This window comes from Prosthecomicrobium pneumaticum, from assembly GCF_014199915.1.
In the GTDB taxonomy this organism is placed as follows: Bacteria; Pseudomonadota; Alphaproteobacteria; order Rhizobiales; family Kaistiaceae; genus Prosthecomicrobium; species Prosthecomicrobium pneumaticum.
In genome coordinates, this window is sequence record NZ_JACHOO010000004.1 from 111,316 (window position 1) to 167,740 (window position 56,425).

A 56,425-nucleotide genomic window follows, 5' to 3' on the forward strand; every position below is an offset into this window, starting at 1 on the left:
CGTCGTCGCGCGCCATCGCTCAGAGCGGCTGGCACTCGGCGAGCAGATGCCGCCATTTGTCGTCCGCCATGCCGGCCCGCGTCGCCAGCCGGACGATGCCGTCGGTGCCGAGGATCGCTTCGGCGGCGGGCGGAATGGCGAGGAACTCCATATGCTGCGTGGCGCAATAGGCGCCGACATCGAGCACCAGGACGTGGTCGCCCGGTCCGAGCGATTCCGGCGCGCGGTATTCGCGCGGCAGCACATATTCGTGGCGCAGGATGCCGCGGCCGCGCACCAGCGCCGGGACGCTCGGCCCCTCGATCGGCCGCATCGCCTCGTCGAGGAAGAGCACGTTATGGTTGCGCTCCTTGTACTGCGCGGAGGGCATCAGCATGCGGCTGCCGTCGGTCAAAACGCGGGCCGCGCCGGGATGGCGGATCAGCGGACGCTGCACCGACAAAAGGAGCACGCCGACATCGCCGAGCAGGTCGCGCGCCGGCTCGAACCAGAAGGCCACATCCTCCGGGATGCCGTGCCGCGCGGCGAGCTCGCGCAGCCGGCCGAAATAATGCGCCCAGTCGAAATGCTTGTCGCGCGTCGCCGGCTTGTCGTAGCCGAAGGAAAAGCCGCCGGCGAAATTCACCGCCTTCGCTTCCGGGAAATAGGTCTTGAAGATCATGAAGACCTGTTCGACCGTCGACAGCATGGTGTGGACGGAATTTCCACTGCCGCAATAGAGCTCGAAGCAGTTGATCGAGCGGCCGTGCGCCTTGAGCATCTGCGCGAGATCGTAGAGCTCATTGTATTTGAGGCCGGGCTTGCCGGAGCTCAGGCTGTCGAAGCGGATGTTGATGCTCGCCTGCGGCGCTGTGTCGAGGAGATGCTTCACCTCGCCCATGCTCGACAGGAACATCGGCAGGCCGGTCGCCGCCCAATAGTCGATCTCGCGATCGGCGATGTGGCCGGTCGAAACGATGAACTTCTCGAAGCCGTGACGCCGCAGCAACTCGTATTCGGACGGCATCTGCACAAGCACGCCGATGTCGAGGTCCTTGAAGACGCGGATGACGTGCGGATTGGCGTTGGGGAAGAAGGGCGTGAAGCACTGCACCCGGCCGGCGAGACCCGCTGCACGCGCCGCCTGGCGCATCCGTTCGACATTCTCGACGAGGCGTGGCTCGCTGTAGAGGAAGGCCGGTGTGCCGACCTTCTCCGCGACGAGGCGGAGCAGTTCGGGGGTGGCCCAGGTCTCGGGGGTGGCCCACGTCCCGGGGGCGGCGGGGGCGAGGGCGGTGGGCAGAATGACGAGCTCGTTCATCGCTTGGACCTCGATCGGTGTGCGGTTGCCGGAAAGGAGCACGGGCGCCCGGGAGGTCCGTGCCGCGTCGGGCGGCGGTCCGCCCCGCGCGGCGACACGATGCCGCCGCGTCCGCCGGCCGATGCCGGCGCGCTATGGTTGTGAATAGAACAACTTCTAATTTATCATGGCGGCAGAGGATCGCAATCCCCGATTGCAGCGTTCCGCGCTATGTGATCGCCGCCGCGACCGGCTGCACGGCGACGCGGGCGAGCGTCCCGACCGCTTCCGCGGCGGCCGCCTCGAGCGTCCGCGTCGCGCCGACCGGAACGCTGGTCCAGCGTTCGCAGAGTGCCCGATAGAGTTCGGCGACCGCCGCGGTGAGCACGGGCGGCAGGCGCGGCGGGCTCGGCCAGAGCGGACGCGGCACGCCGGCCGCGGCGAGCCGCTGCACCTCCGCCTCGAGCCCGAAGCCGTGATAGAAATCGCGCAGGATCTGCTTCGAGACGTCGATGCCGTCGAGTACGAAGCGGTTTTCGTCCGGCGTGCCGGCGACATCGACGAGCATCAGCGCGCCGTCCTCGTCGAGCGCGAACTCGACCTTGCCGTCGGCGAGCACGAGGCCGCGTGCCGCCGCGTGGCGGGAGAGCACGGCGTCGATCTCGAGCGTCATCGCCTTCAGCGTCTCGAACTGGCCGGGCGTGAGCCCGGCGATCGCGCGCGCCTCGTCCTCCCGCACGAAGCGGTCGATCGTCTCGAGCTTGGTCGTGAATTCGAGGATCGGCCGGGCGAGCGGCGCGTCGGGCGGCGGCAGCACGTCGAGACCGAGATCGGCCGGCGTCACCCGCCCGGCCGCGGCGCGGCGATAGACCGAGGCGCCGGGGCCGAGCCGGTTGCGATAGATCACCTGCAGCGGCACGAGCCGGGCGGTATCGCCCGGCCCGAGCGGACGCTCGGCGGGATCGAGCACGTTGACGAGCCGCACCTCCATGGCGCGCGGCGGCCGGAAGCCGATCATGTGCGTATGGATGCCGGCGCATTCGAGCGCCTTGAGGCTCGCATGGCCCATCCGCGCCACCACCTCGCCCTTGCCGGGGATCTGGTCCGGCATCTTCGAGAAGTGGAAGACGGAGAAATCGTCGGTGAAGCTGAAGATGGCGCGGCCCGTCCGGCCCGGGCCGGCGGCCACCTCGATCCGCGGTGTCTTGGTCGACCAGCGTTTCATGGGGCTCTCCCTCCCTCGCGCCGGACCGCTCAGGGCGACAACCGCTCGTGCGTCCACGGCGTCGCCGCGTCGGCCCGCCGGAAGACGACGCGGTCGTGCAGGCGGAACGGCTTGTTGATCCAGAATTCGATCGTCGTCGGGGCGACGCGATAGCCCGCCCAATGCGGCGGCCGCGGGATCGGCCCGTCGCCGAAGCGCGCCGCCGTTTCGGCGACGGCCTGCGCGAGCGCGGCGCGGTCGGGGATCGGCCGCGACTGTCGGCTCGCCCAGGCGCCGATCCGGCTTTCGCGCGAGCGGGAGGCGAAATAGGCGTCCGCCTCGGCCTCGTCAACGAAGGCGGCGGGGCCGCGGAAGCGGACCTGCCGGCGCAGCGACTTCCAGTGCAGCACCGCCGCGCAGCGCATGCCGGCGGCGAGTTCGCGCCCCTTCTGCGAGCCGGTATTGGTGAAGAACACGAAGCCCTCCGGGCCGGCGCTCTTCAGGAGCACCATGCGGACATTCGGCAGGCCCTCCGCGTCGACGGTGGCGAGCGCCATCGCATTGGCGTCCTCCGGCTCGCTCGCCTCGGCGAGCGCCATCCAGCGGGCGAACAGCGCGAAGGGGTCGTCCTGCTCGACGAGGGGCTCGCCCGGGCGGAAGGCGGCGTCGAGCGCGGGCGCGAAGGGCAGCGTTTCGGTCATCGGTCGGTCTCCGCTCGGTCGGCCCCGGTTTCGGAAGCGCCCGGCGCGGCGGCGGGCGGCCGGGCGCCGAACAGCGCGCTGCCGACCCGCACATGGGTGGCGCCGGCGGCGATCGCGGCGGGGAAATCGGCGCTCATGCCCATCGACAGGCCGGATAGGCCGTTCCGCGCCGCGATGCCGGAGAGCAGGGCGAAATCGGCCGCCGGGTCGCGGCCGGCCGGCGGGATGCACATCAGCCCCCCGACCGGCAGGTCGAACTCGGCCCGGCAGGCGCGGATCAGCGCGTCGGCATCGTCGGGGTCGACGCCGCCCTTTTGCGGCTCGCGGCCGGTGTTGACCTGGATGAAGATGGCCGGCCGCCGGCCGAGGCGATCGGCGGCGCGGGCGAGCGCGGCGGCGAGCTCCGGCCGGTCGACCGACTGGATGGCGTCGAAGAGGAGCACGGCATCCTTCGCCTTGTTGGTCTGCAGATGGCCGATCAGATGGAGCGCGACCCCGGCCACCCGCTCGCGCAGCGCCGGCCATTTCGCCTGCGCCTCCTGCACCCGGTTCTCGCCGAATACCCGCAGCCCCAGGGCCAGCGCGCCGGCGAGCCGCTCCGCCGGCACCGTCTTCGAGACGGCGACGAGCGTCACCCCGTCCGGATCCCGCCCGCTCGCCCGTGCCGCGGCATCGAGCGCGCCGCGCACGCCGCGCAGCGCCTCGGCCATCGGATCGAGCGGCAGACCGCCACCTTCCGCCATCGTCGCCCCCTCCCGGCGCCCGGGCCGGCGAACCGACCCGCGGCGATTGAACTCGGAAAAGCTGCAACCAAGATAGACGGATCGCGCCGAGATGCAACCTTAAATAGGTTTCGTTCCGGCATCCGCCGTCTGTTCGCCCGAGGCCGCCACCCGGGCGCCTTCCCGCTTCGCCGCCTCGTGGTAGCGCCGCACCTTGTCGAGATCCTTGGCGTGGCCGCCGTCGATATCGGTGCGCGTCTTCGAGTCGACCCCCGCCGGCCGCACGGCCCGGATCGCCGCGGCGACATTGTCCGGCCCGAGCCCGCCGGCGAGCAGGACCGGACAGCGCACCGCCTCGACGATGCGCCGGCTGAGCGCCCAGTCATGCGTCACGCCGAGCGCGCCGATCTTGCCGTCGCCGGGCCGCACGCTGTCGAGCATCAGAAAGTCGGCGAACGGGGCGAAGGCGACCGCCAGAGCCACGCTCGCCTCGTCGCCGACCGGAAGGCTGCGCATCAGGGCGAGGCCGGGGAAACGGGCCTTCAACGCCCGCATGTCGTCCGGCCCGATCGCCTCGGGCGCCGCGCCGAGATGGACGATCGGCGGAAGCAGCGCCGCGATGTGCGCCGCGATCGCATCGACATCGGCACTCATGAAGAGGGCACAGAAGCGCGCGCGCGGCCCCACCGCCGCCATCACGGCCCTCGCAGCGGCGACGGTGAGCTCGCGCGGGCGGCTGCCGTCGCCGACCTTGGCGCCGATATGGTCGACCCCGATTGCCGCGATGGCCCGCGCCGTCGCCGGGTCGGTCACCTCATAGACCTGGGTGAGCACGGACCGCCTCCGTAATCTTAAGTTGCATAATGAATAGGGTGTAACCTAGAGTGAGGCAAGCCCGCCGGACCGGCGGGGCGGTCGAGGGGAGGCGCGGCGTCGTCCGGTCGGCACCGGGCGCGCCCCGCGGGGGAGGCGTCGCATGGGTCGCTATCGCGCCGACAGGATCGGCCATGGGTTTCCGGTTCCCGGGCCGCAGAGCCCGTCCTCCGGCACGGTGATGGACGAGATCTTCTTCCTCGACGAGCCGGCCTGGCAGGCGGCGCGGACCGCGGGGGATTACGATCTCGTCGTGATCGGCTCCGGCTTCTGCGGCTATGCGGTGGCGCAGCGCGCCCTCGCCCGCGATCCGCGAACGCGCATCCTGATGCTCGAGCGCGGCGGATACTTCCTGCCCGAGCACTTCCAGAACCTGCCAGGCCCCTTCGCCGACACGCTCTCCTCACAGACCGAGACCTTTCCCTGGACGCTGTCGCGGGTGACGGCGGAGGGGCGCGCCGGCGGGTATCTGCGCTGGCAGCACGGCATGGTGCCGTTCTTCGGCGGCCGCTCGATCCTGTGGAGCGCCTGGTGCCCGCGCCCGAGCGCCGCGGAGATGACCGGCTGGCCGCAGGCGGTGATCGATGCCGCCACCCGCGGCTTCGGGGCCGCGGAGGCGCTGCTGCGGGTGCAGAGCGCCGACCGCATCGATCCCGAGCTGCCGGGTGAGGAGACGGGCCGGCTCGGCCGCCCCGTCTATGGCGCGCTGCAGCGCCGGCTGCAGACGCTTTTGCAGGCCGCGCCCGCGGAGGTGCCGGGTGTCTATCGCGCCGAGCCGGCGCCGCTCGCCTCCAACGCCAAGGTTTCGGACCGCATCGACTTCCAGAAATTCTCGACGCCGGGCGAAATCCTCACCCTCGTCGAGGCGCAGGCGCGGCTGAAGGCGGCGGGCCTCGGCGCCTCGCTCGACATCGCCGCCTCCTGCATCGTCGAGACGATCGTCGCGCAGGACGGTGTGGCGACGGCCCTCACGACGAGCCGCGGCCCGGTGACGCTCGGCGGCGCCAAGCTCGTGCTGGCGCTCGGGGCGCTGCCCGCTGCGACGCTCGTCCGCACCGCCTTCGACACGCCCGAGATCGGCCGCCGCTATTGCGCGCACTTCACCTCGACGATCACCGCCCGCGTGCCGAAGGCGGCGTTCGAGGGCGCCGAGCCGATCGACGGGCTGCAGCTCGGCGCGGCCTATGTCGCGGGGACGGCCGGCGGTTATGACCGGCAGTATCACATGCAGATCTCCGCGCTCAGCGATCCGGCGCCGCTCCTCAACAGCGGCACGGCGCTCCGCTATATGCCCGACGTGCTCACCACCGCCTCGCGCCGCCAGCTCGAAAGCGCGCGCGGCTATGTCGTGCTGCCCTGCGCGACGCTCGGCGAGATGGAGGCGGGCGGCGCGGCGACCTGGTTCCGTGCCAATCCGGCCGATCCCGATCCGACCACCAATGCGCTCCTGCAGCTCGTCGAGAGTCCCGCCGACCGCGAGACCTGGGACGCGATGGACGCCGCCACCTTCGCGACGCTCGAGACCGTGCTCTCGCCCGGCGGCCCCGCCGATGTCGAATACTGGCACGGCGATGCCGATACCGGCGTCTGGCGCCCCGAGCGCCCGCCGCCCGCGCTCTACCGGAATGACGCGACCGTGCACGACGGCTCGACGCTCTATCTCGGCGAGGCGGCCGATGCGCCGGTCGATCTCGACTATCGGTTGCGCGGCAGCGCCAATGTCTATGTCACCGGCGCCGCGCTCTGGCCGCGTGCCGGCTCGTGGAACCCGACCCTCACCATGGTCGCGCTTGCGATCGACCTCGCCGATCGCCTGGTCCCCGCCGCCCCGCGCTGAGGAGAGGCCCCGCGCGGCCCTCTCCCGCTCCGTCGGCGAAGGGGCGGCGGAGCCTGTGCGCGGCGGCCGCCCGGGCCGGCCTAATGGCGGAACAGCCGCAGGCCGCAGAAGACCATGGCGAGGCCGAGCCGGTCGGCGGCGGCGATCGTATCGGCGTCGCGCCTCGCGCCGCCCTGCTGCACGATCGCGGTGATTCCGGCGGCGGCCGCCGCCTCGACGCTGTCGGGGAAGGGGAAATAGGCGTCGGAGGCGAGCACCGCGCCGGTATCACCGATCTTCGCGAGCCCGCGCACCGCGAGCGCCACCGCGCCGACCCGGCTCGGCTGGCCGCCGCCGATGCCGACCGTCGCGCCGTCCCGCGCCACCACAGCCGCATTCGAGCGGACGGCGCGCACCACCTCGAGGGCGAAGAGCATGTCCTCGATTTCGGCCTCGCCCGGCGCCCGCTTCGTCACGCGCACGAGATCGTCGCGGCCGATCCGCTGCCGGTCCGCGGTCTGCACGAGAAGGCCTCCGGTGACGCTGCGCACCTCCGGCTCCGCCTCTCCGTGCGGGCCGTAGCCCGTCTCGAGCAGGCGCATCGCCGGCCGTTTCGCCGCGGCGGCCCGGGCGGCCGCGGTGAAATGCGGCGCCACCACGGCCTCGGTGAAGGTCTCGAGGATGGTGGCCATCAGATCGCCGCCGACCGGCCGGTTGAAGCCGGCCGTGCCGCCATAGGCGCTTTCGGGGTCGGCGGCGAGCGCCCGGCGATAGGCGGCCTGCGTGTCCGCGCCGAGCGCGGCGCCGGCCGGGCCGGCGTGCTTGACGATCACCGCCGCCGGCCGGGCGAAACGGGCGGCGAGCGCGAAGGCGGCATCGGCGTCGAGCACATTGGTGTAGGAGGGCGCCCGCCCCTGCAGGAGCGTCGCCCCGGCGGCGCAGGCGCCCCAGGTCGCCGTCCGCCACAGTGTCGCGCGCTGATGCGGGTTCTCGCCATAGCGCAGCCGCGTCGCCCGGACGAGGAGCGGCGGCGCGAGCGGCGCCTCGCCCTGCGGATCCGCCTGCGCGGCGAGCGCCCGGGCGGCCGCCGCATCCGCCGCGGCGAGCCGGGCGAGCGCCCGCGCCGCGAGCTCGCGCCGCAGGGCGTTGCCGACCCGGCCCGCTGCCCGCAGCGCCGCGATGATCGGCGCGTAATCCTCCGGCTCGGTGGCGACCGTCACGCGGCGATGCGTCTTCACGGCGGCACGGATCATCGCCGGCCCGCCAATGTCCATCCGCTCGAGCCTGTCGCCGGCGTCGAGCGGCGTCACCCCGGCGATCAGATAGTCGATCGGCCGGCTCCCCATCGCCTCGAGCGCCGCCGTCTCGTCCTCGTGCGCCATCAGCCCGGCGAAGACGGCCGGGTGAAGCGCCTTGACCCGTCCGCCGAGCAGTGGCGGCATGCCCGTGAGATCGGCGAGGTCGAACACCGCGAGGCCGGCGGCCCTGAGATGCGCCGCCGTGCCCTCGGTCGCGAACAGGGTGACCCCCTTCGCCGACAAGGCCGCCGCGATCTCGTCGAGCCCGCGCTTGTCGGCGACGGAGAGGATCGCGGCGGGAGGTGGCGGCATCGGGAAGCGGAACCATTCGACCAACACTGCAACCTATACGGTATTTTCCGGGCGGAAACAATCATGCTCGCACGAAAGGGCGGCAGGGGCGAAGATGCGTGGGCCGGAGCGGAAAGCCCCCTCGACCCGCCGTCGCGCGATCGGGCGGCGGGCCACGGCGCGGGCGCGAACCCGAAGCGATCACGATGTCTCCGGCGGGTTCGCGCGGCCGCAGAAGCCCGGCCCGCCGCGGCCCGCCCCCGAGCGCGCCGCCGGCAGGCCCCGGCCTGCCGTCCGATCGACGCCGGTTCGCGCCACGCCCCGATATTTTCAAAGCCGGCCAATCGGTTACACTGCGCACCGTCGCTCCCCCCGCGGGAGCGTGGATCGAAACGTCTCGGCCCGCACCTTGAAGACGATCTCGTGATAGTCGCTCCCCCCGCGGGAGCGTGGATCGAAACATGTCGGCGCCGATGGACCCGCCGTCGACCGTGGGTCGCTCCCCCCGCGGGAGCGTGGATCGAAACATCTTGCGCTCGGCCTCGATGAACGCCTCAGCGGGTCGCTCCCCCCGCGGGAGCGTGGATCGAAACCGGCCTCCCTCAGAGCCGCCATCGTGCAAGCGCGTCGCTCCCCCCGCGGGAGCGTGGATCGAAACCGCGCGCGCCTCTTGGCAAAGGCGCCCGGGGAACGTCGCTCCCCCCGCGGGAGCGTGGATCGAAACGCCGTGACCAAGATCGAGTGGACCGACGAGACGTGTCGCTCCCCCCGCGGGAGCGTGGATCGAAACTCCTCACGCCGCCCGCGTCGACCGGCTCCGCATGCTGTCGCTCCCCCCGCGGGAGCGTGGATCGAAACAGAATGAGCATGATCGCATTGGACGGATTTAAAGTCGCTCCCCCCGCGGGAGCGTGGATCGAAACTGGCAGCTCAAGATCCAGGTCGCATAGACGGTCGGTCGCTCCCCCCGCGGGAGCGTGGATCGAAACCGACCGGGAAGCATCTCGCAGGCCGAGGTCGAGCCGTCGCTCCCCCCGCGGGAGCGTGGATCGAAACATGACCCGCGCAAGGATCCACCCCGCCGAGATCGTCGCTCCCCCCGCGGGAGCGTGGATCGAAACTGATCGACATCGCCGGCAGCGGAGCCCGAATAGGGTCGCTCCCCCCGCGGGAGCGTGGATCGAAACACCGCGGCCTGCGCAGCACGGTATCGCTGTGCGGTCGCTCCCCCCGCGGGAGCGTGGATCGAAACATCGTCGAGGCGGTGCCAGTCGCGGCCACGCCCATGTCGCTCCCCCCGCGGGAGCGTGGATCGAAACGCCCCCATCTCCGCCCCCTCGCGCTCCATCCGGGGGTCGCTCCCCCCGCGGGAGCGTGGATCGAAACGCGGCGCTCCGCGGCGAGGGGACCAATCCTCTGACGTCGCTCCCCCCGCGGGAGCGTGGATCGAAACGTTCCAGGACTGGGTAAAACAGGGCAAAGCGGGCTGTCGCTCCCCCCGCGGGAGCGTGGATCGAAACCATGCCGGCGGAGGTGTGCCGAAGGTCTTTGACCGTCGCTCCCCCCGCGGGAGCGTGGATCGAAACCGCCAAAGTCCTATGAGCCGACGAGCGCCATTCGTCGCTCCCCCCGCGGGAGCGTGGATCGAAACGATCTCGCCACCGCCGAGCGGCGGGTCGACCGGCTGTCGCTCCCCCCGCGGGAGCGGGGATCGAAACTGGGCAGTGGTTCAAGCCCTACACAGGGCAGACGTCGCTCCCCCCGCGGGAGCGTGGATCGAAACTTACGGGCTTCCGTGACGGCCTGCGACGACAACAGTCGCTCCCCCCGCGGGAGCGTGGATCGAAACAAGCGGATCGTCGCGGGAACCCGCATGCCGGCCGTCGCTCCCCCCGCGGGAGCGTGGATCGAAACGCTGAGGGCGAAAAGAAGGGCGCCATGCCGGAGGGTCGCTCCCCCCGCGGGAGCGTGGATCGAAACTCCGACATGATCCTTCGCGCACCCGAGGGCGGTGGTCGCTCCCCCCGCGGGAGCGTGGATCGAAACGGCACGGCCGACGAGATCGCGGCCGGGCTCGGCACGTCGCTCCCCCCGCGGGAGCGTGGATCGAAACGCGGCGCGCGACCCGTGGAGCCCGGCGCTCGACGGGTCGCTCCCCCCGCGGGAGCGTGGATCGAAACGCCTCGGCGTGCTGGACCGGGCCGCCGATCCGCTCGTCGCTCCCCCCGCGGGAGCGTGGATCGAAACGGCTTGATAGAAACAGAGTATGACGCGGACGGCGGTCGCTCCCCCCGCGGGAGCGTGGATCGAAACACCGCCACGCTCGCCTCGGCGGTAACCGCGGCGGGTCGCTCCCCCCGCGGGAGCGTGGATCGAAACATCACCGTCAATGACGGGCTGTCCGACAACGACATGTCGCTCCCCCCGCGGGAGCGTGGATCGAAACTCGTCGATCTCGGCGAGGCGCGCGGTGAGCGGGTGTCGCTCCCCCCGCGGGAGCGTGGATCGAAACGTGCGCCGATTGAAGGTCCTCGCGAGGCCCTGCGGTCGCTCCCCCGCGGGAGCGTGGATCGAAACGGCGGCCCGCGGAACTGGTAGAGCGCGGTCAGCGTCGCTCCCCCCGCGGGAGCGTGGATGGAAACGTAGAAAAGCGAGATCGGATAAGCGCGGTCCGATCGCTGCTTCCCCCCTGCGACCCGGCGCCTCGGCCGCGGGCGGGAGGTTGCCGGGGCGGCGGGGGAGGGGCTATGGAACGGCGGGCGCGGGGCGCGGGGCCGGGGCCGGCCGTTCCGCGGTGCCGACCGGTCTTCTCCTCCGCAGCCGACCCCGCAAGCGAGCCGACGAGGCCCCGTTGTCGACCGAGCCGGCGCGCCTGCGCCTCGTCCGCACCCTGCTGCCGCGGCTGACGCGGTTTCGCGAGATCGGCCTCCTCCTCGTCGCCGCGGCGACGGGCGTGCTCGCCGGCCTCGTCGTGACGGCGATGGGATGGTTCACCCATGCCGCGCACGTGCGCCTCTATGGCGTTGCCGAGGGCAGCCGGCTGAGCGCCCAATCGGCGCTCGCCACGCCGCTCCTCGCCCTGATCCCCGCAGCGGGCGGCGTGGTGATCGGGCTCTCGGCGCTCGCCGCGCGGCATCTTCTCGCCCGGCCGCCGGTCGATCCGATCGAGGCGAATGCGCTCCATGGCGGCCGGATGGGGCTCGGCGAGAGCCTCTTCGTCGCCGGTCAGACCGTCGTTTCGAGCGGCTGCGGCGCCTCGGTCGGCCTCGAGGCGGGCTATACGCAGGCGAGCGCCGCCCTCGCCTCGAAGCTCGGCGGCTTCCTCGAACTCAGGCGCAGCGAAGTCCGCATGCTGGTCGGCTGCGGCGCCGCCGGCGCCATCTCGGCCGCCTTCGGCGCGCCCATTACCGGCGCCTTCTATGCCTTCGAACTGATCATCGGCACCTATACGGTCGCCCTCGTCGCGCCGGTGATGGCGGCTTCGGTCGCCGCGAGCCTCACCGCCGCCTGGCTCGGCGCGGTCGGCACGCCGGTGACGGTCGGCGCCATCCCGGCGATGACGGCGCACGATCTGCTGCCCTTCCTGGCGCTCGGCGTCGTCGGCGGCCTCGCCGCGGTGGCGCTGATGCAGCTCGTCACGGCGGTCGAGCGCGGTTTCTCGGCGCTCCGCTGCCCGCCGGTGCTCCGCCCCGCGCTCGGCGGGCTGGTCGTCGGCGGGCTCGCGCTGTGGAGCCCGGAAGTGCTCTCCTCCGGTCACGGGGCGCTGCATATCGAACTCGGCGCAGAACAGCCCTGGACGCTGCTCGCTCTGCTCTTCGGGCTGAAGGCGCTCGCCTCCGCCGTCTCGCTCGGCGCCGGCTTCCGCGGCGGGCTGTTCTTCGCCTCGCTCTTTCTCGGCGCCCTGCTCGGCAAGCTGTTCGCCGCCGCGCTCGTCGGGGTCGGGGCGGCGGCCGGCGTCGTGCCGGTCGTCGCCGCCGTGGTCGGCATGGCCTCGATGGCGGTCGGCGTGGTCGGCGGCCCGATGACGATGACCTTCCTCGTGCTCGAGACGACCGGCGATCTCGCCATCTCCGTCGCCGTGCTCGCGGTGTCGATCATGTCGGCCGTCGTGGTGCGCGAGACCTTCGGCTATTCCTTCTCGACCTGGCGGCTGCATCTGCGCGGCGAGACCATCCGCAGCGCCCATGACGTCGGCTGGATGCGCAATCTGACGGTCGGCAGCATGATGCGCGCCGATGTGCGCACCGTGCCGCTCGGCGCGACGATCGCCGCCTTCCGCGCCGCCTATCCGCTCGGTGCCGCGCAGCGCGTCATCGCGATCGATCCGGAGGGCCGCTATGCCGGCATCGTCATCGTCGCCGACGCCCATGCCGCGGCGGCGCCGGCGGCCGACGCGACGATCGGGGCGCTGGTGCGCTATCGCGACGCCATCCTCCTGCCCTCGATGAGCGCGGAGGACGCCGCCCGGCTGTTCGAGATCGAGAAGAGCGAGGAGCTCGCCGTGGTCGACGGCAGGGCGACGCTGCGCGTCGTCGGCCTCTTGACCGAGCCGCATCTGCTGCGCCGCTATGCCGAGGAGCTCGACAAGGCGCGGCGCGATCTCGCCGGCGAGCGCTGAGGCGCGGTCAGTCCGCCGGGCCGTCCGTCGCGGTGAGGCCGCGCGCGCTCCAGCTATTGCGCGGAATGCGCTTCTCGACGCGGAAGGCGAAGTCGACGACGCGGGAGAAATCGGCCGCCACCTCGCAGCGGAAGCGCAAGCCATACCATTGCCGCCGGCTGCGGAAGGCGGCGCCGTCGGCCTCGAGCCGCCAGCCGATCCGGCGCGGCTCGGCGAGCGCATAGGCGACCACCGTCTCGGGCAGGAAGCCGCCCGGTCCGTGCCGGATCTGCTCGATCGCCTCGATGTCGCAGAGCTGGATCATCCGCTCGTCATCGGCGAGCTGCGGCAGCGCCTCGCGCACCTGACGGCTGCCCGGCTCGGCGAGGAGGGCGGCGGCGCGCAGCCGCGTCGCCCGCGTCAGGCCGGCCTCCGCCCCGCCGCCCGCCCCCGGTTCGGCCGGCGTCCGCGGTGCCGCGGTGTCCGGCGCGGCGGCGGGCGCCCGTTCGGGCCGCAGCGCGCGAAACGCGCCCGGGCTCAGGATCTCGACCGACACCACCCGTTCCTGCGGCGCGACGATCCGGCCGCGGTCGGGCAGCAGGAAGACGACGAGCGCGGCGAGGAGGTGCAGGCCGAGCGAGGCGAGGAGGGCGAGCGCGAAGGGCTGCCGCCGCAGCCGCGCGGCGAACGGCGCCGGGGCGCCGGGGGAGAGAGCCCGGCGCGCGGACGCGAGAAAGGCGTGCATCGGCCCGTCCGCTGCGACTGATCCGGGAAGAGAGCAGCGTATTTGTGCGGCGCATTGAGGCGGCTTTGCGGCCGGCGGGCCGCACGCCGCGCTGTGGGCCGGCGCCGCGGGGGGACTCGACAACGGGCTCGCTTCGGGTAAGGTCTAGACCGGTTCGATTGGTCTAGACCAGAGACGCGATGGCGGACGACTCTTCCCTCCCGCACTACCGGCGCATCGCCGATGCGCTCGGCGCCTCGATCCGCTCCGGCGCGCTCGCGGTCGGCGGCCGCGTGCCGTCCGAGCGGGAACTGAGCGTCGAGTTCGGGGTCAGCCGGATGACGGCGCGCGGCGCGCTGAAGGCGCTCGTCGAGCAGGGCCTCGTGGCGAGCATCGGCTCGCGCGGCTATTTCGTCGCCGCGAGCCGCATCGACCAGCGCCTGCAGACGCTGACGAGCTTTACCGAGGAGGTCCGCCGCTCGGGCCGCAAGGCGTCGAGCGTCGTGCTCTCCGCGCGCACCGTCGCGGCGCCGGAGGACGTGCTCGGCCCGCTCGGGCTGAAGGCGGGGGAGCGGGTCCATCACCTGCTGCGCCTGCGTCTCGCCGACGGCGTGCCGGTGGCGCTCGAAAGCGCCCATGTGCCGGAGGCGCTCGCGCCCGGCCTGCTCGATGCGGCCGACTTCGCCACCGAATCCCTCTATGCGACGCTGAAGCGGGTGTTCGGCATCCTGCCCGTCGAGGCGGAGAACACCTTCGAGAGCGCGCCGGCCGCCGCCTCCGACGCGCCGATCCTCGACGTCGCCGTTGGCGCGCCGGTGCTGCGCATGACCCGGCTCAGCCTGACGGCCGAGGGCCGGCCGATCGAGTTCGTCCAGTCCGTCTATCGCGGCGACCGCTTCACCATGCGGGTTCGCCTCGCCCCCGGGAGTTCCGACGCATGACCGCCGCCGCGACCTATCTCGACACCGCGATCGGCTTTCTGCGCCGCGCCGCCGAGCGGGAGGCCGGCGCGCTCGCCGCAGCGGCGCTCGCGGCGAGCGAGGCGGTCGCCCGCGGCGGGGTGATCTATCTGTTCGGCACCGGGCACTCGCATCTGATGGCGGAGGAGGGGCATTTTCGCGCCGGCGGGCTCGCCTGCGTCGTGCCGATCCTCGCCACGCCGATCATGCTGCACGAGGGCGCGATCGCGAGCACGCGCTTCGAGCGGATGTCCGGCCTCGCCGAGATCGTGCTCGGCCGCTACCCGATCTCCTCCGGGGACGTGCTGTTCGTCTTCTCGACCAGCGGCGTCAACGCCGTGCCGGTCGAGGCGGCGTCCTATGGCCGGGCGCGCGGCGCCCACGTCGTCGCGATGACCTCGATCGATTATTCGACCGCCGCTGCCCATGGCCGGACCCGGCTCGCCGATGTCGCCGACACGGTGATCGACACCGGTGCACCGCCGGGCGACGCCGCGGTGGCGATCGACGGCACGCTCCATGCCGGCCCGGTCTCGACCGTGCTCGCGGCCGGCCTCTTGAACGCCGTCTTCGTCCAGGTCGCGGCCAATCTCGCCGCGGGCGGACACGAGCCCCCCGTCTATGTCAGCGCCAACATGCCGGGGGCGGCCGAGCGCAACAGGGAACTCGCCGAACGCTATCGGGCGCGCAATCCGCACCTCTAGGGGCGCGGCAACAGAGGGAAGCAACGATGTCTTTGAAGCCGACACTTCTGGCGGGTGCGCTCGCCTTGGCGGGCGCCTTCGGCGCTGCGCCGTCCTATGCGCAGACCGAGGTCAAGCTCTGGCACATGGAGCAGCCGCCGCACCGCGTCGCCCGCATCCAGGAACTGATCGACGCCTTCAACGCCGCCAATCCGGACATCAAGGTGGTGCAGGAGCCGCAGAGCTGGGATCAGGTCTACGCCAAGGTCCCGGCGGCGATCGCGGCCGGCAATCCGCCGGACATGCTGTTCGCCATCCCCGATTTCACCACCGTGGTGCGCAAGGTCGACCAGCTCGAATCGGTCGCCGATTTCGTCAAGGAGCTCGACGCGGAGCACGGCTTCGTGCCGGCGGCGGTCGAGCCCTACAGCTATGACGGCGGCGTCTGGGCGGTTCCTCTCTACAACATGGCGCTGTCGCTCTGGTACAACAAGAAGATGCTGGACGATGCCGGCGTCGCCCCGCCGAAGACCTGGAGCGAGTGGAAGGCCGCCGCGCAGACCCTCTCCAAGGACGGCATCGTCGGTGTCGGCCTGCCCGCCAACAAGCAGCTCTATACCGACCAGACCACCTATGCCGTGATGGTCAACAACGGCGCGTCGGACCTCTTCAATGCCGACGGTTCGATCGCCTTCGATAACGAGAAGACGGTCGGGGCCTATGATTTCTACAAGGATCTCTATCAATATTCGTCGCCCGATGCGGCGAACTGGACCTGGGGCGAGGCCGAGGCCTGCTTCTCCAGCGAGACCTGCGCGATGATCCTGCAGTTCACGGTGATCAGCACCTATGACGCGCAGGGCGGCGGCGACGCGGCCAATCTCGGCGTCGCGCCGGTGCCGCACGCCGATGATCAGGCCGACTCCTCGACGATCGCCTATTCGAACGGCGTGATGTTCCTGTCGAAGGATCCGGCGAAGCGCGAGGCGTCGAAGAAGTTCATCCGCTTCCTGCTCCAGCCCGACAATTACGGCAAGTTCCTCACCATGGAGCCCGGCCTCTTCCTGCCGGTCACCAAGGATGGTGCCGCCGCCGGGACCTTCTGGAGCGATCCGCTCGTCGTGAAGTACAAGAGCCAGGTCGAGCAGATGATCAAGAATGCCGACCGCGGCATGCTGTTCGGCTTCACCGGCGGCCATGTCTTCCCGGCGATCGGCGCCATCTCGGCGCAGAACATGCTCGCCGAGACGCTGCAGAAGGTGGTGATCAACGGCAGCGACGCCGCGACCGCCGTCAAGGAAGGCGCCGCCGCGATGACCGAGGCCACCAAGTAAGAGCCCCCGAAGCGAAGGGCGGGCGGGGGCTCCGGCCCCCGCCCGGCCCGATCCCGCGGACGCGCGCATGACCCCGAAGACGCTCCGGCCCGCCCGCCGCTCGGCGGGCCTCCTGCCCTATCTCCTGATCGCGCCGGCGCTCGGGCTCCTCGCCGCGACGCTCGTCATCCCGATCGTCTCGGCAGTCGACATCAGCCTGCACGACATCCGCGTCATCGGCGCCGCCGGGCCGTTCTCCGGCGCCGACAACTATCTGCGGGTGCTCGCCGACCCGACCTTCTGGGCGGCGCTCGGCACCAGCGCGGTCTGGGTGGTCGGCAATGCGCTCGTCCAGACCCTCCTCGCCGTCATCGCCGCCCTCGTCCTCGACCAGCGCTTTCCCGGCGTCCGCATCGCCCGGGTCTGGATCATCCTGACCTGGATCGTGCCGACCGTGGTGATCGTCATCATCTGGCGCTGGCTCCTGTCACCCTCGGGCGGTCTGGTCAATCCGCTGCTCATCCAGCTCGGCCTGATCGACCGGCCGGTCGGCTTCTTCGCGAGCGGGCCGATGGCGATGACGAGCCTCATCCTCATCAATTCCTGGCGCTGGTTCCCCTTCGTCGCGGTCATGCTGCTCGCCGCCCTGCAGCGCATCCCGGCGGACGTCTACGAGGCGGCGGCGGTCGACGGCGCCAATCCGCTTCAACGCTTCTTCGCCATCACCTGGCCGCTCCTCAAGCCCACCCTTCTCGTCCTCACCGTGATGGGCACGCTGCTCTCCTTCAACGTCTTCGACGTGATCTGGCTTCTGACCGCCGGCGGGCCGGCCGGGGCGACGCGCACCCTGCCGGTGCTGATCTACGAGACGGCCTTCAAGGCCTACCGGATGGGCGATGCGGCGGCGATGTCGGTGATCGCCAGTCTCCTGATGATCGGCCTCGCCGTGATGCTGCTCGAGACGCTCGCCCCGAAGGAGAAGCGGTCATGAAGCGCGGCCTCGCCGGCACGGCGGCGCTCCTCCTCGGCCTGCTCGTCCTCGCGCTCGTCGTGCTTTTCCCGATGTGGGCGGTGCTGTCGAGCTCGATCAAGCTGCCGCGCGAGATCATCCATCGCATCCCGACCTATTTCCCGAAGAGCTTCACGCTCCAGCACTACCAGAAGCTCCTCGCCACCTCGGATTTCCCGGCCTATTTCGGCAACAGCCTCGTCGTCGCGCTGCTCTCCGCGGCGATCACCGTGGCGCTCGCCACGCTCGCGGGCTATGCTTTCTTCCGCCTCGAATTCCGCGGCCGCGAGCTGATCTACCGGATGGTGATGGTCGCCTATGCCTTCCCCTCGATCGTCATCCTGATCCCGATCTATCTGATGTTCGCGAAGCTCGGCCTGATCGACACCCGCACCGCGCTCGTCATCGTCAACGTCACCTTCGCGCTGCCCTTCTCGATCTGGATGATGCGGACCTTCTTCGCCGCCCTGCCGCACGAGCTCGAGGAGGCGGCGGCGATCGACGGCGCATCGCTCTTCGAGACCGCGCGCTATGTGCTGGTGCCGCTCCTCGGGCCCGGCATGGCCTCGATCGCCGTCTTCGCTTTCGTGTCGAGCTGGACGGAATATCTCTTCGCCTCCGTGCTCATCCTGTCGGATGCGAAGCGGACGATTCCGGTCGGCCTGTCGGGCATCATCGGCCAGTATCAGATCGACTGGGGCCTGCTGCTCGCCGGCGCCTCGCTGTCGATCCTGCCGGTCGTCGTCTTCTTCGCCTTTGTCGGCCGCTTCTTCGTCTCCGGTCTCACCGAGGGCGCCGTCAAGTGATCGAGGCGGTGCTCGGCATCGACATCGGCACCTCGGCCGTCAAGGCGGTGCTGGTCGATGCCGGGGCGCGGATGCTTTCGACCGGCCGCGCGCCCTATCCGACGCGGCAGCCGGTCGAGGGCTGGTCGGAGCAGGACCCGGAGGACTGGCGCCGCGCCGCCATCCTTGCGGTCGGCGCCGCGCTCGCCGAGGCGGAGGCCGCCGGCGGGCCGGCGATCGTCCGCGCGGTCTCCTTCAGCGGCCATATGAGCGCGCCGGTGCTCGTCGATGCGGCGGGCCGCGCGCTCGCGCCCTGCCTCACCATCACCGACCAGCGTGCGGCGAGCATGGTTCCGGCGATCGGCGCCGATCTCGCCGCCGCGCTCGTCGCCCGCACCGGCAACAAGCCGGTCGGCCATCTCGTCCTGCCGCGGCTCCTCTGGTGGCAGCATCACCATCCCGACATCTGGGCGGCGACCCGCGCGGTGCTCTCGCCGAAGGATTGGCTGCGCGTCTGGATGACCGGCACGCGCGAAACCGACACCACCGATGCCGGCAACTCGATGCTGTTCGACCCGGCGCGCTGGGATTTCGCGCCCGACCTCGCCGAGGCCGCCGGCATCGATCCGGCGAAGCTGCCGCCGATCCGCCGGCCGGACGCCGTCGCCGGCCCGCTCCTTGCCGACCCGGCGGCCGAACTCGGCCTTCCGGCCGGCCTGCCGGTGATCGTCGGCGCGGCCGACATGGCGGCCGCGATCCTCGGCACCGGCGTCGATCTCTCCGGCGATGTCGCGGTGACGATCGGCACCAGCGCCAATGTGATCGCCGGCGTGCCGGGCATCGACGCGGCGCTCGTCGAACCCTTCAACACCCTGCCTTCCGTCGAGCCCGGCGTGCTCTATGCGATCGCCTCGCATTTCGGCGGCGGCGGCGCGCTCGCCTGGCTCGCCGGCCTCGTCACCGGCGCGGCGACGCCCGATCCGGGCTGGATCGGGCCGATCGCGGCCGAGGCGGCGGCGCTGCCGCTCGGCAGCGAGGGGCTGATCTTCCTGCCCTATCTCGCCGGCGCCGGCAGTCCCGATTTCGACCCCGAGGCGCGTGGTGGCTTTCTCGGTCTGTCGATGAAGCACGGCCGGGCGCATCTCCTGCGGGCGATCGTCGAAGGCGTCTCGGCCGATCTCTGCCTGTCGATCGAGCGGCTCGGCCGGCTCGCGCCGCAACGGCGCATCGTCTTTTCGGGTGGCGGCTCGCGCGTGCCCTTCTGGGCCGGCCTGCTCGCCGATCTCTCCGGCCTGCCGGTGGTGCCGGCCGCCACCGCGGACGCCTCCGCGCTCGGCGCGGCGCTGCTCGCCGGGCTCGGTATCGGCTGGTATGGCGGCGATCTCGCCGCCGCCCGCCGCCTCGCCGCCCCGCGCGCGACGCCGATCGCGCCCGGTGAGGGCGCTGCCGGAAGGGTGCTGCGCGCCCGCTTCGCCGCCGCCCGGCGTGCCCGCCGCCCGGACCGGCTGGGATAGTCCTCCGCGCCATCCCGGTACCGGCGGGAACCGGCGGGCCGGGCTCCATCGGTTCGATGGTCATGGTCGTCGCCTCGCGCCCTCCGGAATGACGGGTCCCCGCCAGCCGTTCCGGCTCGTTCAATCCGCATTGACACTCTGAGATCGATCTCATAGCCTTGTGAGATCGATCTCAGGTCGCGAGGAGGGCGGCGCTGCGATGAGGCCCCGGTCCGTCACATTGCTCGACGTCGCCCGCGCCGCCGGCGTTTCGCGCGCCACGGTCGCCCGCGTCATCAATGGCGACGGCTATGTCGGGGAGGAGACCCGGAGCCGCGTCGAGGCGGCGGTGCAGGCGACCGGCTATCGGCCGAACGTCGTCGCCCGCGGGCTGCGCACCCAGCGCAGCTATACGATCGGCCACATCGTGCTCGAGATCGGCGCCAACCCGTTCTTCACCCATGTCGTGCGCGCGGTCGAGGGCGAGGCGCTCGCCAATGGCTACAAGACCTTTCTCTTCAACCACAAGGGCAACACGGCCGACGAGCGGCTGGCGGTCGAGAGCTTCATCGAGCGGCGCGTCGACGCGGTGATCTTCACCTATGCGCAGGACGCCGCGAACATCGCGCTGCTGCGCGCCGCCGCCATGCCGGTGGTGCAGATCGAGCGGCAGCGCACCGGCGACACGAGCGCGGTGTTGGTCGACAATCCGGCCGGCGTGCGGATGGCGATGCGCCATCTGATCGGCCTCGGCCACCGCCGCATCGCCTTCATCGGCGGCGATCCGGCGCTCTACCCGCACGCCCGCATCCAGCCGCGCTCGATCGAGGAGGAGCGGCTCGACACCTATCGCGATTGTCTGCGCGAAGCGGGCATCGACCCCGATCCCGACCTCGTCCGGCTCGGCCGCTACATCAAGCTCGGCGCGGACGGCTCGGATAGCGAGGGTTATCGCCACACGCGCGACCTGCTCGCCCTCGCCGAGCGGCCGACCGCGCTCTTCGTCGGCACCGACATGCTGGCGACCGGCGCGCTGCAGGCGCTCTACGAGGCGCGGCTGCGCGTGCCCGACGACATCGCGCTGGTCGGCTTTGACGACACGCTCGCCCCGCATCTGGCGCCGAAACTGACATCGGTCGCGCAGCCGATGGCCGAGCTCGGCCTCACCGCCTTCCAGCTCGCCCTCGCCGCGATCGAGGATCCGCGGAGCGCGCCACGGGTCGTCACGCTCGCGCCGCACCTCGTCGTCCGCCAGTCGACGGCGCCGCCGTCCGGCTCAACCCGTCCCGCAGATCCCCCGGCCCGAGAAGGAGAAATCGCCTCCCGCCAGACCGTCTGACGACCGACGAAAACCACCAATCCAAGGGAACGAAACGCCATGACCATTTTCAGCCAGCTCCGGCAGCGGGGCGCGGCCCGGTATCTCGCGTCCATCGCGGCCGGCGCGCTCATCGGCCTCTCGACGCTCTCCGCCTCGGCGCAGCAGCCCGTCACGCTCAATTTCTGGGACATGATCTGGGGCCCGCCGGAATATATCGACGCGGCGAAGGGCCTCGTCGACCAGTTCAACACCGAACACCCCGAGATCAAGGTCGAATACCGCTCGGTGCCGTGGAACAACTGGTACCAGACCTTCGTCACCGCGATCGGCGCCGGCACCGCGCCGGACGTCTCGACCGGTGCCGGCTATCAGGCGGTGCAGCTCTACGATCTCGGCGCCATCCGGCCGGTCGACGATCTCGTCGAGGAGATGAAGGCCTCGGGCGATCTCGACGACTTCCTGCCCGGCACGGTCGATACGCTGCGCTATGACGACCATTACGTCGCGCTGCCCTGGGGCCTCGACATCCGCGTCTGGTTCTATCGCAAGGACCTGCTCGAGGCGGCCGGCATCGCCGTGCCGACCAACTGGCAGGAGCTGCGCGACGCGGCGAAGGCGCTCACCAAGGACGGCAAATACGGCGTCGTCGCCTCCGGTGACACCGGCGGCTCGCACTACATCTACAACGCCATCCTCAACAATGGCGGCGGCCTCTTCACCGCGGACCGCAAGCTCGACCTGAAGAGCGAGCGCAATGTCGAGGCGTTGCAATATCTCGCCGGCATGGCGGCGGACGGCTCGGTGAGCCCGGCGAGCGTCGGCTACAATTCCGACGACCGGCGCGGCGCCTTCACCCGCGGCGAGGCCGCCTTCATGCTCGACGGCCCCGGCGCGATCGACCAGGCCGGCGACCAGGCGGCGAATATCGGCATCGTGCCTCCGCTCGCCGGTCCGCATGGCGACAAGGGCACGATCTTCTGGGTCAACAACATCATGGTCTATCAGCAGACCCAGCACCCCGAAGAGGTGAAGACCTTCCTCAAGTGGTGGTCGAAGAACCAGAAGGAACTCTGGACCAAGGGCCGCTCCGGCCAGTTGCCGACCCGCGCCTCGATCGCCGCCGATCCCTATTTCACCGGGAGCCCGTCGCGCTCCTATGTGCTCGAGAATTATGTCCCGACCGGCAAGACCACCGCGACCCAGGCCGAAGGCATCTTCCCGGCGCTCAACGAGGTCGAGGGCGAGGGCGTGATGCAGACGCTCGTCCAGGAAATCTGGCAGGGCAAGGATCTCGGCGCCTCCCTCGACACGGCCGAGCAGCGGCTGCGCGGCATTCTCGGGGAGTGACCGCGTGACAACGGCCCAGAACGTCCTCCCCCGGGCCGCCGGGTCCTGGCGCGAAAGCGCCAGGGCCTGGATCCGCTCCGGCGGCGCCCTGCCTTTCCTGCTTCTCGCGCCGTCCGTCATCCTGATGCTGACGGTGATCGCCTATCCGATCGTCACCGGCTTCTACTATTCCTTCACCGACGGCTCGCTGCTGAAATTCGGCCGCTTCATCGGCCTCGACAATTACACCGAGCTGCTCGTCTCGCGCGATTTCCACCGCGCCGTCGTCTTCAGCCTCGTCTTCGCGGCGGCGAACGTCGCCGGCTGCTATCTGCTCGGCCTCGGTCTCGCGCTGCTCATGAACCAGGAAGTGCCCGGCCGCGCCTTCTTCCGCGTCGCGCTGCTGTTGCCCTGGATCGTGCCGTCGATCGTCTCGATCGTCTCGTGGCGCTGGATGATGGCGGACGACCGCGCCCTCTTCAACCAGATCATCGGCTTCTTCGGCGGCAGCCCGATCTTCTTCCTGTCCGACGAGCACTGGGCAACGGTGGCCGTCATCGTGATCAAGATCTGGCGGAGCTTCCCCTTCATGATGCTGTCGCTGCTCGCCGCGCTGCAGGGCATCGACCGGACGCTCTACGAGGCCGCCGAGATCGACGGCGCGACCCGCTGGCAGGCCTTCCGCCATGTGACGATGCCGCAGATCGCCAACATCTCGATCGTGCTCGGCCTCCTGATGACGATCTGGTCGGTGAACGATTTCGACACGCCGTGGCTCTTGACCCAGGGCGGACCGGCCAACGCCACCGAGAACCTCGTCCTGCTCGCCTACCGCTACACCTTCGGCCGCAACGATGTCGGTCTCGGCTCTGCCACCTCCTTCGTCACGCTGATCATCCTGATGGGGCTCGTCGTCGTCATGCTCCGCCGCCAGAAGGGAGCCGACCGATGAACCGCGCTCCGACGGCCGTTCAGCGCTGGCGCCGCTTCGCAGTCCTCCTCGTCATCGTGCTCCTCATCAATTTCCCGATCATCCTGATGGGGCTCAATTCGCTGCAGACGACGCAGCAATTGATGGCGAGCCGCAGCCTGTGGCCGGAAATGCCGACGCTCGCCAACTACTTCTATCTCTCCGAGCGGACGAATTTCTGGCGCTTCCTGACCAATTCGATGATCGTCTCTGGCGGGGCGACGCTGTTCGGCCTGGTCGCCGCCTCGTTCGCCGGCTACGCGCTGTCGCGCTATCGCGGCCGCTTCCTGACGGGCTTCTCGCGCTCGCTCTTCGTCGTGCAGATGTTCCCGATCATCCTCGCGCTGATCCCGCTCTTCATCCTCTTCCGCAACCTCGGGCTGATCAACAACCCGCTCTCGGTGATCATCGTCTACACGGTCGTTCACCTGCCCTTCGCGACCTGGATGGCGCGGGCCTTCTTCGACACCATCCCGCGCGAGCTGGAGGAGGCGGCCCTCGTCGACGGCTGCTCGCGCTTCGGCGCCTTCATCCGCATCGTCCTGCCGCTCTCCGGTCCGGGCCTCGCGGCGATCGCGATCTTCTCCTTCCTCTTCTCCTACAACGAGTTCTTCGTCGCCAACGTCTTCCTCAAGGACGAATCGACGATGACGCTGCCGGTCGGCATCACGATGTTCATGCAGCAATACTCGACCGACTGGGGAAGCCTGATGGCCGCGGCGACGGTGACGGTGATCCCGACCTTCATCCTCTTCCTCGGCATCCAGAAATACATCACCTACGGCGCCGTCTCCGGCGGCGTGAAGGGATGACGCGCCTCGCGGCGGAGCGTCTCGCCCCGCCGCACCCCCCGAAAAGCTCCCAAGGAAACATCTCGTGTCCCAGACCCTTCGCGTCGGCATCGTCGGCTGCGGTGAAGTCGCCCAGACGATCCACATCCCCGGCCTGCTCCAGCTCCACGACCTCTTCACGATCACCGCGCTGTGCGACGTCAGCCCGCGCGTCCTCTCCGCGGTCGGCGCGCGCCTGCCCGATGCCGAGCGCTTCCTCGACCATCGCGAACTGGTCGAGAGCGCCGCGGTCGACGTGGTGCTCGTCGCCAATCCGCACGTCTATCACGCGCCCGTCGCGATCGACGCGATGCGGGCCGGCAAGCATGTGCTGATCGAGAAGCCGATGTGCGTCACCCTCGCCGAGGCGGACGCGCTCGCCGAAGCGGAGGCTCGCTATGGCGTCACGGCGCAGATCGGCTTCATGCGCCGCTATGCGCCGGCCTTCACCGAGGCGGTCGAACACGTCTCGAAGATCCGCGGCGATATCATCCTCGCCCGCGTCCACGACGTGATCGGGCCGAATGCCCGGATCATCGATTCGACCTCGACCGTCATCCGCGGCACCGATCTGCCGGACAGCCTGATCGAGCGGACGAAGGCGGCGATGGCGGCCTCCGTCGAGGCGGCGATCGGCATCGGCGAGGGGCCGGTGGCGGTCGCCTACAACCTGCTGCTCGGTCTCTCCTCGCACGACATCTCGGCGATGCGCGAGCTGATCGGCCTGCCGAAGGCGGTGCTGCACGCCACCCAGAGAAAGGGCGGCCGGGTGCTCACCGGCACGTTCGACTATGGCGACTTCGTCTGCCAGTTCGAGACCGGCGTCGACCAGATCGCCCATTTCGACGCGCATCTCGAGGTCTACACGCCGACCGAGATCGTCCGCGTCGATTACGACACGCCCTATGTCCGCAACCAGCCGGCGCGGATGAGCGTGATCCGGAGCCATGGTCCGGCCGGCATCGCGGCGACGACGAGCTATCCGACGCGCGGCGATTCCTTCGTCGTCGAATGGCGCGCCTTCCACGACAATGTGACGGCGAAGAAGACGCCGAAGACGACGATCGCCGATGCGCGCGATGATCTCGAACTGTTCCGCGCCATGATCCGGCTGATGGCCTGACCGGCGGTGCCATGCCCGTCCCGCCGGCCGCGTCGGCCCGGCGGGCGTAGCCTCAGGCGCCGGCGAGCAGGTCCGGCTGGCGCTCGCGCTCGATCTCCTCGCCGAGATCGAGCGCCTCGATCTTCTCGCCGCGGCTCGCGAGCTTGCGGGTCGAGACGAGGATGTCGTCGATGTCCCGGCTCGCCTGGCCGAAATGGCTCTGCAATTTGCCGACGCGCTCGTTCAGCCGGCCGACATCCTTGATCAGCTCGGCCACCTCGCGCTGGATCAGATGCGCCTGTTCGCGCATCCGCACGTCCTTCAGCACCGCCTGCATCACCTGGATCGAGAGCATCAGCAGCGAGGGCGAGACGATCACGACGCGCGCCCTGAGCGCCGCCTGGACGATATCCTCGAAGCGCTCGTGGATGTCGGCGAAGACCGATTCCGACGGCACGAACATGAAGGCGGTGTCCTGCGTCTCGCCGGCGATCAGATAGCGCTCGGCGATGTCGCGCACATGCTTGCCGACATCGCGGCGGAACTGCGTCTCGGCCGCCTTCACGGCCTCGGGGCCTTCCGCGGCGCGGATGGCGTTCCATCCCTCGAGCGGGAATTTCGCGTCGACGACGAGCATCGGCGCGCCGTTCGGGAAGAAGACGACGCAGTCCGGCCGGGTGCCGTTCGACAGCGTCGCCTGGAAGGCATAGCCGCCCATCGGCAGGCCGTCGGCGACGATCGCCTCCATCCGCGCCTGGCCGAAGGCGCCGCGGGTCTGCTTGTTGGCGAGCACCTGCTGCAGCGAGACCACCTCGCGCGACAGTTCGGTGATGTTCTTCTGCGCCGTGTCGATCACAGCCAGCCGCTCGGCGAGGCGCGACAGGCTCTCGTGCGTGTTCTTCGTCGCGTCCGACACGGTCTGTCCGAGCCGGTGGCCGAAGCGGTCGAGCCGCTCGTTGAGGCCGCTCACGAGATCCGACTGGCGGGCGCCGAACACCTCCGCGATCGTCTGCATCCGCCCGGTCATCTCGCCCTGCAGGCGCATCAGCTCGCCGAGGCGCATTTCGAGCTCCTCGGCGCGCGCCGCGGCCTCCTCCTCGGCCACGCGGCTGCGCGCTGCCGCAGCCGGGAGCGCGGCGAGCACGACGAGGAAGAGGAGCAGGATCGCGCCGCCGGAAGCGGCGAGCGCTTGCATGGCGGTCACCGGCCACCCGGCGATCTGGAAGAGAACGGCGTTCATCGCCCGATCCTAGCGCGATTCGGCGGTGACCGATACAAAACAGGAACATGGCCCCGCGCCGCTCGGTTGACCCGCCGCGGCACGTCACTTATGTGACGGCAGCCCTCGAACCCGCTGCTGACATGGCCAAGCTCGACATCATCACCCTGCCCGATCCGCTCCTCCGCCGCGTCAGCGAGAAGGTCGAGCGCGTCGACGACGATCTCCGCCGCTTCCTCGACGACATGCTGGAGACGATGTACGAGGCGCCCGGCATCGGCCTCGCCGCGATCCAGGTCGGCGTGCCGCGCCGCATCGTGACGATCGACGTCGCGACCCGCGAGGACGGCGAGAAGCGGCCGCTCTTCCTCATCAATCCGGAGATCGTCGCGGCGTCCGACGAGCCCTCCGTCTATGAGGAGGGGTGTCTGTCGATCCCCGACTACTACGCCGAGGTCGAGCGGCCGGCCGCGGTGACGGTGCGCTTCCTCGACCGCGACGGAGCGCAGCAGGAAATCCGTGCGGAGGGCCTGCTCGCCACCTGCGTCCAGCACGAGGTCGACCACCTCGATGGCAAGCTGTTCATCGACCATCTGTCGCGGCTGAAACGCGACATGGTCATCCGCAAGTTCACGAAGGCCGCGAAGACCGGGACGAAGCCGAGCTTCGACGGAAAGCGCGAGGACTGAGCGTCGAGCGTCGCATCGACGGGCCCGGCGCGCCGTGATAGCTTGGTCGCTCCACTCGTTATTCTCGGGCGCGGCGGCCATGAAGGCGACGGGTTTCAGCGTGCGCGCGACGGCGCTTCGTCGCCGGTTTCTCCATTCCGTGTCGGCCCTGGTCCTGGCGGGCCTGTCGGTCTCGCCCGTGTTCGCGCAGTCCGCCCCGGCGCCTTTTGAGCCGAGCACGACGGTGTCGTTCGAGGGCAGCGTGCTCTTCAACGAGGGTGGAACCGCGTTCGGCGGCGCGGAGGCACAGGCCTTTCTCGGCGATCTCGCCCCGCTCGGCCCCGGCTCGGACGGGATGGGCTTTGGGCTTTCGATCGGCCGGACGATCGACCCCAGCTGGGACTGGCGGATCGGCGGGCATGTCGCCGCCCTCGGCGACGCGACGAGCCGCGATGTCGATGACGACGCCTTCGCCGAGAGCCGGTTCGACTTCCAGTATCTCGATGCCGAACTCGGTTATCGTCCGGAACTCGGCGCGCCCTTCGGCGGAAGGTTGTTCGCCGGCGGCCGGGTGCTGCACGCCGATTCGACGATCGCCTATGGCTATGACGATCCGGGCTCCGACAAGATCGGCAATTATGGCGGCGACAGCGAGATCTGGGCCGCCGGCCCGCGGCTCGGCGCCGAGGCGAGCATCCCGCTCGGCGACACGCCCTTCTCGTTCAACGTCTCGGCTGCCGGCTCGGCGCTCTTCACCGGCTCGGAGCAGAATTACGACTATCTGCGGATGAACGGGGCGAGCCTGGTGGGCAGCGGCAGCGCGTCCCGCAGCGTCGACAGCCCGCTCTGGAACGCCGAGGCCTCTGCGAGCCTCGCCTATCGTCTCGGCCCGGCGCTTTCGGTCGAGGTCGGCTATCGGGCGCAGCAGTGGTGGGACCTCGCGCCCTCGCTCGACGGCGCGACCGACGACGGCAGCGTGACGCTCGGCTCGGCCGATCTGCTCGTCCATTCCGGGTTCCTCCGCCTCACCGCCACGGTGCCGTGACGCCGAGGGCGCCGAGGCGCTTCCGGCCGCTCGCATAGTGCCGCTTGTAGAAGATCCGCCGCTCACCCATGGCGCGGCGAAACGGGCCGATCAGAAGCGGCCTCGACTGCGGCCGTGCGACCCGGATGACGGTGAGGGCGATCGCGTCCGCCCGTTCGTGCGGCACCGGCCGCGGCTCGGCGAGATCGCCGGCGATCCAGGCCTCGCCCATCGTGCGCGTCACCATCAGCCAGCCGAGATAACCCGTCAGCCGGCCGTCCTCGACGAGCGCCAGGTGGCAGTTCTCGCCGAGCTGGTATTTGACCGCCGCCGCGAGCACGCCCGCCGCGTAGCGGGCGAAGGGCGGCTCCTGCGTCAGGAAGTCGATGACGAGGCCGAGGCTCTCATAGCCGGGCTTGAGGCGGTGGATCTGCGGCTCCGGCATGACGTTCGGGCGTGCCTCGCGGGGGACGGGAGAAGGCGAGCATCACGCCGAACGGCTTGACTCTCAAGCCGCGAGTGCCGATGTCGGTCGCTTCGCCGAGAGGGGATCGTCCTTGCCGCTGCGCATCGTCTTCATGGGTACGCCCGATTTCGCCGTGCCGACGCTCGTCGAGGCGATCGGCCAGGGGCACGAGGTCGTCGCGGCCTATACCCGCGCGCCGAAGCCCGCCGGGCGCGGCATGGCGGAGCGGAGATCGCCGGTGCACGAGACGGCGGAGCGCTTCGGCATTCCGGTCTTCACCCCGCGCAGCCTGAAAGATGCCGCGGCGCAGGCCGATTTCGCAGCGCTCGATGCCGATGCCGCGGTGGTCGTCGCCTATGGCCTGATCCTGCCGCAGGCCGTGCTCGACGCGCCGCGCGAGGGCTGTTTCAACCTGCACGCCTCGCTCCTGCCGCGCTGGCGCGGCGCGGCGCCGATCAACCGGGCGATCATGGCGGGCGATGCCGAGACCGGCGTGATGGTGATGCGGATGGAGGCGGGGCTCGACACCGGCCCCGTGGCGATGGCCGAGCGGGTGCGGATCGGCGCCGACGAGACGGCCGGGGAACTGCACGACCGGCTCTCGCGGCTCGGCGCCGACCTGATGGCGCGGGCTCTGTCCGCGCTGTCGCGCGGCGCGCTCGCGACCGCGCCGCAGGCCGAGACGGGTGTCACCTACGCGGCGAAGATCGACAAGGCCGAAACGCGGATCGACTGGACCCGGCCGGCCGCGGCGGTGCACGACCACATCCGGGGACTGTCGCCCTTTCCCGGCGCCTGGTGCGAGATGACGCTCGCCGGCCGGAGCGAGCGCGTCAAGGTGCTGCGCTCGACGCGGGCCGCGGGCGCCGGTGCCCCGGGTGATCTGCTCGACGACCGGCTCACCGTCGCCTGCGGCGAGGGGGCCGTGCGGCTCGTCGAACTGCAGCGGGCAGGCGGCAAGCCGATGCGCGCCGAAGATTTTCTGCGCGGCGCGGCGATTTCGGAAGGAGCCGTGCTCGGCTGAGGCTCAGGCGGCGGCAGGCCGCCCGGCTTCGGCGTCGAGGGTGACGAGATCGCTGTGACCGAAGCCCTTCGAATAGTCGAGGACGGAGACGATGACGGGCACCGCCTTCATCGTCGCGACGACGGAGAAATCGAAATCGCCCTGATGCGCGACATATTCCGGATATTTGGCGCCGAGCAGGGCGAAGGCGCGGCCGATCTCGGCCGGGTCGGTGACGGGCCGGACATGCGCCGCCATCGAGAGGCCGGTGATCGCGAGCGGGTTCGCGACGTCGTGGTCGATGGTCAGCGAGACGCGGTCGTCGCGGGCGATATTGGCCGCCTTCTGGCTCTCCCGTCCGACGAAGAAATAGAGCGCATCGACCCCGTCATGGGCATAGCCGACGGTGGTCGCCTGCGGCCAGCCGTCCGGCCGCAGGGTGGCGATGGTCATGATCCGGTTCGCTTCGAGGATTTCGAGCATCTTGGCGCGGAGTTCGTCCTGCATCGTCGTCTCCCCTTCCCGCCGACGAACGGCCCGGCGGTGCTTCGCGGCAGGAGAGCAGGCAGGCCGCCCGCACACCTTGACGAGGATCAACCATGCCGCGCTATCGCCTGACGGTCGAATATGACGGCCGGCCCTATGTCGGCTGGCAGGCGCAGGCGAATGGCCGTTCCGTGCAGCAGGCGATCGAGGAGGCGATCCTCCGCTTCTCGGGCGAGACGGTGCGCATCCGCGGCGCAGGGCGCACCGACGCCGGCGTGCACGCGATCGGCCAGGTCTGCCATCTCGATCTCGCCCGGCCCTTCGCGGCGCAGAAGATCCGCGAGGCGATGAACGCGCAGTTGCGGCCGGAGCCGATCGCCATCCTCGAGGCCGAAGCGGTCGACGAGGGCTTCGACGCGCGCTTCTCCGCCGCGGCGCGGCACTATCTCTATCGCATCCTCGACCGCCGGGCACCGCCGGCGCTCGATCTCGGCCGGGTCTGGCACGTGCCGCGCCGGCTCGACACCGAGGCGATGCACGCGGCCGCGCAGGCGCTCGTCGGCAAGCACGATTTCACCACCTTCCGCGCCTCGGAATGCCAGGCGCAGAGCCCGGTGAAGACGCTGACCGCGATCGCCGTTTCGCGGCAGGGCGACGAGGTGGCGGTGACGGTCTCGGCCCGGTCCTTCCTGCACAACCAGGTCCGCTCGATGGTCGGCTCGCTGAAGAAGGTCGGCGAGGGGCGCTGGCCGGTCGAGGCGATCGGCGCCGCGCTCGCCGCGCGCGACCGCGCGCGCTGCGGCCCGGTCGCGCCGCCGGACGGGCTCTATCTGGTGCGGGTCGATTACCGCTCAGACGCCGAACAGCCGGTCCGTGACGAGGACGACGAAGAGGCTTGACAGATATTCGATGCCGGCAAGGCCGAGCGCCGGGCCGAGCGGCCAGCCGAGCGCGGTGCGCGCCAGTTCGACCTGGAAGCGCAGCGCCATGATCAGGACGCCCAGCTGGAGGAGCGTGGAGAGGCCGAGCGGCAGGATGCCCCAGCCGGTCAGCACCATCAGGCCCGCCATCGGCAGCAGGATGAGCACGCCGCCCCAGTTGCGCACGACGATGTAGGCCGAATAGCCGGCCTCGATCTTGAGCGGCCGGGCGGCGAGGGCGAGCAGCACCGGCATGAAGGCGATGTCGATCAGAAAGCCGGCGCCGCGCGCCGCATAGAAGGGCGCGCCGACGACGAGGAGCGGATCGGCCGCGATCCGCATCCGCTCTTCGAAGAGGATGATCAGGAGATAGGTCGGCGCCGTGAAGAGAACTGCCCCAAAGGATCGCCAGAACCCTTCTGCGGAAACGTCGAAGGCCGAAAGGGCCGCGCGGTCGCCGAGGAAGATCCGCCAGGCGCCGGCGAGCGCGCGCGCCGTCGCCTCGGTGATCATGCGGCGAAATAGAGATCGAGGAAGCGGCGATAGATCGCGGTGAGCGCTTCGAGATCGGCGATCGCGGCGCGCTCGTCGACCTGGTGCATGGTCTTGCCGACGAGGCCGAATTCGACCACCGGGCAGTAATCCTTGATGAAGCGCGCATCCGACGTGCCGCCGGAGGTGGAGAGCGCCGGCGTGCGGCCGGTCACGGCGGCGATCGCCGCGGAGAGCGTGCCGATCAGCGCCTCGGAGCGGGTGAGGAAGGCCTCGCTCGACGGCGTCTCGAGCTCGAGTTCATAGCTGATCTCGCCGGCGGCGGCTTCGGCGAGCCGGCTGTCGAGCCAGGCGGCGAGGAGGTCGCGCGTCCACAGCGCGTTGAAGCGGATGTTGAAGCGGGCGCGCGCCTCCGCCGGGATGACGTTCCAGGCCGGGCTCGGCACGGCGAGATCGACGATCTCGAGATTGGAGGGGTCGAAATCCTCCGTGCCCGCATCGAGCGCTTCGGCGGTCAGCCGCCGCACCAGCTTCACGAGCTTCGGCACCGGATTGTCGGCGAGATGGGGATAGGCGACATGGCCCTGCCGGCCGTGGACGGTCAGCGTGCCCGACAGCGAGCCGCGGCGGCCGATCTTGATCGCGTCGCCGAGCGCGACCGGATTGGTCGGCTCGCCGACGATCGCCGCGTCGAAGCGGTGGCCGCGCTCGGTCGCGAAAGCGAGCAGCTTGACCGTGCCGTTCACCGCCGGGCCCTCCTCGTCGCCGGTGACGAGCAGCGAGATCGTGCCGGGCGCTCCGCCGCGCGCGGCGAGGAAATCGGTGACGGCGGCGACGAAGGCGGCGATGCCGCCCTTCATGTCGACCGCGCCGCGGCCCCAGACATGGCCGTCATGCACCGCGCCGGAGAAGGGCGGCTGCGCCCAATGCGTCATATCGCCGGGCGGCACCACGTCGGTGTGGCCGGCGAAGACGAAATGCGGCGCTCCGGAGCCGATGGTGGCGAAGAGGTTCTCGACCGGCGGCGTGCCGGCTTCGGAAAAGACCGGCCGCTCGACCCGGAAGCCGGCGCGCGTCAGCACGTCGTCGAGGAGCGCGAGGGCGCCGCCCTCGGCCGGCGTCACCGACGGGCAGCGGATCAGATCGGCGAGCAGGGTGGTCGCGTCGAGGCGCTCGGACACAGCGGGGGCACTCCGGCCGGGGGACGCCGACCGGTCTAGCCGCTCGGGCGGCGGAGCGTCAATGCGGCGTCGGAACGGCGCCGCGCGCGGCCGCCGGCTCAGCCGGCCGCGCTGCGGCGGGGAAAGGCGAGGCCCTTCGCGTCGAAGACGTGGAAATTGTCCGGCCGCGACGCGAGCGTCACCCGGTCGCCCTTCTTCACCGAGAGATCGCTGTCGATCTTGGCGACGATCGGCTCCTCATGGCCGACATCGACATAGACGAGCGTCACCTCGCCGAGCGCCTCGACGATGTCGACGCGGCCCTCGAAGACCGGGACGGAGCCCGGCGGCTCGTCCGTGCCGACGACGTGGAGGTTTTCCGGCCGCACGCCGAACGTGCCCTCCGCACCGGCGGCCGCCTCGGGAATCACCGCGTCGACCTCGACGGTCTTGCAGTTGCGCGGCGTGACGCGGGGCGACGCGCCGCCCGTCTCGACCTTCATCGGCACGGTGTTCATCGAGGGCGAGCCGATGAAGCGGGCGACGAAGAGGTTGGCCGGGTTGTGGTAGAGCTCCATCGGCGAGCCGACCTGCTCGACCCGCCCGGCGTTCAGAACGACGATCCGGTCGGCGAGCGTCATCGCCTCGACCTGGTCGTGCGTGACGTAGATCATCGTCACGTCGCTCATCCGCTCGTGCAGCTTGGCGATCTCGATGCGGGTCGCGACGCGCAGCGCCGCGTCGAGATTCGACAGGGGCTCGTCGAACAGGAACACCTTCGGATCGCGCACGATCGCCCGGCCGATCGCGACGCGCTGGCGCTGGCCGCCGGAGAGCTGCTTCGGCAGGCGCTCGAGATAGGGCGTGATCTGCAGGATCTCGGCCGCCTCGCGAACGCGGCGGTCGATCTCCGCCTTGCCCGCTTTGCCGAGCTTCATGCCGAAGGCCATGTTCTCGTAGACGGTCATGTGCGGGTAGAGCGCATAGGACTGGAACACCATGGCGATGCCGCGTTCGGACGGCGCCACCTTGTTGACCAGCTTGCCGTCGATCGACAGTCGCCCGCCGGTGATGTCTTCGAGCCCGGCGATCAGCCGCAGCAGCGTCGACTTTCCGCATCCCGACGGTCCGACGAAGACGATGAACTCGCCGGACTTGATGTCGAGATCGATGCCGTGCAGCACGGCGACCGAGCCATAGGACTTCTTGATCCCCTCGAGCAGCAGCTCCGCCATCGCTTCACCCTCCCTCGCCGCCCGCGGCGATCAGCCCGAAAAACGCATCCCGCGGCGCGAGCCGCACCGACCGCCCGTCGAGCCGGGCGCCGAAGGCGAGGCCGGAGAGGGGCGTCACCGCATAGCCCGCCGGCAGGTCGAAGGCGGCCGGCGCGGTGCCGAGATTGAAGAGGCAGAGCATGCGCTCGCCGTCCGTCGTCCGCTCGAGCGCCAGCACGTCGCCGGCGATGTCGTGGAAACGGATCGCGCCGCGGTCGAGCGCCGGATGCGCATGGCGGAAGGCGATCATCCGCCGGTAATGTTCGAGCACCGAATTCGCGTCGCCCGACTGCCGGTTGGCGGCGCGCGCGATGTGCTCCGGCGAGACCGGCAGCCAGGGCCGCCCGGCCGAGAAGCCGCCCGCCGGCGCGTTCGATTCCCACACCATCGGCGTGCGGCAACCGTCGCGGCCCTTATATTCCGGCCAGAAGCGGATGCCGTAGGGGTCCTGCAGATCCTCATAGGCGACGTCGGCCTCGAGCAGGCCGAGCTCCTCGCCCTGGTAGAGGCAGACCGAGCCGCGCAGCGACAGAAGGATCGCAACGGCGAGCTTCGCCACCGGCTCGGCGTCCTCCCGGCTCGTCGACCAGCGGGTGACGTGGCGCACGATGTCGTGGTTCGAGAAGGCCCAGCACGGCCAGCCGTCGCCGACGATCGATTCGAAGGCTTCCGAACGGGTGCGGAAATGCTCGGCGGTGAAGATCGGCGACAGGAAGTCGAAGGTGTAGCACATGTGCAGCTTGTCGCCGCCGGACGTATAGGCCGCCATGGTGTGCAGCGAGCGCGGCCCGTCGCCGATCTCGCCGACCGTGGTCTGGTCCGGATAACGGTCGAGCAGGGCGCGCAGCTTCTTCAGGAATTCGAGGTTCTCGGGCTGCGACTTGTCGTGCAGGTGGTCCTGCCAGTTATAGGGATTGACCGCCGGCGCCTCGGGCGAATTGCGGTCGCGCATCGCGGCGGGCGGGTTGTCCTCGAGCCCCTGCGAATGGACGTAGAAGTTCACCGTATCGAGGCGGAAGCCGTCGACGCCCCGCTTCAGCCAGAACTCGACCGTCTCGAGCAGCGCGTCCTGCACGGCGGGGGTGTGGAAGTTGAGATCGGGCTGCGAGGTCAGGAAGTTGTGCAGATAGTACTGGCAGCGCGTCGTGTCCCATTCCCAGGCCGAGCCGCCGAAGATCGACAGCCAGTTGTTCGGCGGCGTGCCGTCGGGCTTCGCATCGGCCCAGACATACCAGTCGGCCTTGGCGTTGTCCTTGGAGGAGCGGCTTTCCTTGAACCAGGCGTGCTGGTCGGAGGTGTGCGACAGCACCTGGTCGATCATCACCCGGATGCCGAGCCCGTGCGCCTTCTCGATCAGCCGGTCGAAATCCTCGAGCGTGCCGAAGATCGGGTCGACGGCGCAGTAATCCGAGACGTCGTAGCCGAAATCCTTCATCGGCGACCTGAAGAAGGGCGAGATCCAGATCGCGTCGACGCCGAGCGACGCGACGTAATCGAGCCGCTCGGTGATGCCGGCGAGGTCGCCGACGCCGTCGCCATTGGTATCCTGAAACGAGCGCGGATAGATCTGGTAGATCACCGCGCCCCGCCACCAGTCCGGATCGGCGACGAGATGGGTCGAGGCCATAGGAAGACTATCCCTTCACGCCGCCGGCGGTCAGGCCCGCGACGATCTTGCGTTGGAAGATGAGGACGAGGACGACGAGGGGCACGGTGACGATCACCGACGCCGCCATCAGCACGCCCCAGGGGATCTCGTACTGGCTGGCGCCGGACAGGAGGCCGATCGCCACCGGCACGGTGCGCTGCACCTCGGACGAGGTGAAGGTGAGCGCGAAGAGGAACTCGTTCCACGCCGCGATGAAGGCGAGCAGCCCCGTCGTGACGAGCGCCGGCCACATCAGCGGCATGAACACCTTGGTGATGATCACCCAGGGGGTGGCGCCATCGACGATCGCCGCCTCCTCGATCTCGACCGGCAGGTCGCGCATGAAGGTGGTCAGCACCCAGACCGTGAAGGGCAGGGTGAAGATCGTATAGGAAAAGATCAGCGCGAAGGGCGTGTTGTAGAGGCCCATGCCGCGGACGAGCTCGAAGAGGCCGGCGAGCACGGCGATCTGCGGGAACATCGACACGGCGAGCACGGTGAGGAGCAGGAGCGAGCGGCCGCGGAAGCGCACCCGCGACAGCGCGAAGGCGGCGGTGACGGCAAACAGCAGGGCGAGGATCACCACCGAGGCCGACACGAACAGCGAGTTCAGTACGTTGCGCGGGAAATTCCGGCTCGTCAGCACCGACGTATAATTGTCGAAGGAGATCTGCGTCGGCCAGAAGTCGACGCGGAACAGCGCCGTGCCGGTCTTCAGCGAGGTGATGATCGCATAATAGAACGGGAAAACGGAGACGACGACGATGACGAGGACGAGCAGATAAAAGAGCGCCTTCTTGATGATCGCCATCAGCGTCCCCCCTCGAAATTCACCCGGCCGACGACGACATAGACGATGGTGATCACCGCGATGATCAGGAAGAGCATGGTCGAGGCGGCGGAGCCATAGGCGAATTTGTCGAAGTCGAAGAGATTCTCGCGCGCCAGCACCGACATCGTCTTCGTCTGCGCGTTGTTCGGCGTCAGCACATAGATGAGGTCGAAGATCCGGAGCGCATCGAGCATGCGGAAGATCACCGCCACCATGAGCGCCGGACGCACCAGCGGCAGCGTCACCTTCCAGAACACCTTGATCGGGTGAACGCCGTCGATCTTCGCCGCCTCATAGATGTCGCCCGGGATCATCTGCAGGCCGGCAAGGATCAAAAGCGCCATGAACGGCGTCGTCTTCCAGACGTCGACGATCAGCACGGCGATCATGGCGGTGTCCGGGGAGGCGGTCCAGGCGATCTTCTGCGAGATCAGGCCGAGATTGAGCGCGATCTCGTTGATGATGCCGAACTGGTCGTTGAGCATCCACTGCCACATCTTGGCCGAGACGATGGTCGGGATGGCCCAGGGGATCAGGATGGCGGCGCGCACGAGGGCCCGGCCGCGGAAATTGGCGTTGAGCACCAGCGCGACGATCATGCCGAACACGGTCTCGAAGGCGACCGACAGGACGGCGAAGCGGATCGTGTTCCACACCGCGGCCCACCAGGCGGGATCGGCGAGCAGGCCGCGATAGAGCACCCGGCCGCTCGAGAGCGTGCGGATCTGCAGGTAGTTGTCGAAGCCGATCCATTCGGCGCCCGACAGATTGTTGAGCGAGGCGTTCGTAAAGGAGAAGTAGATCGTGCGCACCAGCGGCCAGCCGGCGACGATGGCGAGCGCGATCAGCATCGGCGCGAGAAACATCCAGGCGGCGCGCAGGCGCTGGCGCTGAAGGTCGGAGCGGCCGGTCAAATCGGCGGCCGCGGCGCCGCTCGGGCCGGACATCGGAACTGTCGTCATGTCACCGTCTCGCGGGGTTCGGCTCGACCGAGGGGTTCGGCCGGGCGGCGGCGCTTCAGCGAGCGTGCGGCGAAATCGCCCCGCCGGCAAGAAGGGACGGGGGGCGGCATCGGCCGCCCCCCGGGGAAACGGGGCTTACCAGCCCGAACCCTTCAGGTCCTCGAGATCGGCCTCGAGGATCTCGAGGTTCTCCGCCGCCGTGCCGTTGCCGGACAGCGTGTTGTGGACGGCGGTCCAGAACTTCGAGGAGACCTCGTTGTACTTGGTCTTGGTCGGCGCGGACGGCCGCGGCACCGCGCTCTGGAACACCGCCTTCCAGGCCGGCATGAAGGGCTGCGCCTTGGCGACGTCCGCATCGTCATAGAGCGCTTCGATCGTCGGCAGATTGGCGATCTCGATGGCGCGCCACTTCTGCACCTCGGGCGAGGCGAGATAGATGGCGAGCTTGATCGCGGCGTCCTGCTGCTTCGAATACTTCGACACCGCGACGTTCCAGCCGCCGAGCGTCGCCGCCGGCTGATTGCCGTCGCCCGCGAAGGGAAGCGTCGTCACCTCGAACTTGCCCTTGACCGAGGAGTCCTCGCCATTGCCGAGCGCATAGGCATAGGGCCAGTTGCGCATGAACACGGCATTGCCGGTCTGCCACACACCGCGCGACTCTTCTTCCTGATAGGCGAGCACGCCCGGAGGCGAGATCGTGCCGACCCAGGACTTGGCGCGCTCGATCGCGGCCGCCGCGTTCGGATTGTTGATCGAGATCGAGCCGTCGGCCTCGATGATCTGGCCGCCGCCGGAGGACTTCACCCATTCGAGCGCGTCGCAGGTCAGGCCCTCATAGGCGTTGCCCTGCCAGACGAAGCCCCACAGATCCTTCTGGCCGGCCTCGCGCTCCTTGTCCTGGACTTCCTTCGCCGTCGCGGCGAGCTCGTCCCAGGTCTTGGGCGGCTGCTTGCCGTATTTGTCGAGCAGGTCCTTGCGGTAGTAGAGCGCCGGGGCGTCGGTGAAGAGCGGCAGGGCGACGAGCTTGCCGTTCACCGTCTGCGATTCGATGATCGAGGGGAAATGCTGGCCGACGACGTCCTTCGCCGCCGCGGTCAGGTCGACGAACTGATCGGCGAGCTGCGGCGCCCAGATCACGTCGGTCTGGTAGAGGTCGATGTCGGAATTGCCGGCGGCGAGCCACAGGCGATACTGGCCGAACTGGTCGGTCGTCGACGACGGCATGGTGACGATGTTCACCTTGACGCCGGTATCCTTCTCGTACTTGTCGAGCACTTCGCGCAGGAACTGCGCGCCGGTGCCGGTGTCGCCGAGCACCATGGAGAGATCGGCGGCGTGCGCCGACCCCGCGCCCAGCGCGAAGAGCGCCGTGAGGGCGAGGAGCTTCTTGCGGAGTTTCATCGGTTAACCTCCCTGATAACCCGATCGGAAAGGGAGGTGCGCCCAGGACCGCCCGGGTCGAGACGCGAGCGTGTCATGCCGATCCTCCCCCAAGCGCATGGCCCGACCCGCAGGCTCCAAAGCGCTTTGAAGGCTAGTTCAACGTGAATCCCGTCGCCTGTCAAGCGAGCACAATGATCGCGATAGGTGCAGCGCAGCATCAGTCAAACGGAAATCGTCGGACAAATCAGCAAATTGCCAGCCGGCACAGCGCTTTGCGCATCCACCTTGGAATGCCCTTGCGGAAGGCGCGGCGGTCTCGAGGTCGCCGCGGCAACGGGTCTTGCCAGCCGAGTTTGAAAGCGCTTTGAATGGCCTCGGGAGGAATGACGAGGCATGAAGCTGAAGGAGCTGGCGGCGCATCTCGGCCTGTCGCAGACGACGGTGAGCCGCGCCCTCAACGGGTATCCCGAGGTCAATGAGGAGACCCGGCGCCGCGTGCTGGACGCCGCCCGGCGCTACGACTACCGGCCGAATGCGAGCGCCCGGCGGCTGGCGACCGGCTTCGCCGGGGCGATCGGCGTCGTTCTCCTGACCGACCGCAACCTGTTGCTCGACCCTCATTATGTCGAGTTCCTCGCCGGCCTCGGCGAGCGGCTGGCGCAGCACGAGACCGACATCGTGATGACGCCGGTCCGGAGCGCCGACGAGGTGACCGCCTATCGGCGGCTCGCCGGCGGGACGCGCGTCGACGCGGTCGTGCTGTCGAGCCCGACGCTCGCCGACGAGCGGATCCGCGTGCTCTCGGATCTCGGCCTGCCCTTTCTCCTGCACGGGCGCACCGAGACCGACGTGCCCCATGCCTGGCTCGACATCGACAATGAGGGCGCCTTCCGCCACGCGACGAAGCACCTGATCGATCTCGGCCACCGCCGGATCGGCCTCGTCAACGGCGATCCGCGCCTCACCTTCGCGCGCGATCGCGAGCGCGGCTTTCGCGAGGCGCTGCTTCAGGCCGGCCTCGGCTGCGACGAGCGGTTGATCGGCACGGGCGCGCTCACCGACGAGATCGGCTTCCGCATCACCGCACGGCTGCTTTCCGAGCGGCCGCGGCCGACGGCGCTGCTCGTCTCCTCGATGATGATGTCGCTCGGCGCATTCCGCGCGATTCGCGCCGCCGGGCTCGAACTCGGCCGCGATGTTTCGATGATCGCACACGACGACGTCTTCCCCTTCCTCAACCCGGACGCCATGGTGCCGACCATGTCGACGACGCGATCCTCGATCCGGGCGGCGGGGGTGCGCTGCGCCGAACTGCTCGGCGAGGTGCTCGCCGGCCGCGATCCGGCGACGATCCGCGAGCTGTGGCCGGTCGAGCTGATCGTCCGCGCCTCGACCGGTCCGGCGCCTTCCGGCGCGTGAGCCCGCTTGACAGCGGCGGCGGGCGTGCGAACAAGGCGGCGGAGGGGTGGGCCGCCCGCGCGGACGGTCGCCGATGATCGCCGCCGGGGCGGCCTGTCGATGGTGTGTTGCCGATGAACAAGCCTGATCTCGAGGCCGCCGCGCTCGTCGCCGTCGATTGGGGAACCTCGCGGCTCCGCGCCATGCTGATCGGTCGCGACGGTGGCCTGCTCGCCGAGGCGGACAGCGCCGACGGCATCGGTCCGCTCGCCGGTCAGGGCCACGAGGCGGCCTTCGAGCGGCTCGTCGCCGCCTGGCCCGCCGTGCCGGCGCTGATGGCCGGCATGATCGGCTCGCGGCAGGGCTGGCGCGAGGCGCCCTATGTCCCGGTGCCGGCGACGGCGGATGCGCTCGCCGCGGCGCTGATCGGCTTCGAGAGCCTGTCGCATCGCCGCGTCTCGATCGTGCCCGGCCTGGTGCTGCGCTCCGCGGCCCGCGACGGCGACGTCATCCGCGGCGAGGAGACCCAGCTCGTCGGCCTGATCGAGGAGGAGCCGGGCTTTTCCGGCCTCGTCGTGCTGCCGGGGACGCATTCGAAATGGGCGGCGGTCGAGGACGGCCGGATCGTCGACTTCCAGACCTTCATGACCGGCGAGATGTTCGAACTGCTGGCGCGCAAGTCGTTCCTCCGTCACTCGGTCGCCGAGGACGCCGACGACATTCCGGGTTCCGCCCATTTCGCCCTCGCCGTGCGGCGCAGCGTGCAGGAGGGCCTGCCGTTTCTCTCGGCGATCTTCTCCGTGCGGGTGCGGCAGCTCCTCGACGCGGTGTCGGGCGACGACAATCTCGCCTATCTCTCGGGCCTCGTCATCGGCGGCGAGATCGCCGCGGCGCGCGCCTCGGGTCTCCTCGCCGAGGGCCGGCCGATCCGCATCGTCGGCGCGCGCACGCTCGGCCGTGCCTACGAGACCGCCTTCGGTATCGCCGGCCATGCCGTCGCGGTGCGCGACGGGGGCTCCCTCGTCCGCACCGGCCTCGTCCGCCTCGCCCGCGCGTCCGGGCTTCTCTGACCGGAGTTCGCCATGTCGCATCCGCTCTTCGCCGGCCACCGGCCGCTCGTCGCCATCCTGCGCGGCATCACGCCCACCGAGGCGGAGGCCGTGTTCGAGGCGCTCGTCGGCGCCGGCATCACGCTGATCGAGGTGCCGCTCAATTCGCCCGAGCCCTTCGTTTCGATCGCCGCGATGGCCGCGCGCGCGGACGGCCGGGCGAGGCTCGGCGCCGGAACGGTGCTGAAGCCCGACGAGGTCGACCGGGTGCGGGACGCCGGTGGCACGCTCGTCGTCTCGCCCAATGCCGACGCAACGGTGATCGCCCGGACGAAGGCGCTCGGGCTCGAGAGCTATCCCGGCGTGATGACGCCGACCGAGGCCTTCGCCGCGCTCGCCGCGGGGGCCGACGCGCTCAAATTCTTTCCCGCCGAACTGATCGGCCCGGCCGGCATCAAGGCGATGAAGGCGGTGCTGCCGAAGCACGTGCCGCTGCTGGCGGTCGGCGGGGCGGATGCCTCCAACCTCGCCACCTATATCGCGGCGGGCTGCACCGGCTTCGGCATCGGCTCGAGCCTCTACAAGCCCGGCCGTGCGGCGGACGAGGTGGCGGAGAAGGCGCGGGCGCTCGTTGCCGCCTATGATGCGGCGGTCGCCGGCTGAGACGAGGAGCGCCCCGCGGTCGAAAAAGGCCCGCAGCGGGCCAGAATGCCGCTGCGCGCGCCCGGCGGCTCCCCTTTGACGTCCGCCGAACCCTGTCCTAATGTCCTCACACATTAGAACTCTTACAAGAGGCGGCGCGATATGAAGGGCAACCCGACGGTCATCGAGGCGCTCAACAAGGCACTTCGGCTGGAACTCACCGCCGTGAACCAGTACTGGCTGCATTATCGCCTGACCGAGGACTGGGGCTACGGCAAGCTCGCCAAGAAGGAGCGGGCCGAATCGATCGAGGAGATGCACCACGCCGACAAGCTGGTCGCCCGCATCATCTTCCTCGAGGGCTTCCCGAACATGCAGCAGCTCGACCCGCTGGTGATCGGCCAGAACATCAAGGAGGTGCTCGAGGCGGACCTGCAGGGCGAATACACGGCCCAGAAGCACTATTCCGAGAGCCGTTCGCTCTGCCAGGAAGTCGGTGACTACGTCTCGATGGCGCTGTTCGAGGAACTGCTCGAGGACGAGGAGGGCCATATCGACTTCCTCGAAACCCAGCTCGACCTCCTCAACGATCTCGGGCCGCAGCTCTACGGCCAGCTCCAGGCCGAGCCGACCAGCGATTCCGACTGATCGGTCCTGCAACGGACCGTCCGGGAGGCCTCGTCGTGACCGGCGGGGCCCTTTCCTTTTTTCCGCGGATGCTTGCGCTTTTTGATCGATCTCGCCACTCTGCGGCAACAAACGAAAGCCGACGGGGGGAGGATGGACGATGGGCGCGGGCTATGTTCTGGCGATCGATCAGGGGACGACGTCGTCGCGGGCGCTGCTGTTCGACGCGGACCAGCGCCTCGTTGCTGCGGCGCAGCAGGAGTTCCCGCAATATTTCCCCGCCTCGGGCTGGGTCGAGCACGATGCCGAGGAGATCTGGGCGAGCGTCGTCGCGGTGATCCGCGCGGCGATCGGGAAGGCGGGCATCGCGCCGTCCGCCATCGCCGCGATCGGCATCACCAACCAGCGCGAGACCGCGGTGGTCTGGGAGCGTGACGGCGGCCGGCCGATCCATCGCGCCATCGTCTGGCAGGACCGCCGCACCGCCGAGGACTGCGCCGCTCTTCGGCGCGACGGGGTCGAGGCCGAAGTGACGGCCCGCACCGGCCTGCTGCTCGACCCCTATTTCTCCGGCACCAAGCTCGCCTGGCTGCTCGACCGGGTCGAAGGCGCGCGGGCCAAGGCGGAAGCCGGCGCGCTCGCCTTCGGCACGATCGACAGTTTTCTCCTGTGGCGGCTGACCGGGGGCAGGGCGCACAGGACCGACGCCACCAATGCCAGCCGGACCCTCCTCTACGATATCCACCGCGGCGGCTGGTCGGAGGAGCTCTGCCGTCTGCTGCGCGTGCCCGCCGCCGTGCTGGCGGAGGACGGCGACTGCGCGGCCGATTTCGGCACGACCGACCCGGCGCTGTTCGGCGCCGCCATCCCGATCTGCGGCATGGCGGGCGACCAGCAGGCGGCGACGATCGGCCAGGCCTGCTTCACGCCGGGCATGGTCAAGTCGACCTATGGCACGGGCTGTTTCGCGCTTCTCAACACCGGCTCGAAGCCGATCGCCTCGCGTCACCGGCTGCTCACCACCATTGCCTATCGGCTCGCCGGGCGCACCAGCTATGCGCTCGAGGGCTCGATCTTCGTCGCCGGCGCGGCGGTGCAGTGGCTGCGCGACGGGCTGAAGCTGATCGCCTCGGCGCAGGAGAGCGGCCCCCTTGCGGCCACCGCCGATCCGAACCAGAGCGTCTATCTCGTGCCCGCCTTCACCGGCCTCGGCGCGCCCTGGTGGGACGCGGAGGCGCGCGGCGCGCTCTTCGGCCTGACGCGGGCGACCGGCCCGGCCGAGCTCGCCCGCGCGGCGCTCGAATCGGTCGCCTACCAGACGCTCGATCTCGTCGAGGCGATGCGGCAGGACTGGACCGAGGCGGGCGAGGCCCGTGTGCTGCGGGTCGACGGCGGCATGATCGCCTCGGACTGGACCATGCAGGCGATCGCCGACATCCTCGCTGCCCCGGTCGACCGGCCGACCATCGTCGAGACCACGGCGCTCGGCGCCGCCTGGCTCGCCGCCTCGCATGCCGGGCTGTGGCCCGATCAGCAGGGCTTCGCGGCCCGCTGGCAATGCGACCGGCGCTTTCAGCCGACGATGCCGGCCGAAGTGCGGGATGAGAAAGTCGCCGGCTGGCGCGACGCCGTCCGCCGCACGCTTTCGGGCGCCGGAGCGTCCTGAGCACGGCGCCTTCCTTCTCCGCGGGAGGGAGGAGCCCAGCGCGCCCGGAGCGCTACAGCACGCCCGCGCCGAGCTCGGCGCTCGCGGCATTGCCGCGGAACATCGCGAAGAGCTCGCGGCCCGTGCCGAAGCCGTTCGCCGCGAGGTCCTGCTCGGCGAGCGGCCGGGCGTCGAACTCTTCCGCCGGGACGAGTACTTCGAGCGTGCCGGCGACGCAGTCGAGCCGGATGAGGTCGCCGTCGCGCACGCGGCCGATCGGTCCGCCGCTCGCCGCCTCCGGCGAGACGTGGATCGCCGCCGGCACCTTGCCCGAGGCGCCGGACATGCGGCCGTCGGTGACGAGCGCGACGCGGTGGCCGCGGTCCTGCAGCACGCCGAGCGTCGGCGTCAGCTTGTGCAGTTCCGGCATGCCGTTCGCCCGCGGGCCCTGGAAGCGGATCACGGCGACGAAATCGCCGTCGAGCTCGCCCCGCTTGAACGCGGCCTGCAGGGCGTCCTGGCTGTGGAACACCTTCGCCGGCGCCTCGATGACATGGCGGTCCGGCTTCACGGCGGAAATCTTGATCACCGCCCGGCCGACATTGCCCTTCAGCACCTTGAGCCCGCCGGTCGGCTGGAAGGCCTTGCCGACCGGCGCGAGCACCTTCTCGTCGAGGCTCGCCACCGGCCCTTCGCGCCAGGCGAGCGTGCCGTCCGCCTCGATCCGCGGCTCGGCCGTATAGCCCGAGAGGCCGGTGCCCCACACCGTGGTGACGTCCTCGTGCAGCAGGCCGGCGCCGAGCAGTTCGCGGATCAGGAAGGCCATGCCGCCGGCGGCGTGGAAATGGTTCACATCTGCAAGGCCGTTCGGATAGACCCGGGCGAGCAGCGGCACGACATCCGAGATCTCGGAGAAATCGTCCCAGGTCAGCACGATGCCGGCCGCTCGCGCCATCGCGACGAGATGCAGCGTGTGGTTGGTCGAGCCGCCGGTGGCGTTGAGGCCGACGACGCCGTTGACGACGGCGCGCTCGTCGATGATCTCGCCGATCGGGGTGTATTCATTGCCGAGCGCGGTGATGGCGAGCGCCCGCTTCGCGGCGGCCCTGGTGAGCGCGTCGCGCAGCGGCGTGTTCGGGTTGACGAAGCTCGCGCCCGGCAGATGGAGTCCCATGATCTCCATCAGCATCTGGTTGGTGTTCGCCGTGCCGTAGAAGGTGCAGGTGCCCGGGCCGTGATAGGAGGCGCTCTCGGCTTCGAGCAGCGCGTCGCGGCCGATCTTGCCCTCGGCATAGAGCTGACGGATCTTCGCCTTCTCGTCGTTCGGCATGCCCGATGTCATCGGTCCGGCCGGCACGAACACCGCGGGCAGATGGCCGAAGGTGAGGGCGGCGATCAGCAGACCCGGCACGATCTTGTCGCAGATGCCGAGATAGACGGCGGCATCGAACATCGCATGGGACAGGCCGATGCCGGTCGCCATGGCGATCACGTCGCGCGAGAAGAGCGACAGCTCCATGCCGGCCTGGCCCTGGGTGACGCCGTCGCACATCGCCGGCACGCCGCCCGCGACCTGCGCGACCCCGCCCGCCTCGCGCGCCGCAGCGCGGATGATCTCCGGATAGCCCTCATAGGGCTGGTGGGCGGACAGCATGTCGTTATAGGCGGTGATGATGCCGAGATTGGGTACCACGTCGCCCTTCAGCGCCGCCTTGTCCTCGCCGCCGCAGGCCGCAAAGCCGTGCGCGAGGTTGCCGCAGGCGAGATGGGCGCGGCGCACGCCGGCCTCGCGCGCCGCGGCGATCCGGCCGAGATAGGCGGCACGGCTCGTTTCGCTCCGCGCCCGGATGCGGTCGGTGATCGCTTCGATCTTCGGATGGATGGTCACGGTGGTGATCTCCTGCGCAGCCAGGAACGGCTCGGGGCGGCCTTGCGCCGCCGCCCGGAACCCGCATGTCGTCCGCTCCGATGCAGGAAGCGCGCCGCCTCCGCGGCCCGTCCTCCGGCTCAGAGAACCTCTTCGTGCCAGGTCCGCCCGTCGCGCTCGATCAGCGCGATCGCCGCCGAGGGACCCCAGGTACCGGCTGTATAGGCCTTCGGCGGGACCGCGGTGCGCTCCCACGCGCCGAGGATCGGATCGATCCAGGTCCACGCCGCCTCGACCTCGTCGCGGCGCATGAAGAGGGTCGCGTTGCCGCGGATCACGTCCATGATCAGCCGCTCATAGGCATCGGGCGAGCGGACCTTGAAGGCCTGGGCGAAGCTCATGTCGAGCGGCACGTTGCGCAGCCGCATGCCGCCCGGGCCGGGGTCCTTGATCATCAGCGACAGCCGCACCGCCTCGTCCGGCTGCAGCCGCATGACGAGCTGGTTCTGCGTCAGATGGCCGGCCGAGGAATCGAAGATCGAGTGCGGGATCGGCTTGAAGGAGACGACGATCTCGGAGACGCGCGTCGCCAGCCGCTTGCCGGTGCGGATGTAGAAGGGCACGCCCGCCCAGCGCCAGTTCTCGATCTCGGCCTTGATGGCGACGAAGGTCTCGGTGGTCGAATCGGTGCGGCCGAGTTCCTCCAGATAGCCGGGCACCGCGCCGCCCTGCGAGGCGCCGGCGCGATACTGGCCGCGCACGGTGAACTGGTCGAGATTGTCGTCGGTGATCGGCAGCAGCGCGCGCAGCACCTTGAGCTTCTCGTCGCGCATCGCGTCGGCGTCGAAATGCGAGGGCGGCTCCATGGCGACGAGGCAGAGGAGCTGCAGGATGTGGTTCTGCACCATGTCGCGCAGCGCGCCGGCGGTGTCGTAATAGCCGGCGCGGCTCTCGACGCCGAGGCTCTCGGCCACCGTGATCTGCACATGGTCGATATGGGCGGCGTTCCACAGCGGTTCGAAGAGGGCGTTGCCGAAGCGCAGCGCCATCAGGTTCTGCACCGTCTCCTTGCCGAGATAATGGTCGATCCGGTAGATCTGCCGCTCGTCGAACACCCGGCCGATGGCGTCGTTGACGGCGCGGGCCGAGGCGAGATCCTTGCCGATCGGCTTCTCGATGATGACGCGGGTCTTCTCGGTGATCAGGCCATGGGCGCCGATGCCCTCGCAGATGGCGCCGAAGAGGTCGGGGCCGACGGCGAGATAGAAGGCGCGGATGCGGTCCGCCCCCTCGTCGAGCGTCGCCTTCAGGTCCGCCCAGCCGGCACCGTCGGCGCTCGCATCGACGGCGACATAGGAGATGCGCTCGAGGAAGCTCTTCACGGTCTCCGGTTCGCGCTCGGCGGCCGGGACGTGGCTCGCCAGCGCCTTCTCGGTCGCGTCGCGATAGGCCTCGTCCGACATCGGCCGCCGCGAGGCACCGATGATCCGCGCGACCGGCGGGATCTGCCCGTCGCGGTGCCGCTGATAGAGCGCCGGCAAGAGCTTGCGATAGGCGAGGTCTCCGGTTGCGCCGAAGACCACGAGATCGAAGGGGTCGACGGCGATGATGCGGCTGGTCATCCGATGCGCTCCCGGAAAGGCGGAACGGCGTACGTCCCTGAGGCTTACCTAATCGAAGCCGAGGCATATGTTGAGAGGTAAAATTAGGACATCGAAATAACATCCGCGACGGAATGAAACCGCATGCGCGGGCGGAGGAAAGCCGCTAAGCCGGGACCGCCGGCGGGCCGCGAGCGGTCGGCCGGGGAGGCGGAAAGAAGGAGGATAGCGCGTGACCGATCCGATCTGCGTGGTGCCGTCGGGCGACCGCACCGGCGAGGGCATCATCTGGAGCGCCGAGGAGCGCGCCGTCTACTGGACCGACATCAACCGCTTCCTGATCCACCGCTACGATGTCGATTCGGCCGCGGTGCGGAGCTGGTTCTTCGACCAGCCGGTGACGACCCTCGGTCTCACCGACCGGCCCGGAACGTTCGTCGCCGCGCTCGGCTCGAAGGTCGTCCTGTGGCAGCCGGCGAACGACGCCCGCGCCGATTTCGCTTTTCCCGAGAAGAACCTGCCCGCCGCGCGGCTGAACGATGGCGCGCCGGATCCGGCCGGCGGCTTCGTCGTCGGCTCGATGTTCAACAATGTCGATGCCCGCGGCGACGGCGTCGACATCACCGCGAACGACCGCGGCGGGCTCTATCATGTCGACCGGCACGGCCGCTGCACGACGCTGAAGACCGGCATCGGCATCTCGAACACCATGGTCTGGGACGTGCCGCGCCGCCGCTTCTACACCGGCGACACGTTGAAGAACGCGCTCTGGGCGTTCGACTTCGATCCTGAGACCGGCGCGGTCGGCGAGGAGCGGCCCTTCTTCACCGGCTTCGAGCGCGGTGCGCCGGACGGCTCGTCGATCGACGCGGAAGGCTTCGTCTGGAACACCCGCTATGGCGGCGCCGCGGTCGTGCGTGTCTCGCCGGAGGGCAAGGTCGACCGTATCCTCGACATGCCGGTCGGCAACATCACCAACTGCACCTTCGGCGGGCCGGACCTGAAGACGCTCTACATCACCACCGCGCAGGGCGGTAACGGGCCGCTCGAACGTCTCGCCGGCGGCCTGTTCGCCTGGCAGAGCGACGTGCCCGGGCTGCCGGAAAACCGCTTCCGGCTCGACGGCTGAACCCTCCAAGGGCTCCGTCTTTCGGTCTTTCCCCCTCCCGCGCGAGCGGGAGGGGAAAGGAAGGGCCGCGTCTCAGTCGCGCAGCAATTCGTTGACCGAGGTCTTGGCGCGGGTCTTCTCATCGACGCGCTTGACGATGACGGCGCAATAGAGCGACGGGCCGGGCGTGCCGTCGGGAAGCGGGCGGCCGGGCAGCGAGCCGGGCACGACGACGGAATAGGGCGGCACGCGGCCGATATGGATGGCGCCGGTCTCGCGGTCGACGATCTTTGTCGAGGCGCCGATGAACACCCCCATCGACAGCACCGAGCCCTCGCCGACCACGACGCCCTCGACCACTTCGGAACGCGCGCCGATGAAGCAATTGTCTTCGATGATGGTCGGCCCGGCCTGCAGCGGCTCGAGCACGCCGCCGATGCCGACCCCGCCCGACAGATGGACGTTCTTGCCGATCTGCGCGCAGGAGCCGACGGTCGCCCAGGTGTCGACCATGGTGCCGGCGTCGACATAGGCGCCGAGATTGACGAAGGACGGCATCAGCACGACGTTCGGTGCCACGAAGGCGGAGCGGCGCACGATCGCGCCGGGCACGGCACGGAAGCCGGCGCGGGCGAAATCCGCCGCCTCCCAGCCGAGGAACTTCGACGGCACCTTGTCCCACCACGGCGCCCCGCCGGGGCCGCCCGTGATCGTTTCCATGGCGTTGAGCCGGAAGGAGAGCAGCACCGCCTTCTTCAGCCACTGATGCACGACCCATTCGCCGTCGACCTTCTCGGCGACGCGCAGCGTCCCGGTGTCGAGCAGGCCGAGCGCCGCCTCGACGGCATCGCGCACCGTCCCCGTCGTCTCGGTGCCGATCGTCGCCCGATCCTCGAAGGCGGCGTCGATGGTGGAAGCGAGCGTGGCGAGATCGTGTTCGGACATGGCGGTCTCCGCGAAAGGCGGCCGGACGATAGAGGGTGAGGCGGGGGTGTCAATCCGTCGCTGTGAGGGACGGCCTCTGGCGATCAGATCGACGCGGCGATGCGGCCGAGGAAGGTGCCGAGATCGTCGGTGAGGTAATCGACGTGATCGGCGTCGCGGCCTTCCTGCTCCCAGGCCTCGGCGAGCACCTCTTCGGTATGCGGCGGCACGATCAGCGTCGTCACCATGCCGAGCGCCTTCGGCACTTCGAGATTGCGTGCGAGGTCCTCGAACATCGCCGCCTCGGCCGGGGCGACGCCGGTCTCGCGCAGGAAGCGGTCATAGGTGTCCGGGTGGGGCTTCGGCACGAGATCGGCGCGGACGATGTCGAAGATGTCCTCGAATTCCGGGCCGAGGCCGAGCCGGGCGATCACCGCCTCGGCATGGCGCCGCGAGCCGTTGGTCAGGATGAACTTCCGCCCCGGCAGCGCGGCGAGCGCGGCGGCGAGCGCCGGATCGCGGCCGACCGGGGAGTGGTCGATGTCGTGCACATATTCGAGGAAGTCGTCCGGCGCGATGCCGTGCTCGACGATCAGGCCGCGCAGCGTCGTGCCGTAGCGGCGGTAATAGTCGCGCTGCAGCGTCTGCGCGGCGTCGGGCGGCAGCGAAAGCAGCCGCTCGACATAGGTGCGGATGCGCGTGTCGACCTGCGCGAACAGCCGGGTGGCGCGCGGATAGAGCGTGTTGTCGAGATCGAACACCCAGGCCCGGACGGCGGCGAAGCGGGAGAGATCGTCCGCCGTCCCGGTGGTGGGGATCCGGTTCTCCGCGCTCACGGCTTGATCAGCGTCCCGGCGCCGCGCTCGGTGAAGAGTTCGAGCAGCACGGCGTGCGGCGTCTTGCCATCGAGGATGACGACGCCCTCGACGCCCTGCGCCAGCGCCTCGATGCAGGTCTCGACCTTCGGGATCATGCCGCCGACGATCGTCTTGTCGGCGATCATCTTGCGCGCCTCGGCGACCGTCAGCTCCTTGATCAGGTTGCGGTGGCGGTCGTAGACGCCGGGTACATCGGTGAGGAAGAGCAGCCGGCTCGCATGCAGCGCACCGGCGATCGCGCCGGCGAAGGTGTCGGCGTTGACGTTGTAGGTCTCGCCGTCGTCCTCGCCCGCGCAGACCGGGGCGAGCACCGGGATGATCTCCGACTTCGCCAGCACTTCGAGGACTTCGGTGCGCACCGTCTTCGGCTCGCCGACGAAGCCGAGATCGATCAGTCGCTCGATGTTGGAATCGGGATCGATCACCAGCCGCTTCATACGCGTCACGGTGACCATGTTGCCGTCCTTGCCGGTCAGGCCGATAGCCCGACCGCCCGCTTCGGTGATCGTCTGGACGATCTCTTTGTTGACCGAGCCGGCGAGCACCATCTCGACCACTTCCGCGGTCTTCTTGTCGGTGATGCGCATGCCGCCGTCCCACTGCGTCTTGATGCCGAGACGGTCGAGCATGGCGCTGATCTGCGGGCCGCCGCCATGGACGACGACGGGATTGATGCCGGCGAGCTTCAGGAGGGTGATGTCCTCGGCGAAGGCCTTGCCGAGGGCTTCCGAACCCATGGCATTGCCGCCGAACTTCACGACGACGGTCTTCTCGTCGTAGCGCAGCATATAGGGGAGGGCGGTGGCGATCAGTTGCGCGGTCAGGACCGGGTCATGGGCGGCCGCGGCGCCGGGAGGAGGGGTTTGCATGGGGGAAAACCGATGGGGCGTATGGCGATGGGATGGATGGGGCCGCTAGATAGCCCGTCCGGCGCGGCGGAACAATGACGCGCCCCCGCCGCCTCCTTGCCGCTCCGCCGCCGGCGGCACGCGCCCGGATCTGGCCGCGCCTCAGTAGCCGCGGCCGTTCTTCGCCAGGAACTCCGCCTCCTGCGGCGTCGTCTCGCGGCCGAGATCGGCGTTCCGGTGCGGGAAGCGGCCGAAACGGCGGATCAGATCCCAGTGCAGATAGGCGTATTTGAAGAATTCGCGGTAGATTTCCTTCTGGTCGTCCGGCGCCTGCAGCAGCAGCGAGGCGAACAGCGCGATCGAGCGGTCCTGGTCGGACATCTCCTCGCTGTGCTCGAAGGGCAGGAACAGGAAGACCCGCTCGACGAGGCAGAAATCGGAAAGGCCGCCCTCGATCACGGCGCGGGCATGGTCGAGCGCCACGCCGTCATAGGCGAAGGCCTGGGCGTTCTTGCGGAAGATGTTGCGCGGGAACTGGTCGAGGAAGAGCACGAGCCCGACCGCCTCCTCGCGGGTGAGTTCGGACAGCGCCCAGTCGTGCGCCGCGACGGCGTCGAGATAGGGGCCGAAGGTCGCCCGGATATAGCCGTCGGTCTCCTCGCTGCGGTCGAACCAGCGGCGCGATTTCTCGATCGGGAAGTCGGTGATGTCGGCGAGCTGTCCGCACCACCAGTCATGCGCCTCGGCAAGGATCGTCCGATCCATCGCGGTCTCCGTCAGAACGGCGTGCGGGCACGGATCGCCGCGGCGAGCGTGCCTTCGTCGAGATAATCGAGTTCGCCGCCGACCGGAACGCCGTGGGCGAGGCGGGAGACGCGAACCGGCAGATGCGACAGCCGGTCGGTGACGACGTGCGCGGTGGTCTGGCCGTCGACGGTGGCGTTGACGGCGAGGATCACCTCGGCGACGCCCCCCGCCGCGCAGCGCGCGACGAGCGGCTCGATCGAGAGATCGTCCGGCCCGATGCCGTCGAGCGGATTGAGCGTGCCGCCGAGCACGTGATAGCGCGCGCGGATGGCGCCCGCCCGTTCGAGCGCCCAGAGGTCCGAGACGTCCTCGACGACGACGATCACCGAGCCGTCGCGCGTCGGGTCGGTGCAGACCGTGCAAGGGTCCGTCGTGTCGATGTTGCCGCAGACCGAGCAGGTGCCGACATGCTCGACCGCGGCCGCCATCGCATCGGCGAGCGGCTCGAGCAGCAGCTCCTTCTTCTTGACGAGCGCCAGCGCCGCCCGCCGCGCCGAGCGCGGCCCGAGGCCGGGCAGGCGGGCGAGGAGCTGGATCAGGCGCTCGATCTCGGGTCCGGCGGTGGCGCGGGTCATGTGTTCTTTTCGGCGGGGAGACCCGTCGTCGCTCCGGCGCGGCCGGAACGACGGGCGAGATCAGAAGGGCAGCTTGAAGCCGGGCGGCAGGCCGAGCCCGCCGGTCAGCTCGGCCATCTTCTCCTGCATCTTCGCCTCGGCCTTGCCGCGCGCATCGGCATGGGCGGCGACGATCAGGTCCTCGAGGATCTCGCCCTCCTCGGGCTTCAGGAGCGACGGATCGACCGACAGCCGCTTCAGCTCGCCCTTGGCGGTGAGCGTCACCTTGACGAGGCCGCCGCCCGCGGCGCCGTCGACCTCGATCCGGCCGGCCTCGTCCTGCATCGACAGCATGCGCTGCTGCAGTTCCTTCGCCTTCGACATCATGCCGAGCAGGTCTTTCATCGGCCGAACTCCATCACCAGCACAGGATCAATCCTCGGTAGCGTCTTCGATCTCGTCGACGATGTCGACTGTCGCGTCGGGCGACGGCAAGGCGGCGGCGACCTCGTCCGCCGCGTGGACCCGCACGTCGACGATGCGCGCGCCCGGAAAGCGCGCCAGCACGGCCGCGACGAGCGGGTCGCTGCGGGCGTCGGCGACGTTTTTCTCCTGCTGCGCCGCCTTTGCCTCATCGAGGGTGCGCGACGTCGCGCCGCGCCCGAGCACGGCCGTCCAGCGCTCGCCCGTCCAGTCGGAGAGCTTGCGGGCGAGTTCGGAGGCGAGGCCGGAAGGCGGATCGCCGACCGGTTCGAATTCGATCAGCCCCTGTTCGAGGCGCATCGGCCGGGCGTGGCGCTCGAGCGAGATCTTGAGCGGCACGTCGCGCTTCGTGCCGACGAAGGCGACGAGATCCTCCCAGCGGGAAAAGCGGATCGCCGGCTCCTGCCGGGCCTGCGGCGCCGGCTGAGGCGAGGGAACGGGCGCAGGCGCTGCGATCTCGGCGCGCATCGGCGCCGCGACCGCGGACAGGCGCGGTGCGGGCGGCGGCTCGGACGCCGCGGAGCCGGGCGCCGAGCCGCCGGGCACGGACGCGCTCGCGGCGGAGCGGAAGGCGCCCTCCTTCAGCAGGCGGAGCGCCTCGTCGGGCGTCGGCAGGTCTGCGGCGTGGGCGATCCGCACCAGCACCATGTCGGCCGCGGCGAGCGGGCGGGAGGCGCCCTGCACCTCGTCTATGCCCTTCAGCAGCATCTGCCAGGCGCGCGACAGCACCCGGAGCGACAGCCGTTCGGCGAAGGCCGCGCCGCGGCGGCGCTCCTCCTCCGGCACGGCCGGGTCGTCCGCCGCTTCCGGCACGATCTTCAGCCGGGTGACGAAATGGGTGAAGGCGGCGAGGTCCTGCAGCACGACGGCCGGCTCGGCGCCGACGTCATATTGCGCCTTCAGGAGGGCGAGCGCCTCGGCGGTGCGGCCCGCCATCACCGCTTCGAACAGGTCGACGACGCGGGCGCGGTCGGCGAGGCCGAGCATCGCCCGCACCTCCTCGGCGCGCACAAGGGGGTCGTCGGCGCCGGCGCCATGGGCGATCGCCTGGTCGAGGATCGACAGCGAATCGCGCGCCGAGCCCTCGCCCGCGCGCGCGATCATGGCGAGCGCCTCCGGCTCGATCGCGATGCCCTCGGCTTCGGCGACCCGGCCGAGCAGGCCGATCAGCGTCGCCGCCTCGATGCGGCGCAGGTCGAAGCGCTGGCAGCGCGACAGCACCGTGATCGGCACCTTGCGGATCTCGGTCGTCGCGAAGACGAACTTGACGTGCTCGGGCGGCTCCTCGAGCGTCTTCAGGAGCGCGTTGAACGCCGCCCCCGAAAGCATGTGCACCTCGTCGAGGATATAGACCTTGTAGCGCGCCGAGACCGGCCGGTAGCGCACCGCCTCGATGATCTCGCGGATGTCGCCGACACCGGTGTGCGAGGCGGCGTCCATCTCGATCACGTCGACATGGCGGCCTTCCATGATCTCGGCGCAATGGACGCCGAGTTCGGGCATGTCGATCGTCGGGGCGGAGACCCGGCCGGGCAGCTCGTAATTGAGCGCGCGGGCGAGGATGCGGGCGGTCGTCGTCTTGCCGACGCCGCGCACCCCGGTCAGCATATAGGCCTGGGCGATGCGGCCGGTCTCGAACGCGTTCTTCAGCGTGCGGACCATCGGCTCCTGGCCGATCAGGTCGTCGAAGCTGCGCGGGCGGTATTTGCGGGCGAGCACGCGATAGGCGCCGCCTCGGGCGGAGCCTGCGCCGGCCATGCCTGTCGGATCCGCGCCGTCCATGCGTTGCCTCGGTCGTGCCCGGCTCTTCGGGCGAGCCCACGCCGGAGACGGACGATGAAAGGAGAGAGCGGGAGGCTGGCACGCGACCCGTGCCGTGGCTCGTTGGGGCTGCTTCCTTCCGGACCTGACCCGGTTGGCGAGTGGCTCGTCCACCACCAACCTCCCAAGGGCACCATATCATACGGCGGCGCCGCAATGGCAAGAGGGAGACCGACGAAGCGGGCCGCTTTCGCCGCGCCGTGCGCCGCACTAGGATCGCCGTCCCGTTCCGCTCACCGACAAGTCCCCCGCCATGACCTCGATCTTCTCCGGCCTGCCGCAGCAGGAGCCCAGCCGCCGCGTCGGCTTCTCGGGCAACATCATCGACCGGCGGAGCGAATCCCGTCATCCCGACACGCTCGCCGCGGCGCTCGCCGATCCGGCGGCGCGCTTCCTGATCCTGCGCGGCGACGAGGCGGTGCTCGGGCCGGACGGCACGCCGCTCTTCGAGCGCGAAACCGCGGAGCGGATCGCCGGGGCGGTCGAAGCCGCGGTGCTGCTCGGCTGGAACGACGGCACGCCGCGCCTTGCGCTCGCCCTGCCCGCCGAAGCGGCCATCGACGAGGCGCTCGGCCGGCCGGCGACGCTGCGCGCGCTCGCCTCGGCGGCGGCCGCCGATCCCGATTTCGCCGGGCCGGTGGGCGCCGCGCCGCTCGGCGCGCTCGCCCAGGCCCGGGCGCTCTTCAACTGGCACGCCTCGGCGCAGTTCTGCGGCCGCTGCGGCGCGCCCACCGTCGCGGCGATCGCCGGCTACCGACGCGACTGCACCGCCTGCGGCACGCAGACCTTTCCGCGCACCGATCCGGTCGCGATCATGCTCGCGGTCGAGGGCGACCGCTGCCTGCTCGGTCGCCAGCCGCGCTTCCCGAAGGGCATGTATTCCTGCCTCGCCGGCTTCGTCGAGCCGGGCGAAACCATCGAAGACGCGGTGCGCCGCGAGATCCGCGAGGAGGCCGGCATCCTGATCGGCAAGGTGCGCTACCACGCCAGCCAGCCCTGGCCCTTCCCCAATTCGCTGATGATCGGCTGCCACGCCGAGGCGCTCTCCTTCGACGTCCATCCGGATGTCGACGAACTGGAAGACTGTCGCTGGTTCTCGCGGGCGGAGGCCGCCTCGATGCTCGCAGGGGCTCATCCCGACGGGCTCGGCGCGCCGAACCCGATGGCGATCGCCCATGAATTGCTGCGCAGCTGGGTCGAGGGGCGGATCGGCTAGGTCGGCTGGCCGGTCAACTTCCGCCACAGGCGGCGCAGGCCGCGCGCCCTTTTTCGCGGCAGGAAGGCGTCGATGTCGCCCTTCACCGCCCGTTCGATCGCGACCTCCGGCGCCTGCCATTCCA

The 56,425-nt window shown here is 70.0% G+C and carries 52 protein-coding genes, 1 other RNA gene and 1 CRISPR repeat array (2 of these 54 running past the window's edge); of the genes, 24 read left to right on the forward strand and 29 right to left on the reverse strand.

Features of this window, described 5'->3' with window-relative positions; all coding sequences use genetic code 11:
• The 6 genes from GGQ63_RS10850 to GGQ63_RS10875 all read right to left on the reverse strand — a co-directional run.
• Nucleotides 1–16, reverse strand: the start of a protein-coding gene (locus GGQ63_RS10850; RefSeq protein ID WP_183855655.1) for an FGGY-family carbohydrate kinase. It extends 1,499 nt beyond the left edge of the window; 16 of the gene's 1,515 nt are visible here — the first part of the coding sequence; its start codon is at nt 14–16; its stop codon lies beyond the left edge, outside the window.
• A gap of 3 nt (nt 17–19) precedes the next feature.
• Nucleotides 20–1,300 carry a type III PLP-dependent enzyme domain-containing protein gene (locus tag GGQ63_RS10855; protein WP_183855657.1) on the reverse strand — a complete coding sequence of 427 codons (1,281 nt, stop codon included), beginning with the start codon at nt 1,298–1,300 and terminating at the stop codon, nt 20–22.
• A 208-nt stretch (nt 1,301–1,508) separates the two neighbouring features.
• Nucleotides 1,509–2,504: a phosphoribosylaminoimidazolesuccinocarboxamide synthase gene (locus GGQ63_RS10860; protein ID WP_183855660.1), complete on the reverse strand. Its 996-nt coding sequence runs from the start codon at nt 2,502–2,504 to the stop codon at nt 1,509–1,511.
• A gap of 29 nt (nt 2,505–2,533) precedes the next feature.
• A complete protein-coding gene (pdxH, locus tag GGQ63_RS10865; RefSeq protein ID WP_183855662.1) occupies nt 2,534–3,184 on the reverse strand; it encodes a pyridoxamine 5'-phosphate oxidase in 651 nt (216 codons plus the stop codon).
• Entirely contained in the window at nt 3,181–3,927 is a 747-nt protein-coding gene (locus GGQ63_RS10870; protein WP_246429729.1) for a YggS family pyridoxal phosphate-dependent enzyme, read from the reverse strand. Before GGQ63_RS10870 ends, pdxH begins: the two co-directional genes overlap by 4 nt.
• 99 nt (nt 3,928–4,026) lie before the next feature.
• Nucleotides 4,027–4,740, reverse strand: coding sequence for a phosphoribosylanthranilate isomerase (locus GGQ63_RS10875; RefSeq protein ID WP_183855664.1), 714 nt, complete (start codon nt 4,738–4,740; stop codon nt 4,027–4,029).
• Nucleotides 4,741–4,882: 142 nt separating this feature from the next.
• On the opposite strand from GGQ63_RS10875, the gene GGQ63_RS10880 reads away from it, so the two are divergent.
• On the forward strand, nt 4,883–6,616 hold the full coding sequence (locus GGQ63_RS10880; RefSeq protein WP_210308469.1) for a GMC oxidoreductase: 1,734 nt from the start codon (nt 4,883–4,885) through the stop codon (nt 6,614–6,616).
• 80 nt (nt 6,617–6,696) lie between these two features.
• Here the strand turns inward: GGQ63_RS10880 and purH are convergent, their stop codons facing one another.
• A complete protein-coding gene (purH, locus tag GGQ63_RS10885; RefSeq protein WP_246429730.1) occupies nt 6,697–8,229 on the reverse strand; it encodes a bifunctional phosphoribosylaminoimidazolecarboxamide formyltransferase/IMP cyclohydrolase in 1,533 nt (510 codons plus the stop codon).
• Between the two features lie 317 nt (nt 8,230–8,546).
• Nucleotides 8,547–10,826: a CRISPR direct-repeat array (repeat unit 32 nt; unit sequence GTCGCTCCCCCCGCGGGAGCGTGGATCGAAAC).
• A 209-nt stretch (nt 10,827–11,035) separates the two neighbouring features.
• Between purH and GGQ63_RS10890 the strand changes: the two genes are divergently transcribed.
• Entirely contained in the window at nt 11,036–12,802 is a 1,767-nt protein-coding gene (locus tag GGQ63_RS10890) for a chloride channel protein (protein ID WP_183855666.1), read from the forward strand.
• A gap of 7 nt (nt 12,803–12,809) precedes the next feature.
• On the opposite strand, the gene GGQ63_RS10895 is transcribed toward GGQ63_RS10890, so the two are convergent.
• Nucleotides 12,810–13,526: a DUF930 domain-containing protein gene (locus GGQ63_RS10895; RefSeq protein ID WP_183855668.1), complete on the reverse strand. Its 717-nt coding sequence runs from the start codon at nt 13,524–13,526 to the stop codon at nt 12,810–12,812.
• Between the two features lie 179 nt (nt 13,527–13,705).
• Between GGQ63_RS10895 and GGQ63_RS10900 the strand changes: the two genes are divergently transcribed.
• The 11 genes from GGQ63_RS10900 (at nt 13,706) to GGQ63_RS10950 (ending at nt 25,317) form a co-directional block, all read left to right on the forward strand.
• Nucleotides 13,706–14,446 (forward strand): GntR family transcriptional regulator, encoded by a 741-nt coding sequence (locus tag GGQ63_RS10900; RefSeq protein WP_183855669.1) that lies wholly within the window; start codon nt 13,706–13,708, stop codon nt 14,444–14,446.
• A complete protein-coding gene (locus tag GGQ63_RS10905; RefSeq protein ID WP_183855671.1) occupies nt 14,443–15,168 on the forward strand; it encodes an SIS domain-containing protein in 726 nt (241 codons plus the stop codon). Before GGQ63_RS10900 ends, GGQ63_RS10905 begins: the two co-directional genes overlap by 4 nt.
• Nucleotides 15,169–15,194: 26 nt before the next feature.
• Nucleotides 15,195–16,481: an ABC transporter substrate-binding protein gene (locus GGQ63_RS10910; protein WP_183855673.1), complete on the forward strand. Its 1,287-nt coding sequence runs from the start codon at nt 15,195–15,197 to the stop codon at nt 16,479–16,481.
• A 67-nt stretch (nt 16,482–16,548) separates the two neighbouring features.
• Nucleotides 16,549–17,451, forward strand: coding sequence for a carbohydrate ABC transporter permease (locus tag GGQ63_RS10915; protein WP_183855675.1), 903 nt, complete (start codon nt 16,549–16,551; stop codon nt 17,449–17,451).
• Complete coding sequence (locus GGQ63_RS10920; RefSeq protein ID WP_183855677.1) at nt 17,448–18,275, forward strand: carbohydrate ABC transporter permease; 828 nt, start codon at nt 17,448–17,450, stop codon at nt 18,273–18,275. The genes GGQ63_RS10915 and GGQ63_RS10920 overlap by 4 nt, the downstream gene beginning before the upstream one ends.
• Nucleotides 18,272–19,768 carry an FGGY family carbohydrate kinase gene (locus GGQ63_RS10925; protein ID WP_183855679.1) on the forward strand — a complete coding sequence of 499 codons (1,497 nt, stop codon included), beginning with the start codon at nt 18,272–18,274 and terminating at the stop codon, nt 19,766–19,768. The genes GGQ63_RS10920 and GGQ63_RS10925 overlap by 4 nt, the downstream gene beginning before the upstream one ends.
• Before the next feature lie 199 nt (nt 19,769–19,967).
• Nucleotides 19,968–21,086 (forward strand): LacI family DNA-binding transcriptional regulator, encoded by a 1,119-nt coding sequence (locus tag GGQ63_RS10930; protein WP_183855681.1) that lies wholly within the window; start codon nt 19,968–19,970, stop codon nt 21,084–21,086.
• 39 nt (nt 21,087–21,125) lie between these two features.
• Nucleotides 21,126–22,415 carry an ABC transporter substrate-binding protein gene (locus GGQ63_RS10935; protein WP_183855683.1) on the forward strand — a complete coding sequence of 430 codons (1,290 nt, stop codon included), beginning with the start codon at nt 21,126–21,128 and terminating at the stop codon, nt 22,413–22,415.
• Between the two features lie 4 nt (nt 22,416–22,419).
• Entirely contained in the window at nt 22,420–23,346 is a 927-nt protein-coding gene (locus GGQ63_RS10940) for a carbohydrate ABC transporter permease (protein ID WP_343061132.1), read from the forward strand.
• Nucleotides 23,343–24,176 (forward strand): carbohydrate ABC transporter permease, encoded by an 834-nt coding sequence (locus tag GGQ63_RS10945; RefSeq protein WP_183855685.1) that lies wholly within the window; start codon nt 23,343–23,345, stop codon nt 24,174–24,176. Before GGQ63_RS10940 ends, GGQ63_RS10945 begins: the two co-directional genes overlap by 4 nt.
• 64 nt (nt 24,177–24,240) lie before the next feature.
• Nucleotides 24,241–25,317, forward strand: a complete 1,077-nt coding sequence (locus tag GGQ63_RS10950) for a Gfo/Idh/MocA family oxidoreductase (RefSeq protein WP_183855687.1) — start codon at nt 24,241–24,243, stop codon at nt 25,315–25,317.
• 52 nt (nt 25,318–25,369) lie between these two features.
• Here GGQ63_RS10950 and GGQ63_RS10955 read toward each other — a convergent pair whose 3' ends face one another.
• Nucleotides 25,370–26,536 carry a DNA recombination protein RmuC gene (locus tag GGQ63_RS10955; RefSeq protein ID WP_183855689.1) on the reverse strand — a complete coding sequence of 389 codons (1,167 nt, stop codon included), beginning with the start codon at nt 26,534–26,536 and terminating at the stop codon, nt 25,370–25,372.
• Nucleotides 26,537–26,658: 122 nt separating this feature from the next.
• Between GGQ63_RS10955 and def the strand changes: the two genes are divergently transcribed.
• Together def and GGQ63_RS10965 are read left to right on the forward strand one after the other, a co-directional pair.
• Nucleotides 26,659–27,204, forward strand: a complete 546-nt coding sequence (def, locus tag GGQ63_RS10960) for a peptide deformylase (RefSeq protein WP_210308470.1) — start codon at nt 26,659–26,661, stop codon at nt 27,202–27,204.
• A 79-nt stretch (nt 27,205–27,283) separates the two neighbouring features.
• On the forward strand, nt 27,284–28,228 hold the full coding sequence (locus GGQ63_RS10965) for an Lpg1974 family pore-forming outer membrane protein (protein WP_183855693.1): 945 nt from the start codon (nt 27,284–27,286) through the stop codon (nt 28,226–28,228).
• Here the strand turns inward: GGQ63_RS10965 and GGQ63_RS10970 are convergent.
• Complete coding sequence (locus GGQ63_RS10970) at nt 28,209–28,652, reverse strand: hypothetical protein (RefSeq protein WP_183855696.1); 444 nt, start codon at nt 28,650–28,652, stop codon at nt 28,209–28,211. The genes GGQ63_RS10965 and GGQ63_RS10970 overlap by 20 nt on opposite strands.
• A gap of 118 nt (nt 28,653–28,770) precedes the next feature.
• Here GGQ63_RS10970 and fmt point away from each other — a divergent pair, with 118 nt between their 5' ends.
• Nucleotides 28,771–29,697 carry a methionyl-tRNA formyltransferase gene (gene fmt / locus GGQ63_RS10975; RefSeq protein WP_183856176.1) on the forward strand — a complete coding sequence of 309 codons (927 nt, stop codon included), beginning with the start codon at nt 28,771–28,773 and terminating at the stop codon, nt 29,695–29,697.
• 3 nt (nt 29,698–29,700) lie between these two features.
• Here fmt and GGQ63_RS10980 read toward each other — a convergent pair whose 3' ends face one another.
• Entirely contained in the window at nt 29,701–30,183 is a 483-nt protein-coding gene (locus GGQ63_RS10980; RefSeq protein WP_183855698.1) for a pyridoxamine 5'-phosphate oxidase family protein, read from the reverse strand.
• Between the two features lie 92 nt (nt 30,184–30,275).
• Between GGQ63_RS10980 and truA the strand changes: the two genes are divergently transcribed.
• Entirely contained in the window at nt 30,276–31,061 is a 786-nt protein-coding gene (truA, locus tag GGQ63_RS10985; RefSeq protein ID WP_183855700.1) for a tRNA pseudouridine(38-40) synthase TruA, read from the forward strand.
• Here truA and GGQ63_RS10990 read toward each other — a convergent pair.
• The 7 genes from GGQ63_RS10990 to GGQ63_RS11020 all read right to left on the reverse strand — a co-directional run bounded on the left by GGQ63_RS10990 (nt 31,014) and on the right by GGQ63_RS11020 (nt 38,851).
• On the reverse strand, nt 31,014–31,595 hold the full coding sequence (locus tag GGQ63_RS10990) for a hypothetical protein (RefSeq protein WP_183855703.1): 582 nt from the start codon (nt 31,593–31,595) through the stop codon (nt 31,014–31,016). The genes truA and GGQ63_RS10990 overlap by 48 nt on opposite strands.
• Nucleotides 31,592–32,755 (reverse strand): succinyl-diaminopimelate desuccinylase, encoded by a 1,164-nt coding sequence (gene dapE, locus GGQ63_RS10995; protein ID WP_183855705.1) that lies wholly within the window; start codon nt 32,753–32,755, stop codon nt 31,592–31,594. The genes GGQ63_RS10990 and dapE overlap by 4 nt, the downstream gene beginning before the upstream one ends.
• 98 nt (nt 32,756–32,853) lie before the next feature.
• Nucleotides 32,854–33,969: an ABC transporter ATP-binding protein gene (locus GGQ63_RS11000; RefSeq protein WP_183855706.1), complete on the reverse strand. Its 1,116-nt coding sequence runs from the start codon at nt 33,967–33,969 to the stop codon at nt 32,854–32,856.
• A 4-nt stretch (nt 33,970–33,973) separates the two neighbouring features.
• Entirely contained in the window at nt 33,974–35,635 is a 1,662-nt protein-coding gene (bglA, locus tag GGQ63_RS11005) for a beta-galactosidase BglA (RefSeq protein ID WP_183855708.1), read from the reverse strand.
• 7 nt (nt 35,636–35,642) lie between these two features.
• On the reverse strand, nt 35,643–36,467 hold the full coding sequence (locus GGQ63_RS11010) for a carbohydrate ABC transporter permease (protein WP_183855710.1): 825 nt from the start codon (nt 36,465–36,467) through the stop codon (nt 35,643–35,645).
• Nucleotides 36,467–37,450 carry a carbohydrate ABC transporter permease gene (locus GGQ63_RS11015; RefSeq protein WP_246429731.1) on the reverse strand — a complete coding sequence of 328 codons (984 nt, stop codon included), beginning with the start codon at nt 37,448–37,450 and terminating at the stop codon, nt 36,467–36,469. The genes GGQ63_RS11010 and GGQ63_RS11015 overlap by 1 nt, the downstream gene beginning before the upstream one ends.
• Before the next feature lie 135 nt (nt 37,451–37,585).
• Complete coding sequence (locus GGQ63_RS11020; protein ID WP_183855712.1) at nt 37,586–38,851, reverse strand: ABC transporter substrate-binding protein; 1,266 nt, start codon at nt 38,849–38,851, stop codon at nt 37,586–37,588.
• A 375-nt stretch (nt 38,852–39,226) separates the two neighbouring features.
• On the opposite strand from GGQ63_RS11020, the gene GGQ63_RS11025 reads away from it, so the two are divergent.
• The 5 genes from GGQ63_RS11025 (at nt 39,227) to glpK (ending at nt 44,215) form a co-directional block, all read left to right on the forward strand.
• A complete protein-coding gene (locus GGQ63_RS11025; protein ID WP_183855715.1) occupies nt 39,227–40,252 on the forward strand; it encodes a LacI family DNA-binding transcriptional regulator in 1,026 nt (341 codons plus the stop codon).
• A 113-nt stretch (nt 40,253–40,365) separates the two neighbouring features.
• Nucleotides 40,366–41,301: a 2-dehydro-3-deoxygalactonokinase gene (locus GGQ63_RS11030; protein WP_183855717.1), complete on the forward strand. Its 936-nt coding sequence runs from the start codon at nt 40,366–40,368 to the stop codon at nt 41,299–41,301.
• Nucleotides 41,302–41,313: 12 nt separating this feature from the next.
• Nucleotides 41,314–41,943, forward strand: coding sequence for a 2-dehydro-3-deoxy-6-phosphogalactonate aldolase (locus tag GGQ63_RS11035; protein WP_183855719.1), 630 nt, complete (start codon nt 41,314–41,316; stop codon nt 41,941–41,943).
• A gap of 141 nt (nt 41,944–42,084) precedes the next feature.
• A complete protein-coding gene (gene bfr, locus GGQ63_RS11040) occupies nt 42,085–42,570 on the forward strand; it encodes a bacterioferritin (RefSeq protein ID WP_183855721.1) in 486 nt (161 codons plus the stop codon).
• Between the two features lie 139 nt (nt 42,571–42,709).
• Nucleotides 42,710–44,215, forward strand: a complete 1,506-nt coding sequence (glpK, locus tag GGQ63_RS11045) for a glycerol kinase GlpK (protein WP_183855723.1) — start codon at nt 42,710–42,712, stop codon at nt 44,213–44,215.
• Between the two features lie 52 nt (nt 44,216–44,267).
• On the opposite strand, the gene edd is transcribed toward glpK, so the two are convergent.
• Nucleotides 44,268–46,091 carry a phosphogluconate dehydratase gene (edd, locus tag GGQ63_RS11050; RefSeq protein ID WP_183856180.1) on the reverse strand — a complete coding sequence of 608 codons (1,824 nt, stop codon included), beginning with the start codon at nt 46,089–46,091 and terminating at the stop codon, nt 44,268–44,270.
• A gap of 110 nt (nt 46,092–46,201) precedes the next feature.
• Entirely contained in the window at nt 46,202–47,683 is a 1,482-nt protein-coding gene (zwf, locus tag GGQ63_RS11055) for a glucose-6-phosphate dehydrogenase (RefSeq protein ID WP_183855725.1), read from the reverse strand.
• A gap of 211 nt (nt 47,684–47,894) precedes the next feature.
• Between zwf and GGQ63_RS11060 the strand changes: the two genes are divergently transcribed.
• Nucleotides 47,895–48,791, forward strand: coding sequence for an SMP-30/gluconolactonase/LRE family protein (locus GGQ63_RS11060; RefSeq protein WP_183855728.1), 897 nt, complete (start codon nt 47,895–47,897; stop codon nt 48,789–48,791).
• Nucleotides 48,792–48,863: 72 nt separating this feature from the next.
• Here the strand turns inward: GGQ63_RS11060 and dapD are convergent, their stop codons facing one another.
• From dapD to ffs, 8 genes are all read right to left on the reverse strand, one after another.
• Complete coding sequence (gene dapD, locus GGQ63_RS11065; RefSeq protein WP_183855730.1) at nt 48,864–49,715, reverse strand: 2,3,4,5-tetrahydropyridine-2,6-dicarboxylate N-succinyltransferase; 852 nt, start codon at nt 49,713–49,715, stop codon at nt 48,864–48,866.
• Nucleotides 49,716–49,798: 83 nt separating this feature from the next.
• Complete coding sequence (locus GGQ63_RS11070; RefSeq protein WP_183855732.1) at nt 49,799–50,530, reverse strand: pyrimidine 5'-nucleotidase; 732 nt, start codon at nt 50,528–50,530, stop codon at nt 49,799–49,801.
• Complete coding sequence (gene argB / locus GGQ63_RS11075) at nt 50,527–51,441, reverse strand: acetylglutamate kinase (RefSeq protein WP_183855734.1); 915 nt, start codon at nt 51,439–51,441, stop codon at nt 50,527–50,529. The genes GGQ63_RS11070 and argB overlap by 4 nt, the downstream gene beginning before the upstream one ends.
• Nucleotides 51,442–51,582: 141 nt before the next feature.
• A complete protein-coding gene (locus tag GGQ63_RS11080; protein WP_183855736.1) occupies nt 51,583–52,185 on the reverse strand; it encodes a DUF924 family protein in 603 nt (200 codons plus the stop codon).
• An 11-nt stretch (nt 52,186–52,196) separates the two neighbouring features.
• Nucleotides 52,197–52,802, reverse strand: coding sequence for a recombination mediator RecR (gene recR, locus GGQ63_RS11085; RefSeq protein ID WP_183855738.1), 606 nt, complete (start codon nt 52,800–52,802; stop codon nt 52,197–52,199).
• 60 nt (nt 52,803–52,862) lie between these two features.
• Nucleotides 52,863–53,186: a YbaB/EbfC family nucleoid-associated protein gene (locus GGQ63_RS11090; protein ID WP_183855740.1), complete on the reverse strand. Its 324-nt coding sequence runs from the start codon at nt 53,184–53,186 to the stop codon at nt 52,863–52,865.
• 27 nt (nt 53,187–53,213) lie between these two features.
• A complete protein-coding gene (locus tag GGQ63_RS11095; RefSeq protein ID WP_210308471.1) occupies nt 53,214–55,022 on the reverse strand; it encodes a DNA polymerase III subunit gamma/tau in 1,809 nt (602 codons plus the stop codon).
• Between the two features lie 94 nt (nt 55,023–55,116).
• Nucleotides 55,117–55,207, reverse strand: an RNA gene (ffs, locus tag GGQ63_RS11100) — signal recognition particle sRNA small type.
• A 131-nt stretch (nt 55,208–55,338) separates the two neighbouring features.
• Here ffs and nudC point away from each other — a divergent pair.
• On the forward strand, nt 55,339–56,301 hold the full coding sequence (nudC, locus tag GGQ63_RS11105; RefSeq protein ID WP_183855744.1) for an NAD(+) diphosphatase: 963 nt from the start codon (nt 55,339–55,341) through the stop codon (nt 56,299–56,301).
• On the opposite strand, the gene GGQ63_RS11110 is transcribed toward nudC, so the two are convergent.
• Nucleotides 56,298–56,425: the 3' portion of a glycosyltransferase gene (locus GGQ63_RS11110; protein WP_183855746.1), read on the reverse strand. Its footprint extends 1,027 nt past the window's final position; 128 of the gene's 1,155 nt are visible here — the last part of the coding sequence; its start codon lies off the right edge, out of view — the gene reads right to left on this strand; its stop codon occupies nt 56,298–56,300. The genes nudC and GGQ63_RS11110 overlap by 4 nt on opposite strands.

Bases quoted from the DNA above. Each gene is read 5' to 3' on its own strand.
- GGQ63_RS11010 (WP_183855710.1), bottom strand. From the start codon at position 36,467: ATGGCGATCATCAAGAAGGCGCTCTTTTATCTGCTCGTCCTCGTCATC.
- GGQ63_RS11025 (WP_183855715.1), top strand. From the start codon at position 39,227: ATGAAGCTGAAGGAGCTGGCGGCGCATCTCGGCCTGTCGCAGACGACG.
- GGQ63_RS10930 (WP_183855681.1), top strand. From the start codon at position 19,968: ATGAGGCCCCGGTCCGTCACATTGCTCGACGTCGCCCGCGCCGCCGGC.
- GGQ63_RS10945 (WP_183855685.1), top strand. From the start codon at position 23,343: ATGAACCGCGCTCCGACGGCCGTTCAGCGCTGGCGCCGCTTCGCAGTC.
- bfr (WP_183855721.1), top strand. From the start codon at position 42,085: ATGAAGGGCAACCCGACGGTCATCGAGGCGCTCAACAAGGCACTTCGG.
- GGQ63_RS10935 (WP_183855683.1), top strand. From the start codon at position 21,126: ATGACCATTTTCAGCCAGCTCCGGCAGCGGGGCGCGGCCCGGTATCTC.
- GGQ63_RS11030 (WP_183855717.1), top strand. From the start codon at position 40,366: ATGAACAAGCCTGATCTCGAGGCCGCCGCGCTCGTCGCCGTCGATTGG.
- truA (WP_183855700.1), top strand. From the start codon at position 30,276: ATGCCGCGCTATCGCCTGACGGTCGAATATGACGGCCGGCCCTATGTC.
- GGQ63_RS10900 (WP_183855669.1), top strand. From the start codon at position 13,706: ATGGCGGACGACTCTTCCCTCCCGCACTACCGGCGCATCGCCGATGCG.
- GGQ63_RS10990 (WP_183855703.1), bottom strand. From the start codon at position 31,595: ATGATCACCGAGGCGACGGCGCGCGCGCTCGCCGGCGCCTGGCGGATC.
- GGQ63_RS10880 (WP_210308469.1), top strand. From the start codon at position 4,883: ATGGGTCGCTATCGCGCCGACAGGATCGGCCATGGGTTTCCGGTTCCC.
- GGQ63_RS10915 (WP_183855675.1), top strand. From the start codon at position 16,549: ATGACCCCGAAGACGCTCCGGCCCGCCCGCCGCTCGGCGGGCCTCCTG.
- GGQ63_RS11090 (WP_183855740.1), bottom strand. From the start codon at position 53,186: ATGAAAGACCTGCTCGGCATGATGTCGAAGGCGAAGGAACTGCAGCAG.
- zwf (WP_183855725.1), bottom strand. From the start codon at position 47,683: ATGACCAGCCGCATCATCGCCGTCGACCCCTTCGATCTCGTGGTCTTC.
- def (WP_210308470.1), top strand. From the start codon at position 26,659: ATGGCCAAGCTCGACATCATCACCCTGCCCGATCCGCTCCTCCGCCGC.
- GGQ63_RS11080 (WP_183855736.1), bottom strand. From the start codon at position 52,185: ATGGATCGGACGATCCTTGCCGAGGCGCATGACTGGTGGTGCGGACAG.
- GGQ63_RS11020 (WP_183855712.1), bottom strand. From the start codon at position 38,851: ATGAAACTCCGCAAGAAGCTCCTCGCCCTCACGGCGCTCTTCGCGCTG.
- GGQ63_RS11015 (WP_246429731.1), bottom strand. From the start codon at position 37,450: ATGACGACAGTTCCGATGTCCGGCCCGAGCGGCGCCGCGGCCGCCGAT.
- GGQ63_RS10965 (WP_183855693.1), top strand. From the start codon at position 27,284: ATGAAGGCGACGGGTTTCAGCGTGCGCGCGACGGCGCTTCGTCGCCGG.
- GGQ63_RS11095 (WP_210308471.1), bottom strand. From the start codon at position 55,022: ATGGCCGGCGCAGGCTCCGCCCGAGGCGGCGCCTATCGCGTGCTCGCC.
- GGQ63_RS11000 (WP_183855706.1), bottom strand. From the start codon at position 33,969: ATGGCGGAGCTGCTGCTCGAGGGGATCAAGAAGTCCTATGGCTCGGTC.
- GGQ63_RS10860 (WP_183855660.1), bottom strand. From the start codon at position 2,504: ATGAAACGCTGGTCGACCAAGACACCGCGGATCGAGGTGGCCGCCGGC.
- nudC (WP_183855744.1), top strand. From the start codon at position 55,339: ATGACCTCGATCTTCTCCGGCCTGCCGCAGCAGGAGCCCAGCCGCCGC.
- GGQ63_RS10870 (WP_246429729.1), bottom strand. From the start codon at position 3,927: ATGGCGGAAGGTGGCGGTCTGCCGCTCGATCCGATGGCCGAGGCGCTG.
- GGQ63_RS10905 (WP_183855671.1), top strand. From the start codon at position 14,443: ATGACCGCCGCCGCGACCTATCTCGACACCGCGATCGGCTTTCTGCGC.
- dapD (WP_183855730.1), bottom strand. From the start codon at position 49,715: ATGTCCGAACACGATCTCGCCACGCTCGCTTCCACCATCGACGCCGCC.
- GGQ63_RS10955 (WP_183855689.1), bottom strand. From the start codon at position 26,536: ATGAACGCCGTTCTCTTCCAGATCGCCGGGTGGCCGGTGACCGCCATG.
- GGQ63_RS10855 (WP_183855657.1), bottom strand. From the start codon at position 1,300: ATGAACGAGCTCGTCATTCTGCCCACCGCCCTCGCCCCCGCCGCCCCC.
- bglA (WP_183855708.1), bottom strand. From the start codon at position 35,635: ATGGCCTCGACCCATCTCGTCGCCGATCCGGACTGGTGGCGGGGCGCG.
- GGQ63_RS10920 (WP_183855677.1), top strand. From the start codon at position 17,448: ATGAAGCGCGGCCTCGCCGGCACGGCGGCGCTCCTCCTCGGCCTGCTC.
- GGQ63_RS10980 (WP_183855698.1), bottom strand. From the start codon at position 30,183: ATGCAGGACGAACTCCGCGCCAAGATGCTCGAAATCCTCGAAGCGAAC.
- argB (WP_183855734.1), bottom strand. From the start codon at position 51,441: ATGCAAACCCCTCCTCCCGGCGCCGCGGCCGCCCATGACCCGGTCCTG.
- recR (WP_183855738.1), bottom strand. From the start codon at position 52,802: ATGACCCGCGCCACCGCCGGACCCGAGATCGAGCGCCTGATCCAGCTC.
- GGQ63_RS10970 (WP_183855696.1), bottom strand. From the start codon at position 28,652: ATGCCGGAGCCGCAGATCCACCGCCTCAAGCCCGGCTATGAGAGCCTC.
- GGQ63_RS11035 (WP_183855719.1), top strand. From the start codon at position 41,314: ATGTCGCATCCGCTCTTCGCCGGCCACCGGCCGCTCGTCGCCATCCTG.
- pdxH (WP_183855662.1), bottom strand. From the start codon at position 3,184: ATGACCGAAACGCTGCCCTTCGCGCCCGCGCTCGACGCCGCCTTCCGC.
- GGQ63_RS10910 (WP_183855673.1), top strand. From the start codon at position 15,195: ATGTCTTTGAAGCCGACACTTCTGGCGGGTGCGCTCGCCTTGGCGGGC.
- GGQ63_RS10895 (WP_183855668.1), bottom strand. From the start codon at position 13,526: ATGCACGCCTTTCTCGCGTCCGCGCGCCGGGCTCTCTCCCCCGGCGCC.
- glpK (WP_183855723.1), top strand. From the start codon at position 42,710: ATGGGCGCGGGCTATGTTCTGGCGATCGATCAGGGGACGACGTCGTCG.